The organism is Lysinibacillus sp. NPDC095746 (assembly GCF_044763535.1).
Lineage (GTDB): Bacteria > Bacillota > Bacilli > Bacillales_A > Planococcaceae > Lysinibacillus.
The window spans coordinates 1-57,671 of sequence record NZ_JBIWGL010000020.1 but is presented as its reverse complement, the minus strand read 5'-3'; the positions used below and the strand labels follow the sequence as shown (position 1 = coordinate 57,671).

The 57,671-nt window shown below is 37.4% G+C and carries 41 protein-coding genes, 1 pseudogene and 1 riboswitch (1 of these 43 running past the window's edge); of the genes and pseudogenes, 29 read left to right on the top strand and 13 right to left on the bottom strand.

What is annotated here, in order from left to right:
- On the bottom strand, positions 1 to 816 hold the 5' portion of the coding sequence (locus tag ACIQ7N_RS15670; RefSeq protein ID WP_402933665.1) for an alanyl-tRNA editing protein. Its footprint begins 369 nt before the window's first position; only the first 816 of its 1,185 coding nucleotides appear in the window; its start codon is at positions 814 to 816; its stop codon lies beyond the left edge, outside the window.
- A gap of 170 nt (positions 817 to 986) precedes the next feature.
- On the opposite strand from ACIQ7N_RS15670, the gene ACIQ7N_RS15665 reads away from it, so the two are divergent.
- From ACIQ7N_RS15665 to ACIQ7N_RS15635, 7 genes are all read left to right on the top strand, one after another.
- Positions 987 to 1,274 (top strand): DUF6509 family protein, encoded by a 288-nt coding sequence (locus ACIQ7N_RS15665; protein WP_132363573.1) that lies wholly within the window; start codon positions 987 to 989, stop codon positions 1,272 to 1,274.
- Positions 1,275 to 1,571: 297 nt separating this feature from the next.
- Positions 1,572 to 2,717, top strand: a complete 1,146-nt coding sequence (locus tag ACIQ7N_RS15660) for a VanZ family protein (protein ID WP_402933662.1) — start codon at positions 1,572 to 1,574, stop codon at positions 2,715 to 2,717.
- Between the two features lie 13 nt (positions 2,718 to 2,730).
- Positions 2,731 to 4,065, top strand: coding sequence for an FAD-dependent oxidoreductase (locus ACIQ7N_RS15655; protein WP_402933660.1), 1,335 nt, complete (start codon positions 2,731 to 2,733; stop codon positions 4,063 to 4,065).
- Between the two features lie 18 nt (positions 4,066 to 4,083).
- Positions 4,084 to 4,557, top strand: coding sequence for a glutathione peroxidase (locus ACIQ7N_RS15650; RefSeq protein WP_402933658.1), 474 nt, complete (start codon positions 4,084 to 4,086; stop codon positions 4,555 to 4,557).
- A 188-nt stretch (positions 4,558 to 4,745) separates the two neighbouring features.
- On the top strand, positions 4,746 to 5,513 hold the full coding sequence (locus ACIQ7N_RS15645; protein ID WP_132363565.1) for an ABC transporter ATP-binding protein: 768 nt from the start codon (positions 4,746 to 4,748) through the stop codon (positions 5,511 to 5,513).
- Positions 5,500 to 7,368, top strand: coding sequence for an FtsX-like permease family protein (locus tag ACIQ7N_RS15640; RefSeq protein WP_402933656.1), 1,869 nt, complete (start codon positions 5,500 to 5,502; stop codon positions 7,366 to 7,368). Before ACIQ7N_RS15645 ends, ACIQ7N_RS15640 begins: the two co-directional genes overlap by 14 nt.
- A gap of 1 nt (position 7,369) precedes the next feature.
- Positions 7,370 to 7,732 carry a YxeA family protein gene (locus ACIQ7N_RS15635; protein ID WP_402933654.1) on the top strand — a complete coding sequence of 121 codons (363 nt, stop codon included), beginning with the start codon at positions 7,370 to 7,372 and terminating at the stop codon, positions 7,730 to 7,732.
- 28 nt (positions 7,733 to 7,760) lie between these two features.
- On the opposite strand, the gene ACIQ7N_RS15630 is transcribed toward ACIQ7N_RS15635, so the two are convergent.
- Both ACIQ7N_RS15630 and ACIQ7N_RS15625 read right to left on the bottom strand, forming a co-directional pair.
- Positions 7,761 to 9,149, bottom strand: coding sequence for a sensor histidine kinase (locus ACIQ7N_RS15630; RefSeq protein WP_402933652.1), 1,389 nt, complete (start codon positions 9,147 to 9,149; stop codon positions 7,761 to 7,763).
- Positions 9,146 to 9,868 (bottom strand): response regulator transcription factor, encoded by a 723-nt coding sequence (locus tag ACIQ7N_RS15625; protein ID WP_402933650.1) that lies wholly within the window; start codon positions 9,866 to 9,868, stop codon positions 9,146 to 9,148. The genes ACIQ7N_RS15630 and ACIQ7N_RS15625 overlap by 4 nt, the downstream gene beginning before the upstream one ends.
- A 427-nt stretch (positions 9,869 to 10,295) precedes the next feature.
- Here ACIQ7N_RS15625 and ACIQ7N_RS15620 point away from each other — a divergent pair, with 427 nt between their 5' ends.
- From ACIQ7N_RS15620 to ACIQ7N_RS15600, 5 genes and pseudogenes are all read left to right on the top strand, one after another.
- Positions 10,296 to 10,619 carry a helix-turn-helix domain-containing protein gene (locus ACIQ7N_RS15620; RefSeq protein ID WP_274067715.1) on the top strand — a complete coding sequence of 108 codons (324 nt, stop codon included), beginning with the start codon at positions 10,296 to 10,298 and terminating at the stop codon, positions 10,617 to 10,619.
- Between the two features lie 205 nt (positions 10,620 to 10,824).
- Positions 10,825 to 11,353 (top strand): annotated as a pseudogene (locus ACIQ7N_RS15615) (PH domain-containing protein).
- 82 nt (positions 11,354 to 11,435) lie between these two features.
- Positions 11,436 to 12,794 (top strand): acetamidase/formamidase family protein, encoded by a 1,359-nt coding sequence (locus tag ACIQ7N_RS15610; protein WP_402933647.1) that lies wholly within the window; start codon positions 11,436 to 11,438, stop codon positions 12,792 to 12,794.
- 232 nt (positions 12,795 to 13,026) lie between these two features.
- Positions 13,027 to 13,581: an HPP family protein gene (locus ACIQ7N_RS15605; protein ID WP_402933645.1), complete on the top strand. Its 555-nt coding sequence runs from the start codon at positions 13,027 to 13,029 to the stop codon at positions 13,579 to 13,581.
- A gap of 768 nt (positions 13,582 to 14,349) precedes the next feature.
- The gene (locus tag ACIQ7N_RS15600; protein WP_402933642.1) at positions 14,350 to 15,825 is read left to right on the top strand and encodes a hypothetical protein; all 1,476 of its coding nucleotides are present in this window, start codon (positions 14,350 to 14,352) and stop codon (positions 15,823 to 15,825) included.
- A 299-nt stretch (positions 15,826 to 16,124) separates the two neighbouring features.
- Here ACIQ7N_RS15600 and ACIQ7N_RS15595 read toward each other — a convergent pair whose 3' ends face one another.
- A complete protein-coding gene (locus ACIQ7N_RS15595; RefSeq protein ID WP_402933640.1) occupies positions 16,125 to 17,309 on the bottom strand; it encodes a CaiB/BaiF CoA transferase family protein in 1,185 nt (394 codons plus the stop codon).
- A 395-nt stretch (positions 17,310 to 17,704) separates the two neighbouring features.
- Positions 17,705 to 18,616 (bottom strand): CAP domain-containing protein, encoded by a 912-nt coding sequence (locus ACIQ7N_RS15590; protein WP_402933638.1) that lies wholly within the window; start codon positions 18,614 to 18,616, stop codon positions 17,705 to 17,707.
- A 390-nt stretch (positions 18,617 to 19,006) separates the two neighbouring features.
- On the opposite strand from ACIQ7N_RS15590, the gene ACIQ7N_RS15585 reads away from it, so the two are divergent.
- Both ACIQ7N_RS15585 and ACIQ7N_RS15580 read left to right on the top strand, forming a co-directional pair.
- The gene (locus tag ACIQ7N_RS15585; protein WP_402933636.1) at positions 19,007 to 20,575 is read left to right on the top strand and encodes a sensor domain-containing diguanylate cyclase; all 1,569 of its coding nucleotides are present in this window, start codon (positions 19,007 to 19,009) and stop codon (positions 20,573 to 20,575) included.
- Positions 20,576 to 21,266: 691 nt separating this feature from the next.
- Positions 21,267 to 25,496 (top strand): S-layer homology domain-containing protein, encoded by a 4,230-nt coding sequence (locus ACIQ7N_RS15580; RefSeq protein ID WP_402933634.1) that lies wholly within the window; start codon positions 21,267 to 21,269, stop codon positions 25,494 to 25,496.
- 165 nt (positions 25,497 to 25,661) lie between these two features.
- Here ACIQ7N_RS15580 and ACIQ7N_RS15575 read toward each other — a convergent pair whose 3' ends face one another.
- The 4 genes from ACIQ7N_RS15575 to ACIQ7N_RS15560 all read right to left on the bottom strand — a co-directional run bounded on the left by ACIQ7N_RS15575 (position 25,662) and on the right by ACIQ7N_RS15560 (position 29,734).
- Positions 25,662 to 27,056: a nucleoside recognition domain-containing protein gene (locus ACIQ7N_RS15575; RefSeq protein WP_402933632.1), complete on the bottom strand. Its 1,395-nt coding sequence runs from the start codon at positions 27,054 to 27,056 to the stop codon at positions 25,662 to 25,664.
- Positions 27,028 to 27,753, bottom strand: a complete 726-nt coding sequence (locus ACIQ7N_RS15570) for a FeoB small GTPase domain-containing protein (RefSeq protein ID WP_402933630.1) — start codon at positions 27,751 to 27,753, stop codon at positions 27,028 to 27,030. Before ACIQ7N_RS15570 ends, ACIQ7N_RS15575 begins: the two co-directional genes overlap by 29 nt.
- Positions 27,750 to 28,010: a FeoA family protein gene (locus ACIQ7N_RS15565; RefSeq protein WP_400939848.1), complete on the bottom strand. Its 261-nt coding sequence runs from the start codon at positions 28,008 to 28,010 to the stop codon at positions 27,750 to 27,752. Before ACIQ7N_RS15565 ends, ACIQ7N_RS15570 begins: the two co-directional genes overlap by 4 nt.
- Positions 28,011 to 28,432: 422 nt before the next feature.
- Entirely contained in the window at positions 28,433 to 29,734 is a 1,302-nt protein-coding gene (locus ACIQ7N_RS15560) for a hypothetical protein (protein WP_402933627.1), read from the bottom strand.
- Between the two features lie 315 nt (positions 29,735 to 30,049).
- Here ACIQ7N_RS15560 and ACIQ7N_RS15555 point away from each other — a divergent pair, with 315 nt between their 5' ends.
- Positions 30,050 to 30,292, top strand: coding sequence for a nucleotidyltransferase domain-containing protein (locus tag ACIQ7N_RS15555; protein ID WP_402933625.1), 243 nt, complete (start codon positions 30,050 to 30,052; stop codon positions 30,290 to 30,292).
- Between the two features lie 192 nt (positions 30,293 to 30,484).
- Here the strand turns inward: ACIQ7N_RS15555 and ACIQ7N_RS15550 are convergent, their stop codons facing one another.
- Positions 30,485 to 32,656, bottom strand: coding sequence for an S-layer protein (locus ACIQ7N_RS15550; RefSeq protein ID WP_402933623.1), 2,172 nt, complete (start codon positions 32,654 to 32,656; stop codon positions 30,485 to 30,487).
- A gap of 392 nt (positions 32,657 to 33,048) precedes the next feature.
- On the opposite strand from ACIQ7N_RS15550, the gene ACIQ7N_RS15545 reads away from it, so the two are divergent.
- Both ACIQ7N_RS15545 and thiC read left to right on the top strand, forming a co-directional pair.
- Positions 33,049 to 33,978, top strand: coding sequence for an AEC family transporter (locus tag ACIQ7N_RS15545; protein ID WP_402933621.1), 930 nt, complete (start codon positions 33,049 to 33,051; stop codon positions 33,976 to 33,978).
- Positions 33,979 to 34,288: 310 nt separating this feature from the next.
- Positions 34,289 to 34,403: riboswitch (TPP riboswitch) on the top strand.
- A gap of 131 nt (positions 34,404 to 34,534) precedes the next feature.
- On the top strand, positions 34,535 to 36,313 hold the full coding sequence (gene thiC / locus ACIQ7N_RS15540) for a phosphomethylpyrimidine synthase ThiC (protein WP_402933619.1): 1,779 nt from the start codon (positions 34,535 to 34,537) through the stop codon (positions 36,311 to 36,313).
- Between the two features lie 188 nt (positions 36,314 to 36,501).
- Here thiC and ACIQ7N_RS15535 read toward each other — a convergent pair whose 3' ends face one another.
- On the bottom strand, positions 36,502 to 38,007 hold the full coding sequence (locus ACIQ7N_RS15535; RefSeq protein WP_132363527.1) for a catalase: 1,506 nt from the start codon (positions 38,005 to 38,007) through the stop codon (positions 36,502 to 36,504).
- A gap of 592 nt (positions 38,008 to 38,599) precedes the next feature.
- Here ACIQ7N_RS15535 and ACIQ7N_RS15530 point away from each other — a divergent pair.
- Positions 38,600 to 39,933 (top strand): IS3 family transposase gene (locus ACIQ7N_RS15530; RefSeq protein ID WP_402933618.1). Its coding sequence is split into 2 segments (ribosomal slippage): positions 38,600 to 38,984 and positions 38,984 to 39,933, totalling 1,335 coding nucleotides; the frame shifts between segments, so codons are not numbered across the junction.
- Positions 39,934 to 40,492: 559 nt separating this feature from the next.
- On the opposite strand, the gene ACIQ7N_RS15525 is transcribed toward ACIQ7N_RS15530, so the two are convergent.
- Positions 40,493 to 40,639, bottom strand: a complete 147-nt coding sequence (locus ACIQ7N_RS15525) for a hypothetical protein (RefSeq protein WP_402933617.1) — start codon at positions 40,637 to 40,639, stop codon at positions 40,493 to 40,495.
- Between the two features lie 361 nt (positions 40,640 to 41,000).
- On the opposite strand from ACIQ7N_RS15525, the gene ACIQ7N_RS15520 reads away from it, so the two are divergent.
- Positions 41,001 to 41,174, top strand: a complete 174-nt coding sequence (locus ACIQ7N_RS15520) for a hypothetical protein (RefSeq protein ID WP_402933615.1) — start codon at positions 41,001 to 41,003, stop codon at positions 41,172 to 41,174.
- A gap of 273 nt (positions 41,175 to 41,447) precedes the next feature.
- Positions 41,448 to 42,620 (top strand): ATP-grasp domain-containing protein, encoded by a 1,173-nt coding sequence (locus tag ACIQ7N_RS15515; protein WP_402933613.1) that lies wholly within the window; start codon positions 41,448 to 41,450, stop codon positions 42,618 to 42,620.
- A gap of 516 nt (positions 42,621 to 43,136) precedes the next feature.
- On the opposite strand, the gene ACIQ7N_RS15510 is transcribed toward ACIQ7N_RS15515, so the two are convergent.
- Complete coding sequence (locus ACIQ7N_RS15510; RefSeq protein WP_402933611.1) at positions 43,137 to 44,582, bottom strand: helix-turn-helix domain-containing protein; 1,446 nt, start codon at positions 44,580 to 44,582, stop codon at positions 43,137 to 43,139.
- A gap of 232 nt (positions 44,583 to 44,814) precedes the next feature.
- Between ACIQ7N_RS15510 and hutH the strand changes: the two genes are divergently transcribed.
- From hutH to ACIQ7N_RS15465, 9 genes are all read left to right on the top strand, one after another.
- Complete coding sequence (gene hutH / locus ACIQ7N_RS15505; RefSeq protein ID WP_402933609.1) at positions 44,815 to 46,329, top strand: histidine ammonia-lyase; 1,515 nt, start codon at positions 44,815 to 44,817, stop codon at positions 46,327 to 46,329.
- A 165-nt stretch (positions 46,330 to 46,494) separates the two neighbouring features.
- Positions 46,495 to 47,760, top strand: a complete 1,266-nt coding sequence (locus ACIQ7N_RS15500) for a YjiH family protein (protein WP_402933607.1) — start codon at positions 46,495 to 46,497, stop codon at positions 47,758 to 47,760.
- 15 nt (positions 47,761 to 47,775) lie between these two features.
- Positions 47,776 to 49,446 (top strand): urocanate hydratase, encoded by a 1,671-nt coding sequence (gene hutU / locus ACIQ7N_RS15495; RefSeq protein ID WP_402933605.1) that lies wholly within the window; start codon positions 47,776 to 47,778, stop codon positions 49,444 to 49,446.
- Entirely contained in the window at positions 49,443 to 50,729 is a 1,287-nt protein-coding gene (gene hutI, locus ACIQ7N_RS15490) for an imidazolonepropionase (RefSeq protein ID WP_402933603.1), read from the top strand. The genes hutU and hutI overlap by 4 nt, the downstream gene beginning before the upstream one ends.
- Positions 50,730 to 51,065: 336 nt before the next feature.
- Entirely contained in the window at positions 51,066 to 51,866 is an 801-nt protein-coding gene (locus tag ACIQ7N_RS15485) for an NUDIX domain-containing protein (protein WP_402933601.1), read from the top strand.
- Positions 51,867 to 51,956: 90 nt separating this feature from the next.
- Positions 51,957 to 52,508, top strand: a complete 552-nt coding sequence (locus tag ACIQ7N_RS15480; protein ID WP_402933599.1) for a cysteine hydrolase family protein — start codon at positions 51,957 to 51,959, stop codon at positions 52,506 to 52,508.
- A gap of 15 nt (positions 52,509 to 52,523) precedes the next feature.
- Positions 52,524 to 53,993: a nicotinate phosphoribosyltransferase gene (locus ACIQ7N_RS15475; protein WP_402933597.1), complete on the top strand. Its 1,470-nt coding sequence runs from the start codon at positions 52,524 to 52,526 to the stop codon at positions 53,991 to 53,993.
- Between the two features lie 26 nt (positions 53,994 to 54,019).
- A complete protein-coding gene (gene nadD, locus ACIQ7N_RS15470; protein ID WP_402933595.1) occupies positions 54,020 to 54,634 on the top strand; it encodes a nicotinate (nicotinamide) nucleotide adenylyltransferase in 615 nt (204 codons plus the stop codon).
- Positions 54,635 to 55,279: 645 nt separating this feature from the next.
- Positions 55,280 to 57,157, top strand: a complete 1,878-nt coding sequence (locus ACIQ7N_RS15465; protein WP_402933593.1) for an SLC13 family permease — start codon at positions 55,280 to 55,282, stop codon at positions 57,155 to 57,157.
- Positions 57,158 to 57,671 lie beyond the last annotated feature (514 nt).

Genomic DNA, 57,671 nt, shown 5'->3' with positions numbered 1-57,671 from the left:
TTCTGTATTTTTCTGTGTTGTTAACATTTTTGTAAGTGCTGTAGCTGCTTCAACCTCAGGTACACTTAATTGTCTTGCAACGTCAGCTAGTACTTTCTTTCGCATGGCAAGCTCTGCTAAAACCCTGTGACCACAGACAAAGGAGACACGAATATTACCCTTCATTTTTTCAGTGCCAAGGATTTTTATCGCACTTACTTGTCCTGTAGATGTTGGATGTGTACCGCCACAACCGTTGTAATCAAAGTCCGGAATAATAACAAGTCGAATATCTCCTGTGACGGCTACCTCTTTACGTAGGCTATAGTTCTCCAGTTCTTTTTCTGTAACCCATTTCGTTTCAATCGGAAGATTCTCTAGAATAATTTTATTAGCACGAGCTTCTGCTGCTATAAGCTGCTCTTCCGTTAGGGTATCCACTGCAATATCAATTGTGACCTGCTCAGAACCCAAGTGGAAGCTAACGGTAGGTGCATCAAAGAGCTCGACAAAAGCCGCTGTTAAAATATGTTGACCTGCATGCTGTTGCATATGATCAAAGCGCCGTTGCCAATTCAATTTACCATGCACTTCACCAACTAAATTTGAAGAGTCACCTTGAATATAATGACGAATTTCATCATTCATTTTCTCAACATCGATGACCTCGATATCATTTAAAGTACCTGTGTCATGAGGTTGTCCGCCTCCAGTTGGATAAAATGCAGTATTTGATAGCACCACGTAATTACGGCCATCTAAATCGGTCCCTTTATTGACAACTGTTGCATTAAATTCACGCAGCATAACATCTTGATAATATAGTAGTTCTTTCAAGAAAAAGCCTCCCCCTTTATGTAGAGTATTCATATGAGAATCATATCTCTCAATTAGTTCCATTTCATTGTGGCATAATTACTTTCTAGTGTATATGAGTTTTCTATTTGACCCATGCTGAATTTGATTTAATATATATAAGAGCAGGTTAACTTAAAGGAGATCGTACAATGGAAATTACACAATTCTCGATGGAAGAAATTTTAGATCCAACAAACATTATTGAAGGCAAGCGCTACGAATTTATTTTAGATGTAGATATTGATGAAGAAGATGAGCTTTATCACGAAGCAGGAATTGAAATTCGTGTACTAATTGCTGAAAAAGGTGAAGAGTCATTTATTTTAAATTACTTCATCATGGAAAAAGCTGAAGGCGAATATTTAGACTTTGCATTAGAGGATGAAGAGCTAGAGGAAATTTTAGCATTCTGCAATGAGGAAATTGCAAAAGCATAATATGCTCGCGTAAAACCTTTCCAACAAAAATTAATATTCTTATTTGGTAAAATTCCGCTCTTCTTTCAGTGGGCAGGCACGAGCTACATTGGCGTACTCTTGTTTGTCTCCTGGGAGTTTACGCGGAATTTTAACTTTACATCATTAGTTAAGATTATTTAAGGTTGGTGAAACATTCGTGTTGTATTCAAGTGCTAAACTAAGTTTAAGGTTATTTTGAAGTTTATCACTGAAGCGGCTCATCGGACGTCCAGTCGAAACGGAAATCAACCACACTTTATGGTGAAGAGGTGTTCTATGTCAGTTTATACACATTCTATTATGGTAGCTTTGTTAATAACAATTTTCTTATCCTTTGTACTATTTGTACCTTGGCTTATTTATACGTATCGGAAATATGGCTACTTATCTGTATCCAAAACCATTATTATGTTCTCATTTATTTTTTACTTTTTATCGGCATTATGCTTAGTTTTACTACCTTTCCCGGAAACACGTGATACTTGCTCTCTACAAGCTGCAGATACCGTTCATTACAATTTACATCCTTTTCAATTTGTCACGGATATTTTAAAGGATAGTGGGATTGTTCTGACGAATCCATCAACGTGGATTTATATACCAAAGCAGCCTGCTTTTTATCAAGCATTCTATAATTTCTTACTGCTCATGCCATTCGGAGTATACTTGCGTTATTTTCTTAAAAAAAGAGAGTACTGGAAGCGTGCATTTCTATTTAGCTTTTTGCTAACATTGTTTTATGAGGTAACTCAATTTACGGGGATTTATGGCATCTTTAATTGTGCGTATCGAATTTTTGATGTGGATGATTTAATGCTTAACAGTGTTGGTGCACTATTAGGATTCTTTTTAGCCCCTGTTGTGTGGGCGCTGTTTCCTTCACATGAAAAGGTAGCGGCTAAAGCAGCAGAAATGGTCGAAAAAGATATCATCAAGCCATTATCTATTTTGTTAGCACTAGCAGTGGATTTGATTATCGCACAGTTCATTTTGTTCTTCGTTAGTGTCGTAACAGGCAATAGTGGCATGTTCGAGTTTTTAGTGAGAATTGCTTTGTATATGTTGGTATTTGGAGTTGTTCCAAGCTTTACAAGTGGGGCAACATTAGGAATGAAATTTATGCGTTTTACAATGGTCAGTGAAAACGGCAAAAGTATTGTCAGTCAATCTTGGCGCCGTTGTGTTGCTATTCTCGTGGTAGTATGTACGTCGAAAATGATAACAACTATCGGAAATATTCAATTAGATATGGATTCACCATTTTATGTACTGCAAATTGTCATTACATTGCTAGCCTTTATTGCGAATTTTGTTCTAACGATGGTAATTGCTATTCATGTAATACGGGTCATCGTAAGTGGAGGCAGACGCCGTTTATTTATGGACTATTACGCAGGCTTACTAGCAACGAGAAAAAAATAAGGGGGATTGTTGGATGAAATACGTAATCATTGGAGGAGATGCTGCCGGAATGTCAGCAGCAATGGAAATATATCGAAATGTACCAGGAGCAGAGATTACATCTGTAGAACGTGGCTTTATTTATTCATATGGGCAGTGTGGTTTGCCCTATGTGGTAGATGGGCGTATTTCATCGACAAAGCGTCTTATAGCAAGAGATGTAGAAACTTTTCGTGATAAGTATCGTATTGATGCCCGTGTTGGTCATGAGGTGAACAGAATTGATGTCGAACAGAAGCTAGTTTTTGGAACGCAGTCGTCCGGGGAATCGTTTGAAATTCCTTATGATAAGCTACTTATTGCAACAGGTGCAGATCCTATTATGCCGGTGGAGAAGGGTTCAGATTTAGCGGGTATACACACGGTGAAAACAATACCGCAGCTAGAGGATTTACTAGCTGATTTAACGTTAGATATAGAAAATGTAACAATTATAGGTGCAGGCTATATTGGGCTAGAAATGGCCGAGACGATACATGCTTGCGGTAAAAAAGTTAGATTGATTCAACGAGGTAGCTATGTTGCAAGAATTTTAGACGAAGAGCTTGCGCAACATGTTCATGAGGAAGCAAAAAAGAATGACATCGAGCTTGTGCTAAATACAAAAGTAGAGGCGTTTGAGGGCAATCAACGTGTTGAGCGTGTTATTACGGACAATGGCGCTTTTGATACAGATTTAGTCATTATGGCCGTTGGAATTAAACCGAATACACAATTTTTAGAGGGAACAGGTGTAGCACTAGCTAATAATGGTGCGGTCATCGTCAATCGACATTTAGAGACATCTGTTGAAAATATTTATGCTGCGGGAGATTGTGCAACGCATTTTAATATTGTAAAAGAACGCTTAGATTATGTACCTCTTGGCACGACTGCTAATAAGCAAGGTCGTTTAGCGGGACTCAATATGTCAGGCAAATCTGCGCCGTTTAGTGGTATTGTAGGTACTTCAATCTTAAAATTTTTCAATTTAACAATCGCTACGACAGGTATTAATGAGCGCAAGGCTAAAGAGCTAGGCTTTGAGTATGAGGCCTTTAAATTATCTGCCCGTCATATTGCAGGTTATTACCCTGGTGCTCAACGGATGTTTATTAAAATTGTTGTTCGTAAACGAGATCAACAACTTTTAGGAGCACAAATTGTTGGACCTGCAGGTGTTGATAAACGGATCGATGTGTTTGCGACCGCCTTATACAATAAAATGACATTACCAGATTTACTAGATTTAGATTTAGCCTACGCGCCTCCATTCAATGGTGTTTGGGATCCTCTACAGCAGATTGCTAGAAAAAATGGACGTTTATAACATAGGGGGTAATTAGAAATGAGCATTTACGACATTCAAGTTGCTCTAGACGATGGTACTGAATATAGTTTAGATCGTTATAAGGGTAAGGCAATGTTAATTGTTAATACGGCTTCCAAATGTGGTTTTACACCGCAGTTTGAAGACTTAGAAGATCTATATAAAAAGTATCAGGATAAAGGCCTTGTTATTCTTGGCTTCCCATCAAATCAGTTTAAGCAAGAAGTTGCGACTGCTGAGGAAGCAGCATCACAATGTCGGTTGACGTATGGAGTAACATTCCCAATGCATGAAATAGTAAAGGTCAATGGTAAAGATGCACACCCTATTTTTGAGCATTTGACATCCCATTCTAAAGGCTTTCTAGGCAACAGTATAAAGTGGAATTTCACCAAATTCCTTGTGAATCGTAATGGTGAAGTTGTTGGACGTTATGGATCAGCAGATAAGCCGAGTAGCTTTGAGGATGATATTAAAAAAGTATTAGCATAATAAAGTTGGAGGATTCACGCACAGTTTGTGTGTGAATCCTTTTTGGTCGATAAAACACATAAAGGTTTCGATAAAGTGCAAAAAATTCTCGATAAATTGTCTACAATTTAAGGTTGTTGTAAGCTTGCGACAACTTTGTTGTAAGTTTGGGGTCGTATACTAAAGTCAGAAAGAAGAGGTGAGCGTTTATGACGCCATTATTAAAGGTACAAAATGTAGAAAAAACTTACGGCAAAGGCGCAAATACATTTACAGCGCTATCGAATATATCATTTGAAGTAGAAAAAGGAGAGTTTGTTGGTGTAATGGGGCCTTCGGGGGCTGGGAAATCGACGCTACTAAATGTGTTAGCGACAATCGATACACCAACGACTGGTGAAATCATTATTGGTGATACAAACTTAGCGCGCATGAAGGACGCAGAGTTAGCAGATTTTCGACGCGACAATCTAGGTTTTATTTTCCAAGACTATAACTTACTTGATTCTTTAACCGTTCGTGAAAATATCGTACTGCCACTTGCGATTGCAAAAGTGCCAACAAAGGCAATTAACGCAAAGGTAGAACGCATAGCTACACTATTTGGGATAAAAGAGTTACTCGATAAATACCCTTACCAAATTTCTGGCGGGCAAAAACAACGTACAGCATCATCACGTGCATTAGTTACAGAGCCGAAATTAATATTTGCGGATGAGCCAACTGGTGCTCTGGATTCAAAATCAGCAACAGACTTACTTGAAAGTTTAAGTGATTTGAATAATTCTCAAGCGTCCACTATTATGATGGTGACGCATGATGCATTCGCAGCAAGCTTTTGCCAGCGCATTCTATTTATTCAAGATGGACAGCTTTCTAAGGAAATTCATCGTGGTACTCAAACAAGAAAGCAATTCTTCCAAGAGATTTTACAGGTGCTTGCTGGCATCGGAGGTGGAGTAAATGACGTTATTTAGTTTAGCGCGTAAAAATATTCAGCGTAATTTGTCGAACTACTTTTTATATATCGCCTCGATGGTTTTTAGTATCGTCATCTACTTTACGTTTGTGACATTAAAATATAATGATGATATTTTAGCCTCACAACAATTTTCACGGCAAATTAAAGGCTTAATGAGTGGATCATCTGTTGTGTTATTATTCTTTATCGTCATCTTTATGGCGTATTCCAATTCGTTTTTTATGAAAAAACGTAAAAAGGAAGTAGCACTTTATTCGCTATTAGGTGTACGTAAACAGAAAATCGGCTTAATGCTCTTTTTTGAGAATTTAGTGATCGGTTTTGTTTCTCTAGTACTAGGGATTGTTCTTGGATTCTTTATGTCACAAGGTTTATTAATGATCTTAGTACGTTTAATGGGCTTTGAGGTTGTAGGAAGTTTAACATTTTCCCCTGAGGCTCTAGTCAATACAACATGTATTTTTGCGCTACTATTTTTATTCACATCTTTACAAGGCTATCGTGTCATCTATCAATTTAAATTGATTGACCTGTTTCATGCTGAGAAGCAAGGAGAGAAAATTCCACGTGCATCATTAATAGCAGCTATTCTTGGGACAGCGCTACTTGCATTTGGTTATTATACAGCGTCAGCTGATATTTTTACGAGTAAAATTTGGAGATTCTTCACAATATTAGGGACGCCACTGATGGTTATAGGTATGACAATTGCAGGGACATATTTATTATTCCATAGTGTTAGCGTATTTGTGTTAACGGCGTTGAAAAAAGCAACTTCTTGGTCATGGAAAGGCTTAAATTTAATTGGTGTATCACAATTATTGTACCGTATTCGAGCAAATGCTAAATCACTTTCTATTATCGCTATTTTAAGTGCGACAACGATCACAGCAGGTGGCGGCGTTTTCGGTATGTATTACAATGCCGAAGCCAGTGTACGTCATGCGCTACCTAACACATTTATGTGGAAGGGCGATACGGTAAAATTTTCTCAAGAAGACGTCTTATACAACGAATCGCTTTCTGTGAAAAAATTACGTGTGGATAATGAATTTTCGTTTTTTGAATATACATTATTAAAGGAATCCGACTATAATCGTCTAGCAAAATTGCAGGGAAAAGATGAACAACTGCACATTGCAAATGGTGCAACAGTTTTACTTGATACAAGCTTCGATGAACGTTTTTCACATGATTTTACCGGTGAAGAATTTAAATTAGAGAACGGGGAATCATTCCATGTGGATAAAATGTATACAGAGAGTGTATTAAACTTTATTCCAGCTGGGACAGTCCTCGTTGTAAATGATAAAGTGTTCGCTGCAACTAATGCTGAAGATGTTAAAATGCAGGTAGTTGGTATGGACAATGACTTAAAGCAACAGGCTATTTCAAAGGAAATTTACAATCAACTATCTACTGAACAGCAAGAAGGGTTTTCAAGTGTTCCGCAAAGTTATGAGGATGGTTTAGCTACTGTAGGATCACTATTGTTTGTAGGAAGCTTTTTAGGATTAGTATTTTTAGCAGCGACAGGAAGTATTATTTACTTCAAAGTTTTAACAGAGGCAGAGGAAGATCAGCCTAAATATGCTATTTTAAATAAAATTGGTGTGAACAAAAAACAAATACTAAAAACAGTTGCAGGGCAGGTTGCCGTTATCTTTAGTGCACCACTCGTTGTTGGCATCGTCCATAGTGCATTTGCGCTACTAGCCTTTTCACAGCTATTTAGTATGGATATTACTAAACCAGTAATTCTGTGGATGATTGCTTATTCAGCAATTTACGGCATCTATTATATCTTTACAGTTCGTTCATTCTATAAAATTATTAGACAGGGGAATTAATATGAAAAAGGTTTTCTTAGGTATAGGAGCATTGTTCTTATTGTTCGTTGTAGGTCTTGTTGTGCTGATGACCGTTGATTTTAACCGTTTAAATAAAGAAGCATACTATGTTCATATCACTACTGATGGTGAAATGGAGGAATTCAAGGCAAGCAACGGAGAAATATGGAAGTCATATTGGTACGAGCTACCTGCTTATGACGAGAACGGTGAAGAGAAAACATTGAAGTTTTCAGCTCAGAAAAATTTACGTCATGATGCATACTTAAAGCTTTATGTAAAAAAAGAAACAGAAGTTTCATCATATGATGAAGTAAAATTCCATGAGCTACCTGCAAAAATACAGGAGTTAATGAAGAAATAAGAAGAAGGAGTAGTCCCTAGTTTTAGGGCTACTCCTTTTTTTCTACTTGAAATTGAATGCTAACAGTTGTACCTTGTTGTTCTTCAGAGGTAATTATTACAGTTCCTCCGTGCGCTTCAATAATATCTCTAGCAATAGCAGTACCTAACCCAGTACCATGTGTCTGCTCAGTATTTGTCCCTCGATAATAGCGTTCAAAAATATGTTCAAGATCTTCGGCGGAAATGCCGTTACCGTTATCGGAAATCGTAATTGAATGATCTTCAACAAGAATAGTAACTGATACATCAGAAGGATTATGAAGCAATGCATTGTGTAAAAAATTCATTATCGCTCGTCGCATAAAGTGCTCGTCAATGTGATGCTTGATGACATCGTTCGTTGCATTAAACTCAATACTGGCTTCCTCATATTGAGGGGTATTGAGTGTATCTATAACGATTTCACGAATAAATTGCACCATATTTACTTCGGTTAAGCTGAGCGGAAGCTGCTGATGTCTTAAGCGCATAGTTAAATTTAAATCATCGAGTAAATCTTGCATATGCAATGATTGTTTTTCGATAATGTGAGCGTAGTCTCTTTGTTCATCAGCAGTCAATTTTCCATCATTCAGTAGCTCCGCATAACCACGAATCGAAGCAAGAGGTGTTTTCATATCGTGTGACACATTGCTGATCCATTCCTCACGCATCATTTCTAATCTTTTACGTTCCTGCTCGTGTGCGGCAAGCTCTTTTGATACTTCATTTAAATTCTCGAAAACAGGTTTGTACACACCACCTGGCATTTTACTAGAAACATGCTCATGATTTTTTAAATGACGAATACGTTCAATCATTGCGTGTAGGGGCTTGGTCAACGTTCGACCGAAAAGCCAGCCAACGAGCGTAGCTACTAATAAATCAGCAAGGACAATGAGCAAACCAAACTTACCAATAAACTGTAATACGGAAGAACCAGAAAAATGAGTGACATATCTAGTAACGCCACTTCCTTCGATGCCGATAAGATAACTGATACTTTCTTTACTTCCCACATATACGGTTGTATCTACGTCGAATTCTTTATATTTATAAACTTGAATTAAATCAATCGGCGCATAGTGTGCAGGAGCTTTCTTTGGAGCAAAATGGGCTTCAATGACTTGTCCATTATTATCAAGTAATTGAATCCAAGCATTTCGCTGATGCAATTGTTGAAGTCCATCCTTGCTTACCGCTACCGTTCCATTACTTATATCAATATACTGTTGGAACTCGCGCACGAAGTTTTCCTCTGAATACGTAGTTGTTTTATCGTATTTATTTACCTGTTGGAAAATGAAACCAATTAAAATGGCTGTATTCAGGAAAATAACAATAATAACAATAGACAGTACAGACAGCAGAAATCTAGCTGTTAATTTCCATTTCATACTTGCTCCTCTTTTGGAACGACAAATTTATAGCCAAGCCCTTTTACAGTTGTAATATACATAGGTTTTGATGCATCATTTTCAACCTTTTCACGCAGACGTCGGATATGCACCATTACGGTATTGTCTGAGCCGAAAAAGTCCTCTCCCCACACACGCTCAAATAGAGTTTCTTTACTTAAAATTCGATTAGGATTGTTCATAAAGCAAGTCATCAAGCCGATCTCTTTCGCTGTTAGCTCCAATAAAACACCGTCCTTATGTACCTCCGTTTCATCTCCATTAAGCAAGAATGGACCAATTTGAATCGAGTTCGCTGAAGTTACAGGCACTGCTTCCTGCGTTTTATAACCAGCTCTGCGAAGCTGTGCCTTCACACGATAGGCGACCTCTTTAGGACTAAAAGGTTTCGTAATATAGTCGTCCCCTCCAATAGCAAGTCCTAAAATTTTATCAATCTCCTCGTTTTTGGCTGACATGAAAAGCACCGGCACATGCGACACTTCTCGAATACGTCGACATAAATCGTAGCCCTCACCATCAGGAAGCATCACGTCAAGAAGTACAATATTGGGTTGAGTCTGTTGAAAGCTCGTCCAAGCTTCTTGAATGGAGCCAGCTGTATGAATTTGCTTATAACCTTCTTTTTGCAGGCTGACTTTTAGAAGGTTTGCTAAATCTGCCTCATCATCCACTACTAGAATTGTTGGTTCTTGCATTGTTCACACGTCCTTTCTTCTTTATATTGTCAATCGTCATTAGAATTTTAAGAATAGCAGAATAAGTAAGTGATAGCACGATAAGCAATCCCTTATTATTTTGCAATAAAAGTTACCGATTGAAAATTTCTCGTTATGTGACTCATTATAAATGAAACTTGCTTAAAAAAGGAATTGAGACATTATTCATTATTTGAATTAAGAAATATCAAGACCAATTAGTTACCTATAAATGGGGAAATAATGATTTACATACTCAGCTGAAAAGTTTATTTTTAAACACGTACAGGTTTCTAGAACTTTGTAGAAAAGCCTTTAAAATCAACGATGCAACTTTAGGTTGCGGAAAAAGTAACCAATGAGTTCTCGATTAATGTTGGGATTTTTAGTAAAGTTAAGGTATCAAAAATGATAGGCGGAATGATCTATGAATTTATCTCAGAATTTAAAAAATAAAAGAGAAGAGCACAGTTTTTCACAAGAAGACATTGCTCAAAAATTAAATGTTTCTAGACAATCTGTTTCAAAATGGGAAAACGGTAATTGTTATCCGGATTTAGATAATCTCATTTCATTAAGTGAGCTATATAATATTTCGCTAGATGAATTGGTTAAAGGTAACAAAGATTTCCGAAAAGAGATTATCATTCAAAATACAGATAATAAACTTCCGATAACACAATGGTGGGCGTTGATACCGATTATTGGAATGCTTTACGGATTGATTTCAATGATTTTAAAACATTTTTAGGCAATATTCATATAAAAACAACTTTACATTAGAATACGTTCTAGCTCCTGCGTGTCATTGATCGCAGGAGCTTTTTCATAACTTTTTAAAACCATCCCAGAAAAGGTCAGTACTAGTAAGAGTACTAAGGCTTTTTGACACGTTTACAGATGTAAAAGCGTAATAAGAGTGTCAATCATTAAGGTGGAAACAATGTTTTAAAAAAATAGCAGCAGACGCGCTCGGACTTTCAGATTTCGGGTAGTTATCACTCGAGAGGGCTATGATGACGGACGCAGATGATTATTGCTTTACAAATCGTGCGATTATCCATGTAAACGGTGAGTGCGCGGTGAGCAAAAAGCGTTTACTGCGTCGTTACGACTACCTAATGCACAATATTAGTAATGTATTCCTCGAAACAGCAGGAACTATTGACCTTAATGTCGAAATTAAATTTACAATCGACAATAAACCATTATCAATTGATATTCATAAACGTTTTATCGATGACATTAAAGATTTATATGAAGTGTTGCATGCCATTAGCTATGAGCAAAAGCAAAATGCATACAAGCTAGAGGTAGCAGAAAAGAGTTTTTTCATCCATTGGTCGTGTCGGCAATGACAATGTCTCACCATCTGCATCATTTGAGGAGATTACATATTTTGCGAATAATTGGATGATTGATCATAAAGAAAAATACAAGAAAGGTGATTTCTCACACATATTTGATTTATACATGAACAATTAAAAATATAGCTCTCTACGTTTTGTGGAGAGCATTTTTAACTTAAGTATATACATAAAATTAGAACTAGGAGCGTGACGAAAAAATGACAAGCGAATTGCAAATGCTAGAAAAAGAAGGAATACAAAGTGAAGATCTTGTACAGCAGCCGCAAGCTGTCGAAACGTTATTCGTAAATGAGTTCATAGATGGTATTTTAGATCCACAACAAAATATGCTTGGACCTGTCAAAGACGGTGGAACAATTATTGCTAATACGACACCAGGCTGTTGGGGCCCGATGCTAACACCAACGATCCGCGGTGGGCATGAAGTAACGAAGCCTGTATTTGTAGAAGGGGCAGAGGTAGGAGACGCCATTGTTATCAAGATTAAATCAATACAGGTAACATCAGTAGCAACGGCATCTGGGCATGATGAGGCGATTTTAGACCGATTCATTGGGGATCCATTCGTATCAGTAAAGTGTCCCGGCTGTGGTAAGCTACATCCTAATACAGTTGTCAAAGGAATAGGTCGACAGGCCATTCGCTGTTCGACATGTGATACAGAAACATCACCTTTTAACATGACGCATGGCTATACTATGGCGTTAGATCATAAAGGCAATATTGGTGTGACTGTTGGGCGAGAAGGTGCTCGTCGTATTGCACTTGATGCTAAAAATTATATGCGTACACCTGAAAATTCTGTGCAAAATCCTGCGGTTGCATTAGCACCAAGTGATTTGATTGGTGTTATGGCAAGAATGCGACCTTTTTTAGGGCAGCTTGGAACGACACCTTCAAAGGCGATGCCCGATTCCCATAATGCTGGTGACTTTGGCTCTTTTTTAATTGGTGCGCCACATGAATATGCATTTACGCAGACTGAATTAGATACACATCGTACAGATGGACATATGGATATAAGCCGTGTTCGTGAGGGAGCAACAATTATTTGTCCAGTAAAGGTTCCGGGCGGTGGTGTGTATATTGGTGATATGCACGCAATGCAAGGGGACGGAGAAATTGCAGGACATACAACGGATGTTGCTGGTATTGTTCAACTTCAGGTAAGTGTGTTGAAAAAAGTAGCTTTGGATGGCCCCGTGCTATTGCCAAATACAGAGGATTTACCTTATACGGCTAAACCTTTTACAAAGGAAGAAAAACGTCGTGCACGTGAGCTTGCTGAGGAATTCGGCGTTAAACAAGTGGAGGACGTATTCCCTGTATCAATTATTGGCTCTGGAACAACATTAAATGAAGCAACAACTAATGCTATAAGTCGTGCTGCAAGGCTTTTTGAGATGAGCGAGCCAGAGGTTATGAATCGAGCGACAATTACAGGATCGATTGAAATTGGTCGTCATCCAGGAGTTGTAACAGCAACTTTCCAAGTACCTAAAACAGTACTGAAAAAAGCAAAAATTTATAAACCAGTGAAAAAACAATATGATTAAATGCATACCTAAAAGCCTAAAAAGAAAGCAAACTAGAAAATTTCATAGTTTGCTTTTTCTTTCTAATAGATTATAATGCTAAAAAATATGGTGAAAGACATACTTTAAATGATTTACAAAATATTACACTTGTAAATTGGACTCTATTAAGTAGTTGTTTAATAGAACAAGCTTAGAATATACAAAAAATGATACGGTTCTATAGAATTATGAATAGAAAGAAAGGTGACTCATGGCAGATTCCGTACGTTTACAGGACAAGGAAGAAAAATCAAATCCTATTAAAACATACATATTCAAGATGAAAGGTGGGGGACATGCTCCTTCACGAACAAATTTTGCCGATGCAATAACAGGTGCAATCGGTGGATTAATATGTATTTCCGCCTTGCTTTGGTTGACGAACTATACAGGTACCCCATGGTTAATGGGGTCACTTGGTGGGAGCTGTGTACTTGTATTTGTCGTTTGGAATGCGCCGTTGTCACAACCTCGAAATATTATAGGAGGTCATTTAATTTCAGCCTTTGTCGGCTTGACCATGTATTCGTTGTTAGGGACGAGCATAGTCTCAATTAGCCTTGGCGTAAGTTTAACTATTTTTTTTATGACCTTATTAGGAAGCATTCATCCGCCAGCAGGAGCGAATCCAATTATTATTATTTTAGGAGGCTATGGTTGGAGCTATCTAGTAATGCCCGTTCTTATTGGTGCTCTCATTATCGTATTTTTTTGTCTTGTGATAAATAATCTGCGAGAAACGCGGAAGTATCCTTTATTTTGGTGAGGAAAAAATTTAAGCAAGTGGCGGAAATATGTCTTGTTCTTCGCAAAGCTAAACATTGTATCTGCCGCTGCGCTTTCGATGCAGAAAAACATCCCTCAAAAAATTTGACGTAAAGAGATTTTTGCATCTGTCGCTGTGCTTTCGATGCAGAAAAAAATCCGTCAAAATAGACGGATTAGAAAAACTTTTGCCCCTGCCGCTGCGCTTTCGGGGCAGAAAAACACCCCTCAAAAAATTTGACGTAAAGAGCTTTTTGCATCTGTCGCTGCGCTTTCGATGCAGAAAAAAATCCGTCAAATTGACGGATTTTTTTTGTAACTATTTTGTTGGTCGCTCGTCTACTGCTGTGAGAGTGCTTTTTCTCGTTTGTATTGGTGAATGATGCATAGCTTTTTAAGTTGTGCGTACTATGGCGTTAGCTTTGAGCTGGCGTAGGCAATGAGCTATTTGTGACAATACGAATGGGCTACCAACTTATGAGTGATTGTCCAATGGGCTCATTTGCCGCTCATCTTTTAAACAGCAAATCCTTTCCCCATCTATAAGGTATTTGACCTTTAGATGGCTTTTTTTATGCGTTGTAGTTAAAGTTGTCGATATTACACGAATACTTTTGCTGTCATTTCTTTTATCCATATCACGATTTCTTTAGCATATGTTGGATAAGATTTGTTATATTGAAGAAAGAGTGATTAAACTTTTAGGCAAGTATTTTACATGATAGGGGAAGATCTTTGTTGGTTGAATTTGATGGGGGGCTCCATTTGCATGTTGTTGGATTGTGATGAGCAGTTATTCATGACCTATAAACAAAGTGGTGAAAAGGGTGCTGAAAAGTTACTTTCAAAATGGGTAGAAGCAGAGATTGATTCACCAGCAGACCCGAAAATTCTAGGTACTGCACTTTCACCTAGTTTATTTTTAGTGAATGAGGAAACAGCGATGAATATTGCGTTTTCAACTGCACGAAAATATTGGGGTCGTGTAACGGCAGATATGAAAACTTTTTTTAATAACCATGGTTTAGATACTAAATTTGTTAATGAACGTCTCAATGCCTTTTTTTATACGCAAAAAGGCAAGGAGACCTTTTTTGAGCAGCTTTTTGCACAGCATACAATGGACTTAGAGCGATTAATTTGGCTAATTTTCGGGAAGCGAATGCAAATTACAATGCCAGTTAACGAACTACAAACTATATTTTTATATAAATTTGACAATGAATATTTTGTGCATATGATTTATAAAGAAGAAGCCCAATTTTGGCATTGGCTTTTCATAAAAAAAGTTTATTCACTATTTATCCACAAACCATTAGAACAATTCACATTTATCCATGAAATGATGGGTCATGTTGAGCAATCCACAAGAAAAACTTGTGTACATGTGGATAACTTTGTGAATAATTATAGAGAAACTCTTGATAAGTGTATAACTTATGTGGATAACCGAAATTCTACATGCTTGGCTAAAAAACAGTTACATCTTTACCAAATTGTAACGCATTATCGTTTATCGAAAGGGGATTATCGTTGTGTTAAAGCGCTAATTACTTCCTTTGAAGCGGATTGGCGTTATTCGATGTATGCACTGACAGAGAAAGAAAAAGTTCTGATTGCATATCTACTGTTTCATATAGCACATCATGAGCAGAATTCTGAAACTGTTATTCACTACGGAGAGTATTTATTAGAAGATGAACGACTTAATAATTACGCGATAGAGATTTTGTTGGAATATAAGGACTTATTGCCGAATCGTAAGCCAACACCTCCGGCCATTATTAAAAATTATGAACTTAATTTTTTAGAAAACTTGTATGCCATATTGCTTGATCATTATGTGAAAATGGGGCGTTATCAAGAGGGGCTCCTGCTTTTAAAGGAACATGTACTAGCATCCAATAAAAAAATACATGCCTCTTTAGTACAGGGTAACTATAGTAATGAGCAATTTATTGCGATTGAGGCATCAGTTCAACAGGATATTGCTCTCCATGTGAATAATTCATTACAGCATATTGGCTTGTCTGTGGAAGAATGGCGTCGATATTATCGTCAGCTAGAAACACCTTGCTATTTGGTAGCACTGAGCGCATCCTTGCATATGCTCAATATTTTAAAAGTTTTATTTGTGACGGAACAGTATGAGCTGTTTGAAAAATTAATGGAAATTTATAAAAAATATTTACTTATTGATGACCATTTTGAAAAGCTACGAGTCTTTATTAGCGCATATGTTTAACTTATTTCGGCGGGTGTACAAACATCCATACCTGTCTAAGCTATCGGCACAAAAGACATCCGCTGTAATAATAGAGGAACTTCGTCCAAGAACGGACGTCCTGTGGCAATTTATCTGTGCGAAAGCGAAGCGACAGCAACACGGTTTTTTCTGTGCGAAAGCGAAGCGACAGCAACAATATACGACTGAGTTATTAACATCTTGCCGAGGCATAATTGATTAGAAATACAAAAAAGTGTCTATGTGTTTTTTGCAACAGTAGACACCTTTTTTTTATTTCGTGTAGTTGGCTAACGATATTATTCTAAAACTCCTTTGTCCTTTAAGTCAGCAATTTGCTCGACACTATAGCCAAGTGAAGACAACACTTCTTCATTATGCTCTCCAAGCTTGGCACCGACATGCTTGTACTGAGGCTTATAACCGTCAAACTTAAAAGCAGATGCAATTTGTTTTTGCGTAGTACCATCGCTTTTTGGAATATCAACAATCATATCACGAGCCTTAAGCTGAGGATGCTCGCATGCTTCTGGAAAAGTTAATACTGGTTCGACACATCCCTCGAAATCCTCGTTAAATACTTCAAGCCAATCTTCATAAGTCTTCGATAAAAACGCATCATGGACAGCTTCTTTAAAACGAATTTGTGTGTAGTATGAATCATTAAACGTATTATCAATGAGCTCAGGAATATCAAGCGCTTCACAGAGTAATCTGCGGAATTGAGGTTCAAGACTTCCTACCGAGAAAAATCGGCCATCCTTTGTTTTGTAAAAGTCATAGTAGCTACCACCATTTAAAATTTCTTGCTCAGGCTGAGGTATACGACCGCCGCCAATATAGGCAGATCCATACATAGCATTGAGTGAAAATACAGCATCGGTCATACTTATATCAATATATTGCCCTTTACCTGTTTTTTCACGATGTAAAGCAGCTGCGAGTACTCCGATTGCTGAATGCATCGTGCCCCCAGCCAAATCAGCAAGCTGAATACCCATTGAGACAGGCTTTTTATCTTTATGACGTGAATAATCAAGTATGCCCGCTAATGATAAATAGTTATTGTCATGTCCTGGCCGATTGCTATATGGTCCAGTTTGTCCATAGCCTGTAATAGCGCAATAAATAACCTTAGGGTTTACTTCTTTTAGAGCCTCATAGCCGATGCCAAGTCGTTGCATGACACCGGGTCGAAATCCTTCGATAATGATGTCGTACTCTTTCACGAGTGACTTAACAATTTCTATAGCTTCAGGTGATTTTAAATTTAATGTTAATGACTTTTTAGAACGATTCAAATGTTGATGAATATACGCCTCATGATCATCGTCGTAAGGAGGCATAATACGTGTTAAATCTACGCGTTTTGATGATTCAACGTGAATAACCTCAGCGCCAAGATCAGCAAATATCATCGTTGCCATTGGTCCCGGTAGTAATGCAGAAAAATCGAGAATTTTTAACCCCTTTAAAATACCCAAATCTCCCAACCCCTTTTTGTGTAGGCTACACTGTATTCAAGAATGCATTGTAGCGCTTTTCTCATAATCCCCATTTTGTGAAAAGCATGCATCACCACTGTATTAATACAGTGCGGTGATAAATTATCAGTATTATAACAAAAGAATTGATGGCTTGACTATGTTAAATTTTATTATAAAATATCTAGTGGAAAAATCATATGTCAGAATAACAATAAAAGTGAAAAAATTCAGAATGTATGTTATCTCTATAATAAATCCAAACCAATCACTTATAAAATCATATGTTTTAATAAATTTTACACGGCGATAAGGTTAAAAAATCTCTATGCAATAGATTTCTGCATAGAGATTTTTGTGTATATTGGTCATCCGCCATCAACGTAACTATTAAATTACTTAGAATAAAAGTTAATTGTATAATAGGGCGCACCGTTATCTTTGAAGCAGACACCAACAAAAATATGTGTAAATTCTTTTCTTAAAATATTTATACGATGTCCTTTTGAATTCATCAGTGCTTCATGGGCGAATATACTATTGGGCTGACCTTGTGCTATATTTTCGCCATACCAATAGTGATTAACTCTACCAGCATTGAGGCGATCATTGGAATGATTACCATTATGATCTTCATGACTAAAGAATTGGTGTGTGATCATATTGCTACTATGCTGCCGAGCGATAGGATTGCATCTTTTGTCATAAATGAGTGGTTGCAAACCTTCTCTAACCCGCTCATGGTTAATAAGTTCAACCATTAAATCTTCAAGGCCTATTCGTAGTTCATCGGAAGGCTTACCATAATAACCACGTTTACTAAATTCGGTTTTGGCATTAATCCAAATAATAGAACGAACAATATTGTTTTTGTGTAAATCATAGTAAAAAGTAACATAGTGACCATCGATTAAATAGGTCCCGTGTGAAGTATTACCGTCACAATCATTGTAATCGAGCAAATAGCTTGTGCTTTGATAGTGAATAGCTCTAAGTGGAAGACCGTATATTCTAGTCACATCTATTCGATTAGCACCAATAGGAATACCAAATACGCTATGCCCAGCGCGTGTTTCATAGCCTCCGACCACTTTGGAATTATGCCTTCCTACGAGGAAATATTGGGAGTAGTCCATCTCTACTTGATGCCATTTCATTTTATACTCACTTTGAAAGCTGGATAGTGACAAGGTATTTTGTGTATTTGTTATTTTTGTACGAGCTGACTTATTCGAATTGAGAGCAGTATTCGTCCATAAAGCCATACTAAAACCAACCATAATTGGAGCTACTTTACGTAACAACATATTTAAACCCTCTTCTAATAATAAATTTATAATGAAAATCTATCAAAATAATAAAAGTCCTATAGATATAAAATACTATATTTTTGTCACGTTAACGATGCTAAAATCCTGGAACTTTGTCTACTATATGGCTAATCATCAAAGTGTTAGAGTGATTTCCGTTCCGGCTGAGCGCTTTATCGCTGCCGCTGCGCTTTCGCACAGAGCAAAGCTTCCTAAGGGGGTTCGATGAGCCGCTTCACTCGTGTGCCCCTTATATACAAGGTCAATTTTCATCTCGAATTTTTATAATAAGCTTTTGTAAAAAAGGGACTTCAAAAGTAATAAGGAATTTTTTGTGCTTAAATAGAATAATAGAAGAAATTATAAACTAGGGGTAAATAATAGAAAATGAAATCAAAACAAATAAAGTTAAAGTATTTAATCATGGGTGTTGCCATGGCAGCTTTTTTCTTAACAGGCATTGGTAGCGTTTGGAGCGGTTACCGTATGAATGTTGCTTCGATTAAAGAAAATTCGCTTGAAACGAATCGAGTATATGCACAGAAATTAGCAACAACCGCAAGTTCCTATCTTGAAGAATCTTTCCAAATTTTAAAGTATAGCGTGAGTGCGATAAAGACGAAAATGCATGATAGCAATGCATTAATTCAGGAAACCGAGCGTTTGAAAGAGCAAAATAACATGTTTAACTCTGTTCTTATTACAAATGCAAAAGGTCATGTATTATCTATTTCACCACCATCTGAGGAGGTACAAGGTAAAGTATTAACTTCAGTTGGAGCGAAAGAGGCTTTATCTAAAAGGGAACCTCTTGTCTCAAAGCCTTATAAGGGGATTACAGGGCGTCTCCTTATTTTTATCTCGTATCCTATATTTTCAGAGACAAATGAATATTTAGGAATGGTAGCTGGGACAATTTATTTAAAGGAACGAAATGTTTTTAATGAATTACTCGGGGAGCATTATTATCATGATGGTTCATATGTGTACGTAGTTGATTCAGATGGGCGCGTTATCTATCATCAGGACTCAAGTCGGGTCAATGATATCGCTATTGATAATGAAGTTGTTCAAGCAGTGGTTTCTAGGAAAAGTGGGGCTCAGCAAGTAACAAATACTAGAGGAGTAGAAATGCTTGCTGGTTATAGCACCGTACCTTTAACAGGCTGGGGAGTAGTTGCTCAAAGACCGTTAAAGGTAGCATTGGCTCCTTCGTTTGATAGAGTACAGGATGTAGCTATAAAATCCATTCCGCTAATGCTAATTTCGCTTTTTATAGTCCTTTGGATGGCAGCACGTATAGCTAATCCGTTACAGCAATTGGCTACTTTAACAGAGGAGAGCATGGAATCGAAAAATGTAGAAGGCTTGAAATCTGTACGTAGTTGGTACTTTGAAGCGCACTTTTTAAAAAGTGCACTCATTCGGAGTTTAACTTTTTTACAGGGACAGGTGTCCTATTTTAAAGATCAATCTACAACAGATCCGTTAACAGGTGTAACTAATCGTCGCACAATGGATGCGATGCTAGCTGAGTGGCTTGAGAACGATTTGCCACATGCCCTTATTTTGCTAGATCTAGATCATTTTAAAAGTGTTAATGATACGTATGGTCATGCCGTAGGTGATAAAGTTTTACAATTTTTGGCTCTTAATATGAAAGCGGTCGCTCGTGAAGGAGATGTTTGCTGTCGCTATGGTGGTGAGGAATTTGTGATGTTATTGCCAACTACTACTGCTAAGGAAGCCGCACAGGTTGCTGAACAACTTCGCGATATGTTGGCACATACTACGAGTCCTTGTGGTCGCCCAGTTACATTATCGGCGGGTGTTGCAGTGTATCCACATATGGCTGACACGACAGAAAAGTTGATTGAAGCAGCAGATGATGCGCTGTATCTTGCAAAACAAGCTGGACGAAATCGAGTCATGGTAGCAGATCTAAAAAATAAATAAAAAAAGTTTTAAAATAAGCATACATTTCTAATTTTTGGGGTACATGATTAATGGAACGATTATTTGGGCAAGCTACTTTTAAGTCATTTCCCATATGACTTATATATCCTGTTCAAATGATACGTAAACTCGGGACACATCTCTCGATCGACTTGACAAGATGTAAGGTTATCCCCCTTTCCCTTATGACATCGCAAGCGACTAGATGTACGCCTATATATCGTTAAAGCCAAGTAAGCACCGATGCTCCTTGGCTTTTTTTATTGGATTAAGGGAAAGGAATCGAGAAAAGATAAGTGATTGGTGAGTAGTGAAATTTGGGTAGCTTAGAGTGTCAGTGTCCAAATAGTTTTTTGATTCATCACATAAGTTGGTACAAAACGTATGCCATTGTATAAGTTGATTGGAGTGGAGACTGGGCGACTCCTTGGGGATTAGCGTCACAGATGAGACCCTGCAGCGAAGCGAAGCGGCTCATCGGACGCCCCCAGGAAAGCGCCCAGTCGGAACGGAGATCAACCTCACGTTATGATGGTGAACTTCCGTATATTTATTTCTGTATTTTGTTAACGTTTTTCTTCCATTAATTTAGGTTTATCTATGAAGGTTCACTATATACCTGTCGATATAAAGGGTATGATGAAAATGATATTTTGAACGTATCAAATACATAGATGAAAGGAAGAGTGGAATGGATAAAACAAAAGTCCAAAAAGTGAATAAAGCACTTATAGCAACTGTTTTTGCTACTAGTGGGGTTGCTGTTGTAGTGCCACCACCACAAAAAGCAGCCGCTGCGGCTAATTCACCATTCACGGATATTGACCAATATTCAAGCCATTACGATAATATTTTAAAATTATACTCTCAAGGTGCGATAAGTGGGTATGCAGATAAAACCTTTCGACCAGATCAAAATGTAACACGTGGTCAAGCAGCAAAAATGCTGGCAACTGTTTTAAACTTAGATTTAAATAATGTACAAGATCCATATTTTAAAGATGTTCCAAAAAGTAGTGAATACTACAAGTATATAGCCGCATTACAAAATGCAGGAATCATGGCTGGGTATTCAAATGGAACATTTATGCCTAATGAAGTGATTACGCGTGGGCAACTAGCGAAAATTTTAGTGCTTGGCTTTAAATTTGAGGTAGCATCTAATTACAATAATAGTTTCAAAGATGTAACTAGCCAAACAAGCAACGCTATCTATATTCAAACTTTAGTAGATTTAAAGATTACAGAAGGGACAACACCTGTCACTTTCTCACCATATAATGCGGTAACACGTGGACAAATTGCATCCTTTATTGTGCGTTCACAAGAGCAAAGGGGCAATGCCACATCTTTCAAAATTACAGGTGTTGAAGACGAACAGATCTACATAAATGGTGAGCCTTACACAGTACCGACAAGTTACTCGCATATTTTTAACGAAGATAACGCCGCGGTATTAAAAGGTGCACTTATTGAAGGGGATCTGTCAGGGAAAACCATTCGCTCTGTGTCGAAGCTAACATTGAACGCTAGTGGGACAAGCTCAAGATTTCTAGAGTTTGATGGTAATCATGGGTCCTTTGGTGCGACAATCGTTGTCAATGGGAACTATATTGAATTTTCAAATGTTACATTGACTGGCACAATGTTTGTTAATGAAACGGTACGTCCACCTTTACAATTAGGCGTTTCCTACTATAAGCCATTACGGCTGGGCCCTACTATAGCAAGCACAAATACGGCATTTATCAACTGGTCTAATCCAGATAATCCAACTGATGAAGGCTCGTCCTCATCCAATAACGGTCCAACAACAGATCTTCAAAATTGGACAGATCAGAATTCTGACAAGAATCCTGATAAAAACAAGCCATTTGTGAACTGGTCTAAAGATAAAGTGACGATGAAAAATGTTGAAAAACATATCGAATTTTATAACAGCACAGTGTCACGCCTAGTTGTCTCTCAAAGTGGTACAAAAATCGAAACAAATATGAAGCTACCGCGTGTAGACATCATCAGGAATGTCCGCGAATTTGAGATTCAAGGAAATATTGGCACACTAAACCTTGATACAGAAACGAAGATAACAATTTACGGAACTGGTAATATCGACAGGGTAAATTACAATAGCTTTACTGATTTAGAGCTTTATATAGACGGTCGCGTAGGGATTTTGTATGTTGATAATGTTTATGGTTGGGTGGATCTTGGCGATTACACGTATGTTGACAAAGCTATTATACCGAAGGACGAGTCACCGAATAATATTTTCGATGACTTCCTAGAGGATAAAGATAATATTGGCATTATTACAGATCCAGACGGTAAACCAGTCGATAAAGACGATATTGATAATCAAAAACCAGCTGATAAAACAAAACCTTTAATCGACATTACAAATGTAGCAGTTCTAAACGGTAGTGATATTCAGGTCGACTTTACTTCAGATAAAGTTGGAACTTACTACTATATTGTTCGTGAAAAAGGCGCTGAAGCACCAACGAAAAAAGAAATGGTGAATCGTATTTCTACTGACAATGCGGCAAATGGAACAGGCGCAGCGGTGAATGGCAAAAACACTATTAAAATCACTAATTTAGGTGAGAAAAAAGAATATGTCGTTTATGTGATGGTTGTTGACGGGGCGAAAAATGTTTCGGATATTAAATCACAATCATTCCAAATGAAAGATGGAACACCGCCAACTGTTAAATCTTTAACAGTTACACCTCTACAGGGTGGTACACGTGCAGAGTTTACATTTACAGCGAGTGAACCAGGAGACTATTACTACTACGTACGTAAAAAGACAACCGCTGCTGATCCAACAACAGCAGATATTGTTGCTAAACCAACAGGTAAGGGTAAGGCAGTTGCAGGGAAACTAGGGATTACTGAAATGTTAACAGGTTTAGAGGCTGAAACAGAGTATGAACTTTATGTAGTGATGAAGGATGATTCGGGTAATTACTCAAATGATCCCGCTGTATCTAAGACGTTTTGGACACTCAAATTAGATAATGAGCCGCCATATTTAATTAGTAAAGAGTTAAAACGTACTAGTGAATATTCGAACGAATTCTATATAGACTTTAACGAAGAATTAGATAAAGCAACAGCTGAAGATGTAAACAACTATAACCTAAGTGGTACCGTAATTGTTAGTATCGAAGGTCAACCTAAAATTGTAAAACCGGAAACCGCTAAATACGAAAAAACTAGCACAGGTTCAAGAGTAACTTTAAAAATTCCTTCTAATACAGGATTTGTAAATGGGGATAACTTAATTGTAACAGTTCTACCTGGTGTGAAAGATTTAGCAGGAAACGAATTCGAAAATAATACAAATTTACCATCAAATATAGAAAAACCCCGAAATAGTGCGGAATACGTTTATCGAAATACTGGTGAACCTGTACTTAATTTTATAGGTAAGCCAATATTAAACTCTGAAAAAACTCGTGCAGTAGTTAATTTTAATGCATCGAGAGCAGGAACATATCACTATGTTATTATGAAATCAGGTATTGATACGAAAAAAATTGATGGAAGACTATTAATTAATGCCATTCAAGATGAAGCATCTTTTTTAGAGGTTGACGGCGAAAAGGTTGATATAAAAGGGTCTAAAGGAGATAATCCGGCAAGTTTAGGTGATCAGCAAATTACTGTTCCGTTCCCTCCAGCTGCCTCTTTAAGTCCATTTGAGAGCTATAGTGTTTATATGGTCCTTCGAGATCGATCAGGAAATATCTCTCTAGTAAAATCGTTAGAGTTAATCGGTGATAAAACAGCTCCATATATCAGTGACACTGCCTTAAAAATGAATGAAGGGGACACAAGTGGATCTTTTAAATTTTCTTCAAATGAAGATGGGGCTTATTATTATATAATAAGAAAAAAATATAGTGATACTGATCCATCGATATTAAACCCTGTCCCAACTGAAGAAGAAATTTTTGCAACAAAAGGGACAACTATGCGTGTAGGGGAAAATACTATTAATTTTAAGGACCTACAGAGACATAAGGATTATGTAATTTATGTAGGTGTTTCGGATAATTTTGGAAATAAAACACTTCTGAAAGAGCTGACTTACGATAGTGATGGCAATATTACAAGTAGTAAGGGTAAAATTGGTCAGGACTTTTTCTCAGACGGTACGAAGCCGCGTGTTGAAGACCCAATTTTTAAACGAATTGATGGAAAAACATTTGAAGTAACATTTTCGGAAGCAGTTGGTGATCCTAGTAATCAAGGTGGAATTATAGGTAATAATGTACCATTCTTTAAACTTACAAATTTAGATGGTACTACTGCCACATTACCATCGTACACATGGGCATGGGAAGAAGGCTCAGATACCAAAAATACTTGGGATCCAAGAAAACTAATACTAACATTTACTAATCCAGTTGAAAAAAGCTTTGCTTTAACTGTAGACTCTAATATTACAGATATAGGAAGTGCCATTAATAAAGGTCATTTATTCAATGACGGTAAGCCAACAGCTTCACACATCTATAGAACGCTTGAAACAAATATTGAAAGTGCGAAATTACAACCACCTATTTCAACGGATAGAAGTAAAAATATTGTAGCAACATTTGACTTTGTATTTGAAGATCCTTCTGTTCAAGAGGGAGAAGCTGCTTCCTACTATTATAAAATGTACAGTAAAACACTCTCTCAGGATAAGATAGATGCTGTGTCAATGTTAGAGGTAGTCGTACCTAAAACACCAGGAGCTGTTCAAAGTTTAATTGAAGGTAACGGTAATACTAAGCTTTCGCAAGGACGTACTGAACAACTTATTACACATCCAACAGCATCGTTTATTGAAGGAGATTATATTGTAATTGTAATAGTAGACAAATACGGTAATATGTATAAAGTTCAGGATAAAATAACAAAATAAAGAATAATAAAGAAGAAACCTTCAACATTTTTAGTTGAAGAGTTTCTTCTTATTTTTATCTAGTTGAGCAAGATTAAAATAGTGTCCTTTCCATCACTCCGCGCTTCATTGCAGTCTATTTGCTGAAGCGCTAAAAGGAGGGGCTTCTAAACAGCCCCTCCATCATCAAACCCAACCAAACGCTCGAGCAACTGTCGCCGTTAGCCATGTCACACCAATGGCAATAACTGTTGGAATTAAAAATGACATAAATGTCCACTTTGCACTTTTTGTTTCTTTATAAATATTGACTAAGGTTGTTCCGCAAGGGAAGTGTAGAAGTGAGAATAACATCATATTTAATGCTGTTAGCCACGTCCATCCTTGGTCGATAAACACTTGCTTTAGCTTCGATAAATCCTCAATTTCAAGCATAGCTCCTTGTGATAAATACGCCATAATTAGGATAGGGATAACGATTTCATTGGCTGGTAGCCCAAGAATAAACGCAGCCATAATAAAGCCATCCATACCAAGAGCCTGACCAAACGGATCTAAAAAGTTAACAAAATGCATTAGAATACTCGTATTGCCAACGTAAATATTGGCGAATACCCAAGTTAAAATAGAGGCAGGCGCTGCAACGATAACTGCTCTTTTTAATACATTCCATGCTTTATCAATACTTGCTCTTAAAACGGTATCCCAAAACTTTGGTTTTCGGAATGGTGGAAGCTCTAATGTGTAATGAGTAGGTACACCCTTTAAAGCCGTTTTAGAAAGAACCCAAGAAACGGATAATGTCACAACGACGCCTAACATAACAAACCCTATTAAAATAGCCGCTGTTACTAATGAACCTGTTGCACCTGAAAAACCAGTTACCATAAATAATGATGCTAATAAAATAAGCGTAGGCCATCTCCCATTACAAGGAACAAAATTGTTCGTTAAAATGGCTAACATTCGTTCACGAGGAGATTCTATAATTCTCGTTGATAGAATAGCTGCAGCATTACAGCCAAAGCCCATTGCCATTGTTAATGATTGTTTCCCATGTCCTCCAGCTCGTTTAAATAAACGGTCCATATTAAATGCTACACGTGGTAGGTAACCGTAGTTTTCTAATAGAGCGAAGATAGGGAAGAATATCGCCATTGGTGGCAGCATAACACTAATAACCCAACCTGTACCTCTAAATAGCCCAAGAATTAAAATACCGTGTAGCCATTCTGGTGCGTGCATTGTTTCAAAAAGAATTGTGAGCTTCCCCTCTAGATAGCCGAATAAGTTTGCTAACATATCTGAAGGTACGTTTGCGCCTGCAATAGTAATGTAAAAGACAGCCCCAAGTAAGATAAGCATAATAGGGAATCCCCAAATGCGGGATGTGAAAATTTCATCTAATTTATCAGATCTGTACATTGCAGGTTGCTGTGATACTACTTTTTTACATAAAGATTTGCTTTTAGTATAAATATCACTAACGATTTCATCTCGAATATCCTCATTTGAAACTTCGTTTACTTCAGCTAAAATACCCTTAAGTGAATTATGATTTAACACTGACTGGGACTCCATTCGTTCTCACCTCTTGCTGTTTATTATTTTTATGGTGTTGCAGTTTTAAGATTAATTCCTCATCACCATCAAGTAAGCGAAGCGCAACCCATCTCGATGGATATTTATCATCAAAATAACCTTCTAATTTCGATTCAACCTTTGTAATGGCGTCCTCTATTTCTTTTGAATATTTCATGCGATACGGGGTTGTAACAATTTGCCCACTCACCAGTTGATTTAACGTATCCAGCAATCGATTAATCCCTTTTTTATTTCTTGCTGATATTTTTACAACTGGGACTCCTAGTTCACGAGCTAATCTCCGTTCATCAATTCGGATCCCTTTTTTCTCAGCTTCATCAATTAAATTGATACAAATGATGACATTATTAGTCATTTCTAAAACTTGAAGCGCAAGATTTAAATTTCTCTCTAATGATGTTGCATCGAGAACAACAATCGTTGCATCCGGTTGGTCAAAAATAATATAGTCTCTTGCGACTTCTTCATCTGCTGAATTGGAAAATAGCGAATAGGTCCCGGGTAAATCCACAAGTACATATTGCTGTCCTTTGTGTTCAAAAGATCCTTCTGCATGAACAACTGTTTTCCCTGGCCAGTTCCCAGTATGCTGTTTCAGTCCTGTTAATGTATTAAATAATGTACTTTTGCCGGTATTTGGGTTTCCCGCTAAAGCTATTCTATTAACGCTCATTTTGTATTCCCCCTTACAATTTCGCCCAAAATCATAGAGCTTTCATTATTTCGTAATGCAATCGTCGTATTGCTTACGCGATAAGCAACAGGGTCTCCTAAAGGACTTTTACGAAGAACAGAGATTTCTGCTTCTTTCACAAAGCCTAAATCTAATAATCTTCTTCTAAGAGGACCCTTAATATTAATTTCTTTTATTAAAAAGCAATCTCCGAATGAGCATTCAGAAAGTGGTTTCAATGTTTTTTCCATGCGCATTTTTTATTCCTCTCTATAATAATATTTCGCTAACCCCATATTGTTTCTCTAAGGAAACTTTATTAATGATTATCCCTGTTTTATGACAATTGTCAATAGTTATCTGAAAATTTTTTGAAAGAACGTGATAAAAGAACGTTCTGATGAAGGAAATAACGATGCATTGTCTAATCAGTTGTCGGACTAAGAATGTTGATAAAAGGGGGCTGTTTGGAATACCAAAGTTGTTGATGTAATGGAATGAAACCGTCTTCTTTATGATGTATTAATGTAAGTAGGATTTCGTTACAGGTGCCTACCTGACCTTTTGAAAGAAGAGGTTGACCGTGAAGAAACAATAGCAGAGCAGAAAAAACCATAACCTTCTGCGAAATTAGCAGAGGATTATGGTTTTTTCTTTACTAGAAATTAAAAGTGGATTACTATCTAATAATTTGGAATGAACCAGGTGTCTTTGTTTGAATGAAATGACGATTTCCTTCTATAGTGTAATCAGCAGGTTCTTGCTCGCCAAAGTCATAGGTACGAACGATAGAGGCATTCGGTGATAGGTTATTGATAATGATTTCCATATCCGCCTCGAATTCAACTTGTTTTTTATTTAATGTTGCCTGGAATGTAATACGATTTAAATTTCGTGTAATTTGAATTTCCATAACACCAGTATCCTCATTAAGAAGAGTTCCTAGTGGTGGAATAATAACAGTCATATTGGATTTTGTTGTTAAAACAAAGCGCTCTGTACTATTTTCTGAATCTGCAACGTTTATTTTTGCTGTATAGGTATTTTTGTCTCTAGTCATAGCTGTGATTTTACCAGGTTCTGCTGCAGTATCCGATAAAACTGGAGTTTTAGTCCCGTTCCCTTTAGTAGGTAGATCATATTTTCCATTTACAAAGTCTACTAAAGTCCAGACATTTGGTACAAGCTGCTGTTGCACAGGCGTTAAAGCTTCGAAGGCTGTTTTCACTGCCTGTACATCTTGAGCAGTGGACGTTTTAGGCGATAAAGCGGCAATAGCGTTTTCCACTTCCTTAGCCGCTGCCTTATCCTTTACAACAAGTTGTTCAGCATCTAACAACATCTTTTCGACACCAGCAGGTAATGAAACGTTTGTATGTCTGCGTAGTGCATTAAGCTCAGCTCTAGCATCAGCTACATCTTGATGGAAGGTAATGCGAGAAGAGTTTAACAATTGGATTTTATAGACCACTTTATCGATAGATGTGTTTGGTGAGATATAGGACGTCAGTATTCTTTGAGATTCCGCACTTACAAAGGTCTTTTGCGCTGCATTTAACGTATTGTACCAATCTTTCGTTTCCATAACATTTTGGTAGTAATGAACGGAAGTCGATTCCACTGAAGCTAATTTCTCTTCAATTTGATCAGCAAGCTTACGATACGCTACTTTCGTCTGTTTATGATTAGACAGCGTTGAATAATTCGTGACATACTGTTGTTCCGTTGCCGTCAACTCATCGTATGCTTTGCTAGCTGTCTCTAAAGTCGCTTGGAATGAAGAGGTTGTATCATTAATATTCGAAATAAGTCGAACAACATTCGAAACCTTATAGTTGTAGTAATAAGTATTATCGTATATGTAAGCAGTTTTTACCTGTCCTGCAATATCAGCAGCCGATGCTGACGTAGTAGGTGCAGCATAGATTAGTGAAGGGGCCGCAACTAGGGCGAGAAAGGCTAGTTTTCTTTTGTTTTTCATAATATGGGAAACCTCCTAAATGGTTTTTTCACAAGTGTCATGGTAATTCATAAGGATTTTTGTCCTAGATGAAATCGTTGATTGCCTTGAGAATATCCTAATATATGTTGATAAACCAATTTTATCATATATTAGGATTCTTTTATGTATATTTTGAGTGAATAGGTAGATAGGTTGTACATTTTTTTTAACACTTTGTGTCTTATGTACTTGGGATACGAAAGGTAAGAGAGGTGGATAAGGTGGATAGAATTGCAAGAATGATGGATAGAACTGCAAGAATCTTAGAACTCTCCTATTAAGGGGATAGTTTGTTTGCAACTAAACTGGCAAAAGGTAGTTGTTGAAAAGCCAGCTACAGCAATTAATCCAGCTTTTGCTATTGTTTTTGGTTCTTATGCGCATGGCTCAGCACGCAAAAATCGTGTTTTAGGGATAAGCCTCTTTCAGGTTACTGAACGCTTTCTATTAGCTGGGGAAATTGTACAGTCTTGTAATGTAGATGTTGATTTAATCGATAAAAAGACGGTTGATACCAGCGAGCGGTATGGTCGTTAATCGTCAAAGTGGAAACGCCTTTGTTATAGAACGAATGAAAGCGTATGTAACGTTAAATGAACAACGTGCGGGTAGTATCTTGAGGAAAACGACATATATCAAGCTATTGAATTAAATATACTCTGATTTAAAAAAACAACAGGCTATAGAGATTTTCTAGCCTGTTGTTTTTAAACTGTTATAGAAAAATTTTTATCGTTGTTTACCTGAACGTTGGACATCATTATAGATGTTGATGGCCCTGTCTAAACTGTTAATAGCATCTGTCACCTCGTACGAAGAAGCATAGGCGTTATTAACAACAGATTGGGCGTGTTCAACTGCTTTTTCTAGGTCACGTTTTTCTCGTTCTGTTGTCCACCGTTCATAATAGGGGATATCAGAACCATCTCCATTCACAGAAACTTTCACATACTTAATAGAATTAATGAGTGATGTTAGCCAAGATTTATCAACATAATTTCGATAGTTTACACCAGATTTATGATTACTTCTATACGTTGAAATAGCACTATATAAATAATTATAGGCAGACGAAATTTCTGACTGAGACGAGTAGCCATTATTTGCAACATTTTGAGCATATGAAACAGCTGAAACTAGAGCGTCTTTTTCGCTTTGCGTCGTCCAAATTGTATAAGAAGATAATTCAGAGCCATTAACAGAAACGGTTACATATTGAACAGAGTTAATCAGCGATAAAAGGGCAGATCTATCGGCATTAGTTTGGTAAGTACCATATTTTTGTGCATTTTTATAAACTGTAATCGCGTAGTTTAAATTGCTAATAGAACTTGAGATATCAGACTGGGTTGCATAGGTATTATTTGCAACAGATTGAGCGGATGAAACGGCAGAAGATAAAGCGTCCTTCTCACTTTGAGTCGTCCAAGGCGTATAAGAAGCTACATCATTACCATTATTCCAAGAAACTGCAACATACTGAACAGAGTTAATCAGCGATAAAAGGGCAGATCTATCTCCACTAGTTTGGTGAGTACCATATTTTTGTGCATTTTTATAAACTGTGATCGCGTAGTTTAAATTGCTAATAGAATTTGTGATATCAGACTGAGTTGCATAGGTATTATTTACAACATACTGAGCGGATGAAACGGTATAGGTAAGAGCATCCTTTTCACTTTGCGTCGTCCAAGGCGTATAAGAAGCTACATCATTACCATTATTCCAAGAAACCGTTACATACTGAATAGAATTAATCATCGATTGTAATGAAGACTTATCGCCGTAAACATATTTTGTTCCGTTCTTTTGTGCAGCTTGATAAACGGTTAATGAAATCCGGTATTGTGTAATCGCGTTGTTTATTTGTTCCTGAGAGGCGTTGGAATTATTAGCTACTGCTCTTGCGCTACTTACGGCATATTCAAATGCTGTACGCTCAGCCTGCGTTGTCCATTTCTCAGTTGTTAAAACGTCGTTTCCATTAACAGATACGGTAACGTATGGGGGTATAGCTACTAAATTACTTAGCTCAGTTTTATTCGCCACAGGTAATTTTACAGAGGCTTTTTTATCATCCACCTGCACCTTGTTAATAAGATGTCCTGAGTCTAATGCCACCTTTTCCCCATGTTTGACAATCACTTGCTCAATTTTACCTTCCCCGTAAAGGCTAAAATCTTTCTCAACATCGATTGTAAGCTTATCAACATTGGCCGTAACTTCAAATGCTGTAACTTTACCAACTACATCGATTTTTGAAATAGCTTTGTCAGAAGTCACATGTACTTTCGTACGCTCCAAGTTAATATTTGGAGATTTAATATCTTTTAAAGTGACATTTAACCAATTAATATTTCTAGTTAATAAAGGTTTAAAAGTAATTGTATCCCCGATAGTAACGTCATCAATTGTAATGGCCTTCTTCACGCGATTCGTTACAATGAGCTTATCTTTAATCGTTACATTTTGAACTTTTACATAATCCGCATTTACAGTTAGACTTCCTTCAATCTGTGCGTCACCACCATCAAAATATACCGCCTTTTTATCAGTGCCAGCTTTCGTTAATGTTAGTTCTGTAACGCTCGTAATTTCGCCATTTTTCACTACTATTGTTGCTTCGGCATTCATCAATGCAGTTTTATTCGATGTGTTAAAGAGGGGCTTTAGCGACTGGCTAATTTTAAATTGGCCATTGGATGTAAGTACTTTCTCTTTAGTGACGTTGTTAATGGTAACAGTTTGCCCCTTTGTTTTGGCTGCAGCTACCTGCCCATTCATTTGAATTGAGTGGTTTAAAGATGAATTATTTGAAGCGGCATCTGCAGTGGACATTGGCGATACTAGGGTTGCTGTAATAGCAGTTGCCATAAAAGTCGTTAATACTTTATTCTTCATTTTAGTCTCTCCGATCATTGTATTTAATGGATAATATATCATATATTTCTTTGTTTTAGTATATAAAGGGTATATTTTACTATTTATTATACGTAAATGAAATGTAGTCCCTTTTCTTTATCGTTCGTTTTTAAAAATCCTTAATTATTTCAGAGAATTGAAAGTGGAGTGCCAGTTTTTTTTGTACGAAATTGGGTAGTTGGGTGCGGAAATCACGCTCATTTCAAGAGCTATAACGTTCTAAAAGCTAACTTTTACCATCTTGTTAAAGATACTGTATTAGATTATTGTATTTAGGAAAAATGCCTTGATATGAGTGGCGAGTTAGCTTTAAAGTACATTGACCAAGCATAAAAACAGCACTACTATGGGAGAGGGAAGGGGGACAAGCTATGATGTATCTCGGTATGATTTTTTTTAAAATTGTGGCTCCAATTTTAGTGCTTTTAGTACTTGGTGCAGTTTTACAAAAGAAATTTCGCTTTAATTTAAAGGCGTTATCTCAACTTATTACATATTGCTTCATGCCAGCAGCAGTTTTTGTGAATATATATGAAACGAGTATAGAGCTGTCTGTGCTTGGGGAAGTTGCGTTATTTATTCTACTCTTTATCGGAAGCCAAATGGTGCTTAGTCATTTTCTTGCAAAGGGACTAGGCTTAGTAAAAACAGAGGCTGCGGTGTTTAAAAATAGTGTTGTCCTAATTAATTCGGGTAACTATGGAATTCCAGTTGCACAAATGATTTTTGTGACTCAGCCGATTGGCGTAGCGATTCAGGTCATTCTCGTTATATTTCAAAATATGACGACCTATACTTACGGCTTGTACAATTTAATTTCTTCAACAAAATCGGGCATGTCTATTGTGAAAGACTTCCTCAAAATGCCCATTATTCATGCACTTATTATTGGTGTTGCAATGAACTATTTTACTATCACTATTCCACAGTTTGTAAGAATTCCGATAGACCATGTGGCGGATGGCTTTATCGCTGTAGCATTAATAACTTTAGGGGCACAACTATCGCAACTTGAAATCAAATCCATGTTCAATAAGATAGTAGTCATTAGCTGTTTTACACGACTAGTCATAGGGCCAGCCGCGGCATTGCTAATCATTTTTGCGCTTGGTCTTGATGGTGTCGTGGCACAATCACTTTTTATAGCTAGTTCGTTCCCGACATCGCGAAATAGTTCTAGTCTTGCATTAGAATATGACGTAGAATCGGCAACTGCTGCACAAACAGTTTTATTTTCAACGATTGTGAGCTGTATTACAGTGACGATCGTGATTTATGTAGCGGAACTGCTGTTTACCTAACAGTTGGGTGCCATATAAAAAGATAGGGTGGAAAGCTTTTCAGGAGTTAGGAGCTTTTTTTCTGAATTAAAAGCTAGTGATTTATATTTGTTAAAACAAGATATAAGTTGATTGGAGTGGAGGCTGGGCGACTCCTTGGGGATTAGCGTCACAGATGAGACCCTGCAGCGAAGCGAAGCGGCTCATCGGACGCCCCCAGGAAAGCGCCCAGCCGGAACGGAAATCAACCACACGTTATGATGATAAGCAAAAAAAACAAATGAAGCTTCCATCTCTTAACAATATCTGCTACACTAGCATCAAACTTAATAGCATTAACTAGGGGAGTCTGATGAGTCAGGCTGAGAGGGAAACGCATAGAGGTTTCTTGACCCTTTGGACCTGATCTGGCTCATACCAGCGTGGGAAAGTTAACCATTATTGCACTCGGTGTATTTGCAATAACTATACCTTTACATTCTTAGCCGGATCCAAAATTTTTTGGATTCGGCTTTTGTCTTTATTGGGGTGAGCTAGATTCGGTCCTTGTAAAAATATAAAAGGGAGCGAAGTAGTTATGACAACAGTTAGCGACAAGAATATTACAATTATGTCTAGTTTTGAAGGAAGTAAAAAAGTTTACGTAGAAGGTTCTCGACCAGATATTTTAGTGCCAATGCGTGAAATTGCTCTAAGTCCAACGACAGGAAGCTTTGGGGAGGAGGAAAATGCACCAGTACGTGTTTATGATACGAGCGGCCCGTACACTGATCCTGCGTATAAGGTGGATATTACGAAAGGATTACCAGCTTTACGTAGTGCATGGATCAAAGAACGAGGTGACGTTGAAGAATACGAAGGGCGTACTATCAAGCCAGAAGATAATGGATTCCGCAAAGCTGATGATCCACGAATGAATGAAAATGCTTTTCCGAATTTATCTAGAAAGCCTTTGCGTGCGAAGAAAGGTAAAAATGTAACGCAGCTTCACTATGCACGAATGGGAATTATTACTCCAGAAATGGAATTTGTAGCGATACGGGAAAATATGGACCCAGAATTTGTGCGCTCAGAGATCGCGGCAGGACGTGCTATTTTGCCATCTAATATTAATCACCCTGAGGCAGAGCCGATGATTATTGGACGTAACTTCCACGTAAAAATAAACGCCAATATTGGAAATTCAGCGGTGTCATCCTCTATTGCAGAAGAGGTAGAAAAAATGACGTGGGCTACACGCTGGGGTGCTGATAACATTATGGATTTATCTACCGGTAAGCATATTCATACGACACGTGAATGGATTATTCGTAACGCCGCGGTGCCAGTGGGAACGGTGCCGATTTATCAAGCGCTAGAAAAAGTAAATGGAGTGGCAGAGGATTTAACGTGGGAGGTGTATCGTGACACGTTAATCGAACAGGCTGAGCAAGGTGTTGATTACTTCACGATTCATGCAGGGGTATTACTACGCTATGTGCCATTAACAGCTAATCGTGTAACAGGCATAGTGTCTCGAGGAGGCTCGATTATGGCGCAGTGGTGTTTATATCACCATCAAGAGAGCTTCTTATATACTCATTTTGAAGAAATCTGCGAAATTATGAAAACCTATGATGTTGCCTTCTCTTTAGGTGATGGTTTACGTCCTGGTTCTATTGCAGATGCAAATGATGAGGCTCAATTTGCGGAGCTAGAAACGCTAGGGGAATTAACGCAAATTGCCTGGGAGCATGATGTACAGGTGATGGTAGAAGGACCAGGGCATGTACCAATGCATCTTATTAAAGAAAATATGGATAAACAGTTAGAGGTGTGTAAGGAAGCTCCTTTCTATACTTTAGGACCGTTGACAACAGATATTGCCCCTGGTTACGACCATATTACATCGGCTATTGGTGCTGCAATGATAGGGTGGTATGGTACGGCAATGCTCTGTTACGTGACGCCAAAAGAGCATCTCGGCCTACCAAATCGTGACGATGTTCGTGTAGGGGTTATTACGTATAAAATTGCTGCACATGCTGCCGATTTAGCGAAAGGGCATCCGGGAGCACAGCAGCGTGACGATGCGCTATCTAAAGCACGATTTGAATTCCGCTGGCGCGATCAATTCAATCTTTCGTTAGATCCAGAGCGTGCAGTTGAATACCATGATGAAACATTGCCTGCAGAAGGGGCAAAAACTGCGCACTTTTGTTCAATGTGTGGACCTAAGTTTTGTAGTATGAGAATCTCACAGGATATTCGTAATTATGCAAAAGAGAATGACTTAAATACGACTGAAGCAATCCACAAAGGTATGAAGGAGAAAGCAGAGGAATTTAAACAGGCAGGCAGTCAAATTTATCAATAATTAGTAAAGCAGGCTTGTGTCAAAATTAGGCACAAGCCTTATTAGTCTCATCGGACACCCTCAGAAAAGCGATTACCACACATTATGGTGATGAGTCCTCGTTCTATCATTAATACAAAAAAGCTCCATGTGAAGTTGTCCTTCACATGGAGTAAAAAGTTGGATTGGATATCAATAATAATAGAAAATTAAACGTTTGTTGGTTGTTTTTCGTATGGATTTGAAAGATCCATACCTTCTAATGAAAGGCCCATAGCTTTTGCTACACCTTCGCCATATGCTGGATCAGCTAAATAGCAGTGAAGGATATGACGGCGTTTGATGAACTCTTCAACTGATGCCATATCATTAGCAGTATTTTCGAATAGGCGTTGTTGCTCTTCGGCAGTCATTAGGCGGAACAATTTACCCGGCTGCTCGAAGTAGTTATTGTCGTCTTCACGGAAGTCGTGGATACCAGCATTACCGTCAATACGTAATTCAGGCTCTTTATAGTCTAAATTATGCTCCCATTCACCATAGCTATTTGGTTCGTAGCTTAAAGTTGAACCAAGGTTGCCATCGAAACGCATAGCGCCGTCGCGGTGGAATGAACGGAACGGGCATTTTGGTGCGTTTACAGGAAGCATGTAGTGGTTCACACCTAAACGGTAGCGTTGTGCGTCTGCATACGCAAAAATACGAGCTTGTAACATTTTGTCTGGCGAGAAGCTAATACCAGGGATAATGTTAGATGGTGCAAATGCAGCTTGCTCAACTTCCGCAAAGTAGTTGTCCGCATTTTTGTTTAACTCGAATTCACCCACAGGAATTAATGGGAAGTCTTTTTTATACCATACTTTCGTTAAATCAAATGGGTTATATGGTAACTCTCGAGCTTGTTCTTCTGTCATTACTTGAATGTACATTTTCCATTTAGGGAAATCGCCTTTTTCAATAGCTTCATATAGATCGCGTTGTGAAGATTCGCGATCGTTACTGATTACTTCAGCAGCCTCAGCACCCGTTAAGTTTTTAATGTTTTGCTCTGTACGGAAGTGGAATTTAACCCATACGCGCTCATTTTCAGCATTAATAAAGCTATAAGTGTGAGAACCGAAACCATGCATATTGCGGTATCCAGCCGGAATACCACGGTCAGACATAACGATTGTTACTTGGTGAAGTGCCTCTGGTAATGAAGTCCAGAAATCCCAGTTTGAATTCGCGTTTTTCATATTTGTACGTGGGTCACGTTTTACCACGTGGTTTAAATCTGTAAAGTGTAAAGGATCACGGAAGAAGAATACAGGTGTGTTGTTACCAACTAAATCCCAGTTACCTTCTTCTGTATAGAACTTAAGTGCAAAGCCACGAATATCGCGCTCAGCATCCGCTGCACCACGCTCACCTGCAACTGTGGAGAAGCGAGCAAACATATCAGTCTTTTTCCCAATCTCTGAGAAGATTTTTGCTTTTGTATATTTAGTAATATCATGCGTTACAGTGAAAGTACCGAATGCACCTGAACCTTTAGCATGCATACGACGTTCAGGAATAACTTCACGGTTGAAGTTCGCTAATTTCTCAACTAGCCATACATCCTGGAGTAATAGAGGACCACGAGGACCTGCTGACATAGAATCGTGGTTGCTTACTACTGGAGCACCACCTGCTGTTGTAAAACGACGGCTACGATTATTTTCATTTGTCATATTAGTTTACCTCCTAAGAAAAATTGTGAGTCAAACTCTTCATCAATAACTATAACAAATGTAAATTATAATTGCTAGTAAATTATAATTATTATTGTTAAAGAATTTTTATAGTAAGATATAGACTATAAATATATGCTAGATTTAACTAGCTTATGAATAACCTTTACCACTAATTTAGTTTTTTAAAACATTTAAAAATTAAGTTATGAAGAAGAGGAAGCTCAAGAATAAAATGAATTCTTTTTGTTTATTTATTCTTATTGAAAATAGAATATGATAATTGAAAAAAGTATTTTAAGGTTGGTAAGTATCAGATGGTTACAGTGAAGAATGGAGGATTTTCCGGGTAACACCGATGAGATCCTAGTGCGAATCAATAGAGGGATGAAGAGCGAAAACCATCACAACTAGGATAACGCCTTCGTGCCGTGTAATTTTTGATGTGAAGTCCGCTTTGTTTCTCTAAAGAAAATAAAAAAAGCCCTCCTCAAAATTAAACTGTACCCTATAAGATAGACACTTTGAAAAAAGTCTATCCTATAGGGTACTTTTGTTTATAATGAGAAAAAAGATGTCGGAGCGGAATGAAATGACGAAAAGATTATTTACTAAAAAAGAGCAAGAACAACTAAACTGTAATCCTAATGTCCAAGCTATTAGTGATAAGGCGATTACTTATACTGAGGAATTTAAACGCCATTTTATTGTAGAAAATGAAAAAGGAAAACTCCCAAGAACGATTTTTGAAGAGGCCGGTTTAGATGTTGGACTGATTGGTTTAAAGCGCATTAGTTCAGCGGGAAAGCGGTGGCGTGCAGCTTATCGTACAACTGGGGTAGCGGGTCTACAAGATACACGGAAAACAAATTCAGGTCGTCCAATAGAACGAGAATTAAGTTTAGAAGAAAAAATTGCACGATTAGAAGCGAAAAATCGATTATTACAAGCGGAGAATGAACTGTTAAAAAAGCTCGATCTACTCGAAAGGCAGATGTTAAAGAAGAAATAAAAATTGCAACAGAACTAAAATTTGAATTAATCAGTAAGACGATTCAAAAATATAAACTAAAACGTTTAGTAAGCTATCTATGTGAAATCATGGGTGTTTCTCGTTCAGGTTACTATAATTATTTCACAGAAAAATCAGCGCAAAAGCGTGCAGCACATGAGTTAGCGGATGAAGCAGTCAAAGAAATCATTTTAAAAGCGTATCATTTCCGAGGACGTAAGAAAGGTGCACGTCAAATTAAAATGACGTTAGAAAATCAATATGGGATTACGTATAACTTAAAACGTATACGCCTCATTATGAAGAAATTCGAAATTATATGTCCAATTCGAAAAGCTAATCCGGCACGTAGAATGGCCAAAGCGACAAAAGAACATCGTACATGCCCAAATGAATTACAGCGTAACTTTAAACAAGGTATAGCAGGAAAAGTATTATTAACAGATATCACGTATTTGACGTACGGAAACGGCAAACGTGCTTATTTATCAACGATTAAGGACGCTGAGACAAACGAAATTTTAGCGTATGAAGTATCTGCTTCATTAAGTATGGATATCGCGCTTAATACACTTCGTAAATTGAAACAAAATCACCACCATTTAGCAGAGGATGCATTTATTCATTCAGATCAAGGATTCCATTATACGAATCCGCAATTCCAGAAACTTGTGAAGGAAATAGGACTAGGGCAATCGATGTCACGCCGAGGAAACTGTTGGGATAACGCCCCTCAAGAATCCTTCTTCGGTCATTTTAAAGATGAAACCAATTTGAAAGCGTGCGAAACATTAGAACAAGTAAAACGAGAAGTGAAAAGTTATATGACGTATTACAACCATTATCGAGGGCAATGGAACTTGAAAAAGCTGCCGCCTGCAAAATACAGACAGCAGCTTCAAAAGGTTGCCTAGCTTTTTTTCAAAATGTCCTTTACAAAGGGTACACTTTAAATGAGGAGCGGGCTCTAAAGAAATTTTTAAGGATCACCGAACTGAATTAATTCTATTTTTGAAAATAATTATTAACATAATTGTTGTATTAATAATTATACCTGCATATGGAAAAAATAGAGGTATTTTAATAATATCATTAGACCCACTATCAGTCCACAAATCACTAAAACTACTGAGAGAATATTTTTAATCATGATAGATTATACCTCCTTCTAGTTTACATTTGTCATGAATCTGCTCTAACTTTAAAAGCACAGTAAGAAACTACGCCTTCAGTTGCTAAACTTCTTCTAACAAACAAGGGATACACCCAGTTCCTGCCGTAAGTCCACATGCGAGTCCGCAGACAACAGATAGAGATGTAATTGCCCAACCAGCAATTCCTTTGCTAGCTAAACAATCATTAAATTCACTCCAAAAACCTGCCTTTGCTTTTAAAGGTTGGAAAAATGAAGCTACCCATTAGTAGCAACTTCTTCATTTGAGGAAGGAAGATCAAAATCCTCTTTTTCTAATTCTAAATATTCTTTTTTGCTAAATCTCCATTATTATAAACCTCTACTTCAGATGTATAATTGACGTCATCACCAATAATTTTAATTTCAGCATAATATTCTAAGTTTCCATTCTTGTCAAAGATAACTGTGAAATACGAATTATTCAACTCTTCTTTTACATTGTTATATTCAATAGGAATATAACAACATCATTTTCATCACCAGTTTTAATATCTAAATTAGAGAAGGCCGAATTTTCATTTGTAGCTAAACTTATTTCATTATCAGAAATAAATAAAAAACGAAAAGAAATTTAAAGATGAAAATCAGAAATAACAGAGGAAAAGAAAGCCTATTTTGATAGGCCTTCTTTTTTATAAATTGACCTGATAAAAATATAATTAATAGGTGAATATATAGTTTACTTCAAATTAGGGAAATTAATCTATATTCTATCAAAATTTGACATTATTTCAATTGGTGGTTATAATGACATAGTATTCAGGAATAACAAAGGAGGTTAAAATTATGTCAATTAAGTTGGATAGTAAACAGCAGGAAGAAATATTCCAAAATTTAAAATCGCAAGGAATTTCAGGTGAGTCTTTGGATAATGTTTCAGGAGGAATTTCTCTTCAGCCATCGAGTTCTGCTACTTATACAACACTAGCAATAGGTGAAGAACATCCTTGGTGGCCTTAGAAAAAAGTAAGACAAATAGATATTAGTCTATTTGTCTTATTTTTTTATTAAGTTTTAGTTATTAATTAAGAGAAGATATTTCGATGCTTTGTATGAAAAAATACTCGATTTGTTAATCTCTTTCCTAAAGGAGCATCGTCAGCCTCTTCATTATAAATAGACTGAACGAGGGAATGTATGCAAGTGCACTAAGAGATATGAGCGGAGAATGAAAAAACTATATAAAACCGTTGATATATTTACATTAATAGATGGAAGAGAGAATATAACTATATGACTATATGTATTGTTAACCCAATGAATGATATTCATTGTAACTATATGATTTTGAAATTAAAAGAACGAGAGATTCCCTATATAGAGTTAGGCCCATTAGAAAAAAACGAATATACTTTCCAAAATGGGAAATTATTTTATAACGGAACATTAATTGATTTCGAATCAATCTCTTCAGTTTACATACATGGCAATATGAGCTTTGTACCTAAGAACTTAAATGATTCGTACATTGATACTTATGATGAACAAATTTTATTCAAAGCCCAAATAGAAAATTTAAGTACATGGTTGAAAATATTACGAGATAAGGGAATCACTTTAATAAATCCTCCTGTTGATAGTACAAAGTACTACCAGTTATTCCGCCTTATAGATGCTCAAATTCCAATGCCGCAAACATGTATTACAAATTCGTACAATGAATTACAAAATTTTGTTAGTAAAGTCGGACAAGTAATATTTAAACCTCTAACAGGCGGAGAACATTGTAGGGAAGTAAATCAATTCGTGCTAGATTCTTTAAGAAATCAACAAACAGAGCCCATTATTTTTCAAGAGTACATCAAAGGCCAAGATATTAGAGTCTATTTGTTAAATGGAGAAATAATATCCTCACATATCCTAGAAAATAATACAGACTATCTTGATTATAGGGAAAACCCTGCGTTTTCTACAGATAAATTGAAATATATACCAGTAAATCTTCCTGAGTATGTAATTAAATTTTGTAAAGATGCTGCGAATATACTAAATCTCTCTTTTACTGGTATTGATATAAAGATAGATGAAAAGGGTAACTATTATTTAATTGAATGTAATAGTATGCCCATTTATATTGATGCTGAAATTAAATTGAAGATATCTATTACGGATAAAATAATTGATGCTTTAGAAAGTTCAAAATCTAAAAATTCTACCCCTATCGTGTTAAATAATCCGACATTGCATTTGAAAAATAATGAGTGTAAACGTGAAAGTAGATTATTTGATTATAAAAGTATTTATTTATTAAATTACCAAAAAAATATAACTAAAAATCCGGATGTAATTGTTCCTTTAAATGAAGAACAATTAGAAGATATAAAGAAAAATAAAAAATATAAGGGTTCGAAATACATGATTGTATCATTAGTTAATAATGAATTGAAAGTAAGTGGATTTATATAATTATATCTAATGTCTTCTAGACAAATGAACGGGCAGTAACGACCAGGGTTTATCCTTTGTCGTTACTGCCTAATTTTAATGTTGTGTAAGTTCAAAATGAATGGATATAAATAACGAAATTTTTAAAAAAAGAGGGGGAATTACAATGGGACTTTATTCAACAATTCGAATGGTCGATGTTACAACACCACAAATTGCGGAGATGGTTTGTGCATGAAAAAAGTAGTTGAACTACTTGCAGATAATAAGCACGGGGTAACACAGCTTTTAGAATCTCACTTTACTATGGTAAATGGTGGATGGGCTAAATGTAATTTTAGATTACGGATAACTGAGGACGTCATAATTACGAATTTGGATTTATCAAATCTGAAAAGTTAATAGTTTCACAATTCCTGATGGAGAAGTAGCTTATCTGGCTTAATAAAAAGTGCACTTACTGAATTGTAAGTGCCCCTTATTTCGTTGCTTTTTTAAAATATTAAAAAATAACTAATTACCTTCGGATATGCCTTTTCACGTTTTGCGATAACGATGGGGAGTAATTCCGATGTGCTGTTTAAAAATTTTTATGAAGTAATTCGAATCTTCAAAACCATTTAAATCGGCAATTTCACTAATAGCAAAATCAGTTTCTACAAGCATTTTTGTGGCATTTTGAATTCGAACTTGCTGTAGGTAGCGTTTAAATGGCAGGCCTTGCTTCTTTGAAAAAATGGTACTTAAATAATTGGGACTAATCCCTAATTTATGGGCAACGTAAGGTAAAGATAACCTGCTATCCTGAAACTGCTGGTCAATAATTTCTATAGCTAGCTCTACATAGTCAGCCCGTTTTTCCATTCGTGCCTCATGAGCTAATTCAATCAGTCTTTGTGTAAATGAAATAATGCCATTTAGAATGGTATAAAATATAGGGTGCTCAATAATTAAATGAAAAAGCTGACGATAATTTTGCTCAATTGCCGCTTTCTCATGTAATTTATACTTCAACATAAAGCGCCGAATTTGCGCCAAAACACTCGTTAGATGTATACGTAAGTCATCTTGCTTGTAATATATCCCTTCATTAGATAGTCGATATAAAAATGCTTTGACGGCTTCAATATTTCCATCCTCTAAACTACTTATTAGTAATTGTTGCTCTTCAGGTGTTAGTAATGGATCGAAGGTCTGTGTCTCCAATTGTTTGCTCGCATAAAAAATATGTCCAAAGCCTTCGTAAAAGCTTTGATGAAGTGCACGTTTTGTTAAGGTATACATATTCTTCATGGTAGTCGGCTCCCCATCATAAATTCCGATATTTAACGAGCTATTATTTGTTAATCGCCATTCCTTCATTAATGTTCGAACATCCTTCTCTAAATCATTTGTTTGGAATAAACAAACAATTCTTTCCGATAAAGGATAAATTCTCATACTAGAATAAATAGGCGTTTGCTGAAGCCAATTGTATAGTTTGTTAAACATTTCGGAATGCTCAGGCTCGATCATTGTGAAATGTATATTTGTCTCTAGGGAGCATGTTTTATTATCTAAAAAGAGTTGATAGTAAAACGATTCATCTGTAGTTTCTTGATACGCTGCTTCTGCCTTTGGTGTTCGAAGGGAAATAGCGGTGAGTTTTTGTTTTAGTATTTCTAAATCAATTGGTTTAACGAAGAGATGTGCAACCTGTAAATCAATTGCTTTTATTGCATTTTTAAACAATGGCTCAGTTGTCATAGCTAAAATAGTCCCAGAATGCTTTTGTAAAACACGATAAAGTGCAGTTAAACGATTATTCGAGAATAAATCGATATTTAGCAGTATCACCTCAGGTTCGAATTGCTGGATACTTTGAAGTGCCTCATTAATAGTTGTGCTTATTTCTATAGTTACATCCCCAGGAAAATATGTATGTAAAAACCACCGGATGCCTGAAAGATCAGTGGAATCCCTGTCAATCAATAATAATTTCACAACTGCAAACCTCCTTAAAATTATCTAGTTTCGTAAAAAAATACTACTATATTATTAAAATAACAAAAATTCTGAAATAATTCATGTTTTCTCTTTTAAAATTCCCTATTTTCTGAAAAAGGTAGTTAGTACAATGTAGTTAATGTTATTGTTATTTAACTTTTGTAGCGATAGCGAAATTGATTAAAAGCATTTTTACATAGCTCTAAGGAAACAGGGGGATGTCATTATTATGAAGTCTATAATCGAGCTTGATGGCAAAACATTAACAAGACAGCAAATAGGGGAAATTGTAGATGGTCGAGCTACGGTAGCGCTTTCTCTAGATAGTGTGGAGCGTATACGTTTAAGTAGGGAACGCATTGAAAAGCGTTTAGCTGAGGGGCAAACGATATATGGTGTGAATACAGGCTTTGGAAAGCTAAGCAATATAAAGATTGAAGAGGAAGACATTGAACTTTTACAGTTAAACTTATTGCGTTCAGATGCGACAGGTGTTGGTGAACCATTCCCGACAGATGTCGTACGCGCCATGATGGTTTTACGTGCCAATGCTTTAGCCCGGGGTTTTTCAGGAATTCGTCTAGAAACAGTGCAGCTGCTTTTAGAATTTATTAATAAGGGAGTACATCCGATTGTACCTTCTCAAGGTTCAGTTGGAGCAAGTGGAGATTTAGCGCCGTTATCACATTTGGCTTTAGTACTAGTAGGTGAAGGTAAGGCGGAGTTTAATGGAAAGATTATGAGCGGTAGTGAGGCGTTACAGCAAGCTGGGCTAACGCCTGTCCGACTACAAGCTAAGGAAGGTCTAGCGCTTGTAAATGGTACCCAAGCCATGACGGGTATCGGGGTTTTAACAGTGAACGAGGCAGAGCGTATTGGGCTAGCGGCAGATATGGCAGCAAGTTTAACGCTTGAGGCACTGAAGGGGATTACTTCAGCATTTGATCCAGCGTTGTTGGCGGTAAGACCACACCCAGAATTAGAGCTTGTTGGCGGACGAATCCGTAAGTGGCTTGATGGAAGTAAACGTGTGACAAAGCAAGGTGAAATCCGTATGCAGGATGCCTATTCACTACGTTGCATTCCGCAAGTGCATGGTGCTTCATGGCAGTCATTTTTCTATGCTCAGGACCGTGTGCAAACTGAAATGAATGCAACGACAGATAATCCGATTGTTTTAGAAAATGGAGAAGTATTGTCTGGTGGGCATTTCCACGGTCAACCAATTGCATTAGCAATGGACTTTTTAAAAGTCGGTGTAAGTGAGTGGGCTAATATTTCTGAGCGACGTACAGAACGCATGGTTAATCCACAGCTTAATGAAGGTTTGCCACCATTTTTAGCGACAAATCCTGGTATTGAATGCGGACTGATGATTGCGCAATATACAGCAGCCTCTATCGTATCTGAAAACAAAGTATTGGCACATCCTTCAAGCGTGGATTCTATACCGACATCGGGTAACCAAGAGGATCATGTGAGCATGGGTACAACATCGGCCCGTCAAGTACGTCAAATCGTGCATAATGCCGCTCGTGTCATTGCGATAGAAATGATTTGTGCATCGCAGGCTATTCATTTAGATAAGGCAGAAGAGCAGTTATCTCCAACAACTCGAAGGTATTTAGAAAAAGTGCGTGAATTTTGTCCGCCGTTGTTAGCGGATCAACCAATCGGCGATGAAATTGAAGCGCTTGCACGGTATTTATTAACGAGTGATGTTCTATTAAATGAGTATCTGTAAACCTTAAGGTGATAACTTCCTAGAGAAAATCCAACATATCCTTCAAGTTGTCTGGATGACCTAGAAATTTCTTTCAAAAGCACTTGCATCGGAGGGATTGATATAGAATTTCATCAAAGAGAGCTGGAGCGAGACTCGCAATTTCGAGTCTCCTCAGCGATTAAGATGTTTGTCTGTAGTTTAGTCGGAATATTCAGCTTTTTTATATCGTTTGATTGGCAAGGGAAGAATACAATTTTAATTGATCACATCGTGAATTTTATTCGAGGCGAAGCACCGCTGCTTGTAACTGCGTATGTACTCATCATGCTTGTAGGTGGAGCGATTCATCCTTTCGTTACTAAGAAATGGAATGAGTCGACCGTCAATATAGTAATGTCCATCTTTAAAGTGGGCGGTATGATTGCGGGGATTTTGTTAATTTTCAATATAGCACCTGGATGGTTAGCGGATGAAAGTATTGGCCCGTATTTATTGGAGAAGCTTGTTAAGCCAGTGGGAATACTAATTCCAATCGGGTCATTGTTTTTAGCACTTTTAGTAAGCTATGGATTACTTGAATATATCGGTGTTTTAACACAGCCGTTTATGAAGCCTATTTTCAAAACACCGGGACGTTCAGCGGTGGATGCAGTTGCCTCATTTGTCGGCAGTTATTCGGTGGGCTTGCTTTTAACAAACCGTGTTTATATGGAAGGTCGCTACACAGCGAAGGAAGCCGCGATTATTGCAACAGGCTTCTCGACTGTATCGGCAACGTTTATGGTCGTTATTGCAAGTACGCTAGATATTATGCAGCATTGGAATGCGTTTTTCTGGGTATCGCTCGTTGTAACATTCTTAGTCACAGCGTTAACAGCGCGTATTTATCCACTTCGTTCAATAAAGGATGACTACTACAAGGGCGCAACGCCTATGCCAGAAAAGATTGTAAAGAAGGACCGTTTTAAAGAAGCGTGGCGTCAAGCGATGGATGCAGTTGAGCAAAATCCACCTTTATCTAAAGTTTTATGGTCAAATCTAAAAGATGGCTTCATCATGGCAATGGGTGTTATTCCGTCGATTCTATCGATTGGTCTGCTAGGGCTTGTACTTGCAACATATACGCCCATTTTTGATTGGCTTGCTTATATTTTTGTACCATTCACATATGTGTTACAAGTTCCAGAACCATATTTAGCAGCGAAAGCTCTGTCATTATCGTTAGCAGAAGTATTTTTACCGGCACTTGTTGTCACGCAAGCAACAGTTGTGACGAAATTTATTGTGGCAGTCGTATCAATATCGGCAGTTTTATTCTTTTCAGCCGTTATTCCACTTATTTTATCATCTGAAATTCCGTTGACATTGCGCCAAATTTTACTCATTTGGTTTGAGCGTGTCGTATTAACTTTAATCATCGTAACACCGATTGCATTTTTACTATTCTAAAGGAGCGTGTTTTTAATGGTAGTTAAAACAAATATTCGTGCACCACGTGGAAATGAATTAACATGTAAAGGTTGGACGCAGGAAGCTGCAATGCGTATGTTAATGAACAATCTAGATCCTGAAGTAGCAGAAAATCCAGATGAACTAATTGTCTATGGTGGGATTGGTAAAGCGGCGCGTAATTGGGAAAGCTATGAGCAAATTATTACGTCATTAAAAGAATTAGAGAATGATGAGACACTTCTTATTCAATCAGGAAAGCCGGTAGCTGTATTCCGTACACATGAACATGCACCTCGTGTATTAATTGCGAACTCTAATTTAGTGCCAGCGTGGGCAAATTGGGAGCATTTTTATGAGTTAGAAGACCGTGATTTAATGATGTACGGCCAAATGACTGCTGGTAGCTGGATTTATATTGGTGCACAAGGGATTTTACAAGGAACATATTTATCATTCGTAGAGGCGGGCAAAAAAGTATTTGGTACAGCAGATTTACGAGGCAAATTCATCCTTACAGGTGGTATGGGTGGCATGAGTGGTGCACAGCCTTTAGCTGGAAAAATGGCTGGCGCTGTCATTTTAGTCGTCGAAGTAGAGCGTGCTCGAATTGAACGTAAAATAAAAGAAGGCTACTGTGACTATCTTGTTGAGTCGGTAGATGAAGCTATTGAATTAGTCAATAAACTACGTGAGCAAAAAGAGCCTGCGTCAATTGGTCTTGTTGGCAACTGTGCAGATGTTAATCGTGAGCTATTGAACCGAGGAATTATCCCTGATTTTGTAACTGACCAAACATCTGCCCACGATCCGATAAATGGCTATGTTCCAAATGGTATGACGTTTGAGGAAGCGCTTAAACTGCGTAAAAGTGATGTGAAAACGTATGAGCGAAGAGCAAAAGAGACGATGGCAGAGCATGTTCGTACAATGCTTGAATTCCAGCAAGCAGGTGCAGAAGTATTTGATTACGGTAATAATATACGTGCCTATGCCAAAGAGATGGGTGTAAAGAATGCCTTCGATTTCCCTGGTTTTGTTCCAGCGTATATTCGTCCCTTATTCTGTGAGGGGAAAGGGCCATTCCGTTGGGCTGCACTTTCAGGTGACCCTGAGGACATTTATAAAACAGATGCACTTGCCAAAGAAATGTTTGCTGAAGATGAAGGTCTTGTGAATTGGATTGATATGGCGCAAAAAATGGTTAAATGGCAAGGGTTACCGGCACGAATTTGCTGGTTAGGCTATGGTGATCGTCATCGTTTTGCATTAAAGGTTAATGAAATGGTTGCCAATGGTGAGCTTTCAGGACCGATTGTCTTTGGTCGAGATCATCTAGACTCAGGTTCAGTTGCTTCACCAAATCGTGAAACAGAGGGTATGCTTGATGGCTCTGATGCAGTATCGGACTGGCCGATTCTAAATGCGCTTGTCAATACTGCAAGCGGTGCTAGCTGGGTAAGTGTTCATCACGGTGGTGGTGTAGGTATGGGTTATTCTCAGCATGCTGGTCAAGTGCTAGTAGCGGATGGTTCTGAGTTAGCTGCAGAGAAGATTGCACGAGTGTTAATTTCCGATCCAGGAATGGGCGTTGTTCGCCACGCAGATGCTGGCTATGAAATTGCTATTAATACAGCAAAGAACAAAGGTGTACGTATACCAATGTTAAAGGATGATGCGAAGTGACAATTTTAATCAAAAATGCCAATGAAGTGATCACGTTAAAAAGTGCTGTACAAGGTCCTCGTACAAAGGAACAAATGCGTGACATCGAAGTAGTGGAAAACGGCAGTGTTTTAATAGAGGGGAATAGCATTATAGCAGTAGGGTCAATTGCACAGCTAGAAGCGGATTTCCCTGATCTTGTAAAGATGGCTGAGGTCATTGACGCCTCAGGTAAGATCGTTATGCCGGGTCTCGTCGATTGTCATACGCATTTAGTTCATGGTGGTACACGTGAGCAGGAGTTTAATATGCGTCTTAATGGTGCCACATATATGGAAATTATGAATGCGGGTGGCGGGATTCATGCCACAACAAACCGGACACGAGAAACTAGCTTTGATGATTTATATAGAAAAACGATGAATCATTTAGATGTATTTTTAAAGCATGGTGTCACAACGGTGGAGGCAAAATCAGGCTATGGTTTAGATTGGGAAACTGAAAAGAAGCAGCTTGAAGTTGCGAAGGAATTACAAGCTACACATGACATTGACGTCGTTAGTACCTTTATGGGGGCGCACGCGGTGCCGCGTAACTATAAGGGACGTGAGGATGAATTTGTCGATGTCGTCATTCACGACATGCTGCCGAAAGTAGCTGAGCTAAATCTTGCCGAATTCAATGATGTATTTTGTGAAAAAGGTGTATTTACGCCAGAGCAATCACAACGCATTTTAGAGGGCGGGAAAGCGTTAGGGTTAACACCGAAAATTCATGCAGATGAAATTGAGCCTTATAAGGGAGCAGAACTTGCCGCGGAAGTAGGGGCAATCTCGGCGGAGCATTTATTAGTTGCTTCGGATGAGGGAATACAAAAAATGGCTGAAGCCGGGACGATTGCAGTGCTGCTGCCTGGAACAGCATTCTTCTTACGTGCGCCTTTTGCAAGGGGACGCCTAATGATTGATGAAGGGGTACCTGTAGCAATTTCAACTGACTTTAATCCCGGCTCATCCCCAACGATGAGTTTGCCGTTTATCATGAATTTAGCTTGTATGCATATGGGTATGACATTAGAGGAAGTGTTAACGGCGACAACTATTAATGCAGCATATGCACTTAACCGTGGACATCAAATTGGCTCCCTTGAAGCGGGCAAACAAGCTGACGTCATTATATTGGATGTTGCCAATTACAAGCAATTGCAATATTTCTATGGCATGAACCATACGAATACGGTCATTAAAAATGGGCGAGTTGTCGTACAGGATGGTATTCTTTTGAAAAATCAGCTAGTGAATTAAATAATATGAAAGGCATAAATAGGGCAGAGATGCTTTATTTATGCTTTTTTTATGGAAGGCAGTTCTTCTTACTTTTTTATAAAAAGAGTTGAAATTGTTAGCTGGAAAAGTTATCATGTTATTAAATATTAATTCATGAATTGCAAATTACTACTGACGATATATAGAAAATGTAATGAAGTTGTATCCAAATTTATATAAATATAAGCCGGAACAGAAATCAACCACACGTTATGGACAAATACTCGCCCTCTAAAGGGGGTGTATACATTTCGTCGCATTATGCTTTATCAAAACTTTCCCTGCAAAACATTGAATCAAAGGAGTTATCTTAAAATGACAAAATATCGTTCACAAGAAGAAGTTCTAGCGAATTATGATTCTTCTAAATATAAAACACCTGATGGATATACATCAGATATCGCAATTTTTACAATAACATCCGAAAAAGTAGAGGAAAAAGCACCTCCGATGATGACGCTTAAAATCATGTTGATTAAACGAACTGAAAAAGATCGTGAAGGAAATCCAAATATCGAAGGTGGAAAATGGGCGCTTCCAGGTGGATTTGTAGATGCGACAAAAAGGGAAACCGCTTATATGGCTGCTAAAAGAGAGTTGAAGGAGGAAACGAATGTAGATGGTCTACACATTAGGCACTTTGGTGTCTATGATGACATAGATCGTGATCCTCGAGGTTGGATGATTTCAAATGCCTTTTATGCGATTGTTCCGGAAGTATACATTGAGCAGCGTCAAGCTAATGATGATGCCGCAGAAGTGGAATTATTCGATATAAATGAAGTGTTCAAACTTGAATTAGCCTTTGATCATCGAAAAATTATTTCAGACGCTTTAGAATTTATTAAGAAAGATATGATACAAACAACAGTTGCTAAAAACTTTTTACTAGAAGAATTTACGTTATCTGAGCTACAGAGGGTTTTATTGACAGTGGGAGATGATCCACGCATTTCAAATGATTCTGTGTTCTTTACAAAAGCGCCAAAGTTGCCTTTTATTGAAAAAGTTTTAGATGAAGAAGGGAAACCGAAGAAAACGAAAAGAAATTCATTTAGACCGTCGCAATTGTATTCTTTTAATGACTTCGAAATCGTAGAGTCAATTTACCATTAGGAAAGCTTCTGTCTTTCCTAATTAATTTTCAACATACTAATTTGTAATTTGTTAATTACTAATTAAATGAGGAAGTGGAGTGATGGAAATATGCCAAAACGTGCATTGATTAATATTGATTATACAGTGGATTTTGTAGCACCAGATGGAGTTTTAACTTGTGGAATACCGGGGCAACTATTGGAAGAGGTAAATACTCAATTAACAAAGGAATTTATGTCGAACGGTGAATTTGTCGTTTTCGCTATTGATGTTCATGAAAAAGAAGATAGCTATCACCCAGAAACAAAGCTTTTTCCTCCTCACAATATTAGAGATACAAGGGGGAGAGAACTATATGGCTCTTTAAAAGAACTGTTTGAAGGCAATAAAGGGTTAGAGCATGTCTACTACTTGGATAAAACAAGATATTCTGCTTTTGCAGGTACGGATTTAGAGATTAAATTGCGCGAAAGAGGCGTTACAGAACTGCATTTAATAGGTGTATGTACGGATATTTGCGTTCTTCATACAGCGGTAGATGCCTATAATAAAGGATTTAACATTGTTATTCATAAAAATGCAGTAGCATCTTTTAATCAACTAGGGCATGAGTGGGCGTTAGGACATTTCGAGCATTCTCTCGGAGCTACTATTATGTAAACGGAGGAATAGAGTATGAATTATGTAGACGATAGCTTCATGTTGCACACTGATTTATATCAAATAAATATGGTGGAAACTTACTGGAATGATGGTACTCAAAATCGAACAGCGGTTTTTGAATTGTACTTTCGACAACTTCCGTTTGGGAATGGCTATGCGATATTTGCAGGTTTAAAAAAGATGATGGAGTTTATTAAAAACTTTGGTTTTTCTAATAGTGATATTCAATATTTACGAGAGGAAGGAAAATACTCAGAGGAATTTCTTAAATACCTTCAAAGTTTAAAATTTACAGGCACTATTTCTGCTATGAAGGAAGGTGAATTGGTATTTGCAAATGAACCTATTTTACGAATTGAAGCTCCATTGGCAGAAGCTCAATTAATGGAGACACCTTTATTGAATATCGTTAATTATCAAACGCTTATTGCTACGAAGGCTTCGCGCATTAAACAAGTGATTGGTAAGGATGTGGCGATGGAATTTGGTACTCGTCGAGCGCATGAATTTGATGCAGCGATTTGGGGGACACGTGCGGCTTATATCGGTGGATTTTCTGCAACTAGTAATGTAAGAGCTGGGAAATTATTTGGCATCCCTGTCTCAGGTACTCATGCACATGCGATGATACAGGCATATCGTGATGAATATACTGCATTTACAAAGTATGCAAATACACATAAAGATTGCGTTTTTTTAGTAGATACGTATGATACGTTGCGCTCTGGTGTCCCTAATGCAATTCGGGTTGCAAAGGAGTTTGGAGATAAGATCGATTTTGTAGGAATCCGGCTAGACAGTGGAGACTTAGCGTATCTGTCAAAAAGAGCAAGAAAAATGCTAGATGAAGCTGGCTTCACGGAAGCGAAAATTATAGCATCTAATGATTTGGATGAATACACGATTATCAATTTGAAATCACAAGGGGCTAAAATTGATACATGGGGAATCGGAACTAAGCTTATTACAGCCTACGATCAAGCAGCTCTTGGGGGCGTATACAAATTAGTATCTATTGAAGATGAAAAAGGGGAAATGGTCGATACCATCAAAATTTCCGGAAATCCAGAAAAAGTAACGACACCAGGCCGCAAACGTATTTACCGAATTATTAATACAGCCAATGGTCATGCTGAAGGAGATTATATTGCATTGGACTACGAAAACCCGCAAGAAGAAAAGCTCTTGAAAATGTTTCACCCTGTTCATACTTATATCAGTAAATTTGTGGCGAATTTTACAGCGAAAGAATTACATCAAGACGTTGTAGTGAATGGATCTATTCTTTATAAGGAACCAACACTTCAAGAAATTCAAGTATATGTAGAGGAAAATTTACATCTACTATGGAGTGAGTACAAACGAACAATGAATCCAGAAGAGTATCCAGTCGATTTAAGTCAAGCGTGCTGGGATAACAAAATGATGAGAATTAAAGAAATTAAAGAAAAAGTCACGAAGATGATGAATGGGAGAAACTAATAGAGACGAAGAATGGAGGGCAGGAAATGACGAAAATAGGGATTTACGGATCATCCTTTGATCTGATTACAAATGTTCACCTTTGGACAGCTAGTACAGTCGCGCATCGTTGCAAATTAGATAAAGTGATTTCTTTACCTTGCTCAAATAAACGAAAAGACAAGGAGATAAAAACAAAGAATACGCATCGATGGAATATGCTGCAGCTGGCTATTGCTAGGGATGAGCGTTTTATTGCAGACTCATATGAAATGGAGCAAGAGGGCTGGAATATTTACACATATGATACGATGAAATATTTTAGAGAACAACACCCGAATGATGAAATTCATTTTATTATGGGCGCTGATTTATTAGTCGATATTGGTGCGGGGTTGTGGAAAAAAGGAGATGCGTTAGTAGCTGAGAATAAATTTATTGTCATGGCAAGGCATGGAATTGATATGTTATCAACAATTAGCCGTTCCCCTATTTTGAGGAATCATGATGATGGAAGATTCCATTTAATTGACAAAGGGTTAGCGATGGAAATTAGCTCTACCTATATTCGGGAAGAATTCGCAATGGGCGGTGAACCAAAATATCTACTGCCTGGCGCTTGTTACGACTATATTAAAGAGCATAATCTTTATCAAAAATAATCAAGTTAGGGCCGATACATGAGAGTGCGGGGGAATATTGCGCTTCACTATTTGCTGTAAAAGCTGTACGGATAATTTAATTGATAGACCACGCTTTAAGGTATTGCAAGGAACATCAAAACGGTCTCGTTTTCGTCCAAGGAGAGGTTTACTTTGGACGAAAAATAATCAAAATATATTTCATTATAATTAAGGTAGGGTTTTAAAGGTTTTACATCGCTATACTCTTTTGATGCGGCTTTCCTACAAATACAAACGATGAAGAGCTGTTGATTTTTCACGGAGAGTGGCGACTCCTGCGGGGTGAGCTTGCGCTGAAAGCCCCGCAGGAACGTAGTGACGAGGAGATTGAAGCCAAGCCCGCGGAAAGCGCCAACTCGGAGTGAAAATCAACCTTTGTTTAATGATACGCGTTATTTTATTTATTCTTTTGTCGATAAGTTGTTGATGTTGCTTGGAGTGAAGGCTGAACGACCCCGGGGGGAACGGAAATCAACCTCACGTTATGTGATTTTATTTCGAAAAGATGGTGAACTTTCTCATATTTAGTTCTTGGTAAGATATAATAAAGCTAAGTGGTGTAGCAAACATGCAAAGTGCTGGAATTACAAAAGGCTTTGCGTATCACCCTTAATAAAAAACGCAATGATTAATGTTAGAAAGGAATTCTTAAATGTGCAACTTACATTAACATTTCTTATTTTAGGAGCGACAATTTTTGCATTTGTGACGAATAAAGTACGAGCAGATCTCGTTGCGATTGTGTCACTTTTAGCATTTGTCATTACAGGTATTGTAACACCGACAGAGGCACTAGCCGGTTTTTCGAACTCTGTAGTTTTAATGATTGCAGGGTTATTTGTTGTGGGCGCAGGAATTTTACGCACTGGACTTGCAGGGATGGCAGGGCGATTATTGTTGAAATGGTCAGGTGATAGTGAGCTGAAATTATTTGTGTTATTGCTCATTATTGTAGGGACGGTAGGTGCCTTTATGAGTAATACAGGTACTGTAGCTTTAATGATGCCGATCGTTGTTAGTATTGCCGTTAGTATGAAGGAAAGTCCTTCGAAATTCTTGCTACCTCTCTCTTATGTTGCAAGTCTTTCGGGGCTTATGACATTAATTGCTTCACCAACAAATTTAATTGTCAGTCAGTTGTTAATAGATCGTGGTTATAATAAGCTAGGCTTTTTCGAGGTGACACCCGTCGGTATTGTGGGAATGGTTGTCGGTATTATCTATTTAGTACTCGTGCGCAATATTCTTTTACCAAATGAAAAGAATCGTACACAAACAAAAGCTGACTATAAACTATCACCGAAGAAGATTATTAAGCAATACGATTTAAATAATCATTTGTTTAAAGTGTTTGTGCCTGAGGGTTCGCCGATTATTGATGCAACATTAGCACAATTAAAGCTTCCGGCCAAATATACGCTTTGTATGATGAAAATTCACCGTCGATCTCAAGAAGGCATTAATTTTTTACCGATGACATATCAGGAAATGGCAGGTCCTACAAGCGTGATACATGCCAAAGATGAATTGTATGTCCAAGGTGAGGAAGAGAATATTCGTCGTTTTACATCCGATTATAGTCTAGAGATGCAGGAACTAGTCGAAGGAGAGGCAGATGACTTGGTATCGAAGCATCTTGGTATTGCAGAAGTATTATTAACGCCAAATTCGAGCTTTATTAATGAGACTGTTAGCACTCTGGGCTTCCGAGAAAAATATAATCTTAATATAATCGGTATTAATCATAGAGGTGGCTATAAACTTCAAGATATGGTGACACATAAATTGAAATTTGGTGATGCCATCTTAGTGCAAGGATCGTGGGATGAAATTCTATTACTTGCAAGGGAAACGCAGGATGTCGTTGTAGTTGGTCAGCCGAAAGAGCATGCGAGTGTGGCGGCTGCAACGGGTAAAGCTGGTATTGCTGGTGTCATTATGCTTTTAATGATTGTGTTAATGGCTTTTGAAATTTTCCCTGCTGTTATTTCCGTTATGATTGGTGCCGTATTGATGATATTAACAGGCTGTTTACGTAATATGGAGGATGCATACAGCAATATGAACTTTGAAAGTATTGTGCTTGTAGCTGCGATGCTTCCGATGGCGACTGCATTGGAGAAAACAGGTGGTATGGTTATTCTGTCCGATGGTATTATTAACGCGCTTGGAGATTATGGACCGTATGGAGTATTAGTTGGTGTATATACTTTAACAGTTATTTTTGGACAATTTATTAGTAATACCGCTACTGCAGTTTTGTTCGCACCGATTGCTATGAATGCGGCGATTGCAATGGGAGCAAGTCCAACGACATTTATGATTGCCGTTGCTGTAGCAGCGAGTATGGCGTTTGTCACACCAATTGCTTCCCCGACAAATGCGCTTGTGATGACAGCTGGCGGTTATAAATTTATGGACTTTGTGAAAATAGGAATCCCGTTACAGATTATTATGTTTATCGTCATGATGCTGGCAATTCCATTTTTCTTCCCATTTTAAAAACTCGGTTTCTATACCGAGTTTTTGTTTTTAGTGAAAAACAATTAATTTTTTAATTGAAATTATGATAAAATTATATTTTATATAACAATTAAACAATTAAATTAACATCAGATTGTGAGTCTAATATTAAATTGTTTTCTTAACCTTTATATAGGAAGTTTCTCGATGAAGTGAAAAACTATAAAGTTTTTTTAGAAAAAGTGTTGACCTTTTAAAATTAAGGGTGTAGTATTATACAAGTCGTTAAGACAGCTACTGAAAAACAATTAAATTAAATAAAAAATAGTTGTTGACACCTAGCGAACGACATGGTATTATATAAAAGTTGCTGTTGAGAAAACAGTGACGACATGAACCTTGAAAACTGAACAAGCAAAACGTAATCAATAAAGTTTTTAGTAGCTAACCTTGAGTTGGTGAACGAAACAAAATTTTGGACATCAAACATGATGCCAGCAAAACAATTTGAGCTAATCAAATTTCTTTTTATGGAGAGTTTGATCCTGGCTCA

Bases quoted from the DNA above. Each gene is read 5' to 3' on its own strand.
- ACIQ7N_RS15665 (WP_132363573.1), top strand. From the start codon at position 987: ATGGAAATTACACAATTCTCGATGGAAGAAATTTTAGATCCAACAAAC.
- ACIQ7N_RS15660 (WP_402933662.1), top strand. From the start codon at position 1,572: ATGTCAGTTTATACACATTCTATTATGGTAGCTTTGTTAATAACAATT.
- ACIQ7N_RS15655 (WP_402933660.1), top strand. From the start codon at position 2,731: ATGAAATACGTAATCATTGGAGGAGATGCTGCCGGAATGTCAGCAGCA.
- ACIQ7N_RS15650 (WP_402933658.1), top strand. From the start codon at position 4,084: ATGAGCATTTACGACATTCAAGTTGCTCTAGACGATGGTACTGAATAT.
- ACIQ7N_RS15645 (WP_132363565.1), top strand. From the start codon at position 4,746: ATGACGCCATTATTAAAGGTACAAAATGTAGAAAAAACTTACGGCAAA.
- ACIQ7N_RS15640 (WP_402933656.1), top strand. From the start codon at position 5,500: ATGACGTTATTTAGTTTAGCGCGTAAAAATATTCAGCGTAATTTGTCG.
- ACIQ7N_RS15635 (WP_402933654.1), top strand. From the start codon at position 7,370: ATGAAAAAGGTTTTCTTAGGTATAGGAGCATTGTTCTTATTGTTCGTT.
- ACIQ7N_RS15630 (WP_402933652.1), bottom strand. From the start codon at position 9,149: ATGAAATGGAAATTAACAGCTAGATTTCTGCTGTCTGTACTGTCTATT.
- ACIQ7N_RS15625 (WP_402933650.1), bottom strand. From the start codon at position 9,868: ATGCAAGAACCAACAATTCTAGTAGTGGATGATGAGGCAGATTTAGCA.
- ACIQ7N_RS15620 (WP_274067715.1), top strand. From the start codon at position 10,296: ATGAATTTATCTCAGAATTTAAAAAATAAAAGAGAAGAGCACAGTTTT.
- ACIQ7N_RS15610 (WP_402933647.1), top strand. From the start codon at position 11,436: ATGACAAGCGAATTGCAAATGCTAGAAAAAGAAGGAATACAAAGTGAA.
- ACIQ7N_RS15605 (WP_402933645.1), top strand. From the start codon at position 13,027: ATGGCAGATTCCGTACGTTTACAGGACAAGGAAGAAAAATCAAATCCT.
- ACIQ7N_RS15600 (WP_402933642.1), top strand. From the start codon at position 14,350: ATGTTGTTGGATTGTGATGAGCAGTTATTCATGACCTATAAACAAAGT.
- ACIQ7N_RS15590 (WP_402933638.1), bottom strand. From the start codon at position 18,616: ATGTTGTTACGTAAAGTAGCTCCAATTATGGTTGGTTTTAGTATGGCT.
- ACIQ7N_RS15585 (WP_402933636.1), top strand. From the start codon at position 19,007: ATGAAATCAAAACAAATAAAGTTAAAGTATTTAATCATGGGTGTTGCC.
- ACIQ7N_RS15580 (WP_402933634.1), top strand. From the start codon at position 21,267: ATGGATAAAACAAAAGTCCAAAAAGTGAATAAAGCACTTATAGCAACT.
- ACIQ7N_RS15575 (WP_402933632.1), bottom strand. From the start codon at position 27,056: ATGGAGTCCCAGTCAGTGTTAAATCATAATTCACTTAAGGGTATTTTA.
- ACIQ7N_RS15570 (WP_402933630.1), bottom strand. From the start codon at position 27,753: ATGAGCGTTAATAGAATAGCTTTAGCGGGAAACCCAAATACCGGCAAA.
- ACIQ7N_RS15565 (WP_400939848.1), bottom strand. From the start codon at position 28,010: ATGCGCATGGAAAAAACATTGAAACCACTTTCTGAATGCTCATTCGGA.
- ACIQ7N_RS15560 (WP_402933627.1), bottom strand. From the start codon at position 29,734: ATGAAAAACAAAAGAAAACTAGCCTTTCTCGCCCTAGTTGCGGCCCCT.
- ACIQ7N_RS15550 (WP_402933623.1), bottom strand. From the start codon at position 32,656: ATGAAGAATAAAGTATTAACGACTTTTATGGCAACTGCTATTACAGCA.
- ACIQ7N_RS15545 (WP_402933621.1), top strand. From the start codon at position 33,049: ATGATGTATCTCGGTATGATTTTTTTTAAAATTGTGGCTCCAATTTTA.
- thiC (WP_402933619.1), top strand. From the start codon at position 34,535: ATGACAACAGTTAGCGACAAGAATATTACAATTATGTCTAGTTTTGAA.
- ACIQ7N_RS15535 (WP_132363527.1), bottom strand. From the start codon at position 38,007: ATGACAAATGAAAATAATCGTAGCCGTCGTTTTACAACAGCAGGTGGT.
- ACIQ7N_RS15520 (WP_402933615.1), top strand. From the start codon at position 41,001: ATGTCAATTAAGTTGGATAGTAAACAGCAGGAAGAAATATTCCAAAAT.
- ACIQ7N_RS15515 (WP_402933613.1), top strand. From the start codon at position 41,448: ATGACTATATGTATTGTTAACCCAATGAATGATATTCATTGTAACTAT.
- hutH (WP_402933609.1), top strand. From the start codon at position 44,815: ATGAAGTCTATAATCGAGCTTGATGGCAAAACATTAACAAGACAGCAA.
- ACIQ7N_RS15500 (WP_402933607.1), top strand. From the start codon at position 46,495: ATGTTTGTCTGTAGTTTAGTCGGAATATTCAGCTTTTTTATATCGTTT.
- hutU (WP_402933605.1), top strand. From the start codon at position 47,776: ATGGTAGTTAAAACAAATATTCGTGCACCACGTGGAAATGAATTAACA.
- ACIQ7N_RS15485 (WP_402933601.1), top strand. From the start codon at position 51,066: ATGACAAAATATCGTTCACAAGAAGAAGTTCTAGCGAATTATGATTCT.
- ACIQ7N_RS15480 (WP_402933599.1), top strand. From the start codon at position 51,957: ATGCCAAAACGTGCATTGATTAATATTGATTATACAGTGGATTTTGTA.
- ACIQ7N_RS15475 (WP_402933597.1), top strand. From the start codon at position 52,524: ATGAATTATGTAGACGATAGCTTCATGTTGCACACTGATTTATATCAA.
- nadD (WP_402933595.1), top strand. From the start codon at position 54,020: ATGACGAAAATAGGGATTTACGGATCATCCTTTGATCTGATTACAAAT.
- ACIQ7N_RS15465 (WP_402933593.1), top strand. From the start codon at position 55,280: ATGATTAATGTTAGAAAGGAATTCTTAAATGTGCAACTTACATTAACA.